This is a genomic window from Rhodopirellula sp. MGV (assembly GCF_002251265.1).
GTDB classification, from domain to species: Bacteria; Planctomycetota; Planctomycetia; order Pirellulales; family Pirellulaceae; genus Stieleria; species Stieleria baltica_A.
This window is the reverse complement of record NZ_NPDI01000066.1, coordinates 1-57,671: the sequence shown is the minus strand read 5'-3', so window position 1 is coordinate 57,671 and position 57,671 is coordinate 1. Positions and strand designations below refer to the sequence as shown.

Genomic DNA, 57,671 nt, shown 5'->3' with positions numbered 1-57,671 from the left:
GTGCTAGGTGTCTGGCTGCCGATCGATCTTCGATCTGCTTTCTTAGCCCAAGTCAATCAGCCTTGGCAGTCGCATGCTTCTGCCGGGCTGCCAGCAAAGATCGCTGACGTGTCGAGTGCGACTGTCGGCCATTGAACCAACGGACCAGTGAGCCAACGGATTCACCGCACCCGCGACGCATTATCTTTCCCGCCTGCCGCCTCGATACGGCTACAATAAACGCTCTCCGTTTCCCACCTCGAAGCTCCATCACCCAGCGAGTCCCCGCCGTGAATCGAACGTTCCGCTCCTTCCTGTCTCTCTCGATCGCGTGCCTGATCGGCGTCAATGCGTTTGCCGCTGACCAATCACTGAAAGTCTTGCTGGTCGCCGGCGGATGCTGCCACGATTACAAGACCCAAACACAGCTCTTGAAATCGGGTATCGAAAAACGAATCCCGTCCGAAGTCACCATCGTTTACAACCCGTCCAACGGCACCGATGCACGCTTCGACATCTATGAAAAAGACGATTGGGCCGAAGGCTATGACGTCGTGATCCACGACGAATGCTCGGCTTCGGTTACCGAAAAGCCCTATGTGGCTCGTATTTTGGCAACTCACGAGAATGGCGTCCCTGCCGTGAACTTGCACTGCGCGATGCACAGTTATCGCTGGGGTGACTACGGCAAGCCTGTCGAACCAGGGGCCGACAACGCGGGCTGGTATGAAATGATCGGCGTCCAATCGACAGGCCACGGCCCACAACAGCCGATCGAAATCAACTTCGACTCCGGTGATCACCCAATCCTCAAAGGTCTGAAACCCTGGACCACGATCAACGAAGAGCTTTACAACAACGTTCAGGTCTTCTCGGGCACCTCGGTCCTCGTTCGCGGCGAGCAGATTCTGCCACCTAGCCGCCGCGCACTTCGCGACAACCCACAAGCGGAACCGACCAAAGCGACCGCCGTTGTCGGCTGGACCAACCTCTATGGGCCGAAAGAAACACGCATCTTCAGCACCTCGCTGGGACACCAAAACGGTACCGTTGAAGACGACCGTTACTTGGACTTCATCGCCCGCGGTGTGCTCTGGGCCACCGGCCACATCAGCGAAGACGGCACCGTCGACGAAGCGTTCACCAAGTAGGGCACCGCTTCAACCGCCTATCAAAACAAAAACTCGTCCTGCCAAAACGCGGGACGAGTTTTTTTGTTCCATGACCGTTCGAGGACACGTTCACTCACACCACTGCGGCTTTGACGCAGTTGATCGGCGGCAACGAATCGAATAGGCAATCCCATTGCTCACCGCCATCACGGCCGATCCACAACTGGCCCGTTGTCGTGCCGAAATACAGCGCCGGTGACTTCATCCGGTCAATGTCCATCGCGTCACGCAGTACCGTGAAATAGCTATCTTTCTTCGGCATGCCCTTGTTCAGTTTCTTCCATGACTTGCCACCGTTCTGGCTGCGATAAACCGCTGGTTTCCCACCGGGACACGTTCGCGTTGTCCCTTCCAGCGGAACCACGTAAACGACATCGGGATCGTCCGGATGGACGACAATTGGGAAACCAAAATCCGAAGGCAATCCTGCGGCGATCGAATACCAATTCTGGCCATGGTCATCGCTCCGCAACACTCCGATCCCGGGGCGATCATCCCATCCGCCATGGTTCTGCATGTAAAGTCGACCGGGTGCCTTTTCATGCATCGCAATTTTATGGACGCACTGTCCAAATTCGGGATACGGGTTGGGGACAAATCCGGCACCGACCCCCTTGTTCGCCGCTTTAAAAGTCTGCCCGGCATCTTCGCTGACGTAGTGCCCGCCTGTTGATATCCCCAGGTGCATCCGGTCGCCATCACGAACGATCGTATGCAGACACAGACCGCCGTTTCCGGGCTGCCATTTCCTTGCGTGATCATGATGGCTGATCCCCGCAACCAGTTCCCAACTGTTGCCGTTGTCATCACTGTGAAAGAGCGACGCCGGCTCAACACCGCACCAAAGCTCTTTTTTGTTTTTGCCGGTCTCGATCGACCAGATGTTACCCATCACCCGACCGTCATCACCTGGAAACGCGGGCGCCGAACGAGTTTCCTTGAAACGATTGCCAAGGTCCGTCGATCGCAACACGTTCATTCCGAAAAACGGACTGCAACTGGACGCATAGATCACCGGGCTGAAACGATTGTCGATCAGCGCCGAATACACCGCCACGCCGCTACCAAACGGGCCGCGCAAATTGAAACGCCCACGAGCACGCCCGGACTCGGCAACGAACAAACCTTTCTTCGTCCCGATACACAGCACCACACGCTCAGACATTGTCAGCCTCCAGAGACTGCTTGAAAGACTCCGACGACGTCACCGGGACGCAGTTCGATCTCACCAAGCTGTGAACCCGAAATCAAATCTTCGTTCACGAACAAGTTCAAATGTTTGCGGAGCTTTCCGGATTCGTCACAAATCGAACGATAAAGCTTCGGGTACTCGGCGGCGATGCGATCCAGAATCGATTGCGGATTACTCGTCGAATCGATGACCAACTTTGCTTTGCCATCGCAGTACTGCCGCAGCGGCGCGGGTATTTCAAAATCTGTCGAAAAGCTTTGCATCGAATCGAATCCCGCTCCACAGCTCCGAAAACGAAAAGTGCAGCGTTCTCTGTCGCCTTCTCTAATTTGTAAGAAGCGACATGTCTGAACACTGACAACGATCATCCAACAAACTGCTAATGCTCGATGTGATAACGATGACAGGTCGTGCATCGATCACTTGCAGCTTGCGCCGTATGACAGGCCGCACATTTTTGCTGACCTAACGGATTAAAGTCTACCTGTTGGTGTGCCTCAGTGGATGCGGATTCCGAATCAATCTTGGCGACTTCGTGGCAGTAAGTGCACTGGCCAAGCTCAGAGACATTTAAATGCGGGCGGTGAGAAAACTTGGTGAAGTCCCGTTTTCCGCCAATTGTCGGATGTGCTTCCCAGGACGCCGGAAGTCGAACCGCTCCTTCGTGACAACGCACACACGCGTCGACTGAACCTAGCCCCATAAATCGTTTTTTCAGTTGATCCGCATCGCTTAATCCGCTGAACATCTCGATCAATCCTTGCATCACCGGATCGGTATGGCCCGAGCCCCGATAGCGAATCGTCATCGTTAAATCGTCGCGATACCAACCGCCCGCCTGGGCAAGCCGAGTCGCATCGAAACTCGCCGGAAGACGCTCTGACTGGCTGTGTCCTGGTTCTGGCGGCTTCAGTGGATCAACGGCGTCGCCTTCAAGCAATGGATCGCCTAATAGCGGATCGCCCAACAGCGAATCATCCAGCAACGCATCGTCGCTCTGCTCGTCAAGCAAACTTCCGCTCAGCAAATCATCGCCTAGCAGGTCATCTTCGCCCGCCGCCACCAATCGCAGCGCTGGCATAGAATTGACAGTGACTTGGTTCTGGGCAAACCAACGCTCGCGAGCCGATTGGATCAGCTGCGGCGGCAAGGTTCGAAGGATTGACTGAACGGGCAAGGTCCCGCCGCCGACAATGCCCAATCGACGCAGCAAGGCTTGGTGCCCATCCGTGCTGATTTCAGACATCAACGTGGCAGTGGCCTCCGCGATCGTTTTTGTAATCGCTTTCGACTTTGGCGTGCCTGGCGGCAATCGCGACAAGTCGCCATCGGGGACCTGATGCAAAGCTTCGGCGACAACCGGATCCGCCCGCAGCAACAGCTCCATCAACGGCGAAATCTTTCCATCAGTAAATCCGATCGCCGAAGTCGGCCAATCTGGAATCGATGCGGCCACGTCGGCTTCTATGATCGGGATTGCCAACACAGCGATTCCGCTCGCTGAAGCGACCGACATGCTCTCGTCATGGCAAGACGCACAGCCGGTTTCAAACGCAACCGTCCGCAGTAGCTCGCCCTGTCGGTTGGCTTGCAGTCCCGCAATCGCTTTTCGGTCGGGGTGGCAACGGTTGCAATCAAACGCAACAGCACCATTTTTCCAGCCCGGGAAATGGGTCCCTTCATGAGTCGCATGGCTGAACGCAAGCGATCCGCCGCGTCCATAGGGCCACTCGTCCCACTGCGGATGCGACTCTGCAAAAGAGCCAAACTGGATGGTGTGGCAAGCCTGGCATTGTTGATCGGTAATGGCCAGCAAAGTGCCTTCGATACCATGATGTTCTTGGTGGCAAACATTGCATTCCAAGTTGTCTTGGTCGATCGATTTCCGTGCCGAAGCAAGCGAAAACGCACCTTGGTTGTCACCGCGTTTCTTGGCCGATTCGCGAAACGCTTCGCTGAGCTGATTGCGAACCGAGGCGGGAAGGTTGTGCGCCGACCGAGCCAAGTTCGGACTGATCGTGCGATGGTGGCAGTTCAAACAGAGTTCGGTTTGCTTGACACCTGCATGACCGATCGTGGCACCCGAAAACCAGTTTGCGATTCCTAGCGATGCACCGTCGTGACAGGCACCGCAGCGTTCTTTGCCAACCGAACCGGACAAGATCTGGGCGTGGGGAGCGGCAAGCTTTCCCGGCTTGATCATTGTGGTTGGTGGAATCAACAACATGCTGGACAAGCACAACGCCAACGTGCCGACACTTCCCCCCCAGAACCAACGTCGTCGCCGACCGTTCCAAGTCAGCAACCGCTGCTGATCAACGTCAACCTGCCAGCGATCGTTTGGACGATCATCGGCGGGCGGTTCTGGAATTGCGATTTCATTTTCACGCATCGTGCTAGACGTCGATCAAGAAAGTCAGGGTGTTTACCAAGCGAAGTGAAGCACGATCGCCAGATGCAGTAGAGCAGCGACCAGCAAAACGCTGGACAGCATCGCGTGAAAGACGATCCACACTCGCAACCGCAACTGCAACGCAAATTGATAGTCCAAGTCATCACGTTGCCGGACAAGCGCAGCGAACTTGCCAGCAACGCTTCGGCCGTCCTGCTCCAAATAGCGATGCAGATTTCCCAGATCGCCAAGCAATCGACGTCGCCGATTTCCCGATGGAATCAAAACGTAGGCAAGCGAGGGCCGTTCACCAAAGAACGGCACCAAGTGACGGTGATAAAACGCCTCCAACACTTTCTTTGCCGATGGCTCATGAATCTGCTGAAATGTAGACTCGGCAAGTTTGGCAAGCTCCCGCCTCGTCCAAGTCACTCGATCAAACCGGTGTTCGCTGCCAACCGCCGTCAATCTTTTTGGCAAGGTCCTGCTGACATACAACCCATAGAAACCACTTGCCGAAACCATCAAAAAGATGATCGATAAAAAACATTCAAACATGCCGCCGCCAACCAAAGTCGGTACATGCATCACAAAGACTGCGGTCGTGAAAACACCGGTGTAAACGTGCACCTGAGTCCAGGTGCTGACCCGCCCGAGTTTCCAAAACGGAATCCGACGCCGAACTCCCAACAACACCAACAAGCCGATCCCTGCCAAGGTCGCGAACCCTGAAACGAATGCCGGCTTGCCCAACGAATCCCGCTCGAAGCGAACCCATTGATACATCAACGCGATCGCGACCATCACGACACTGATCGCGATGAGACGACGACGGCGAATTGATAGAGGCTTGAATCGAAACATGGCTAGCTCCTGTTCTCCAGCCATTCGGTCAGCGGCTTGGATTCGCTCAAATCAATTCGCACCAATGCGTCATGCGGACAAGCCGCAACACAGGCGGGCCCCGATGGCAATCCGCTGCACTGGTCGCATTTGGTCGCTTTCTTGATCGGTCGACCTGACTGTTCGTCAACGTAGGCTCGCCCGCGTTTGTCACTGATCTCGACCATCGCAATGTTTTGATAGGGACAGGCCGCGGAACAAACGCCGCACCCGACACATATCGAATCGTGAATCGAAACGACGCCAGTGTTTTGGTCACGAGCGATCGCCCCAGTCGGACAACCAATCATGCACACCGGGTCACTGCAATGCATGCACGCCTGCACGAACTGCAACCGATCGTGGACGGCTCCCTGGCGAACGAAACGCGGGTTGTTGTCATGCACATCGGCGCAGGCACGGACGCAATCGTCACATCGCGTACAGCGATGCAGATCGATCACCATCGCGTCACGCCCATTGTTAAACCGGTTCTGAACAACGAACTCCAGCAGACTGGTTGAATCGAACGAACTGCCCATCGAATGATCGATGTCTTTGTGATTGACGTTGCGCGCCCCATCGGACGCTTCGCTACGCTGGTCGCTGCGATGCCTGCGACGCTCGGCGGTTGTTCTTTTTGACGAATCCGTTGTGCCAATCAAATGGCGGGCGACTTCGGGAAGTTCGCTTTTGCGAACATGAGGCAAAATCTCCGCCGCGACGACTTCAACTGGAATCGCCAATGCGTCCAAGAACCCCACCGCACGCAAGGATTGCTGATAAGGTATCGACGGCATCGACTCGGGACGAAGCGCGTTGTACGCGATCTCTTCGAGTCCAAAGAAATGGCCTTTTCCCAAGTATGCCGTGGTTTGATGACCGGCACCGTGACGGACACAAGTCCTGCCAAAACCGCTCCGTACGACGATCAATTCGGTGGGGTATTGGCCCTGTTCCATCACCAATGGCTCTTTGGCGATTTGCTCGTTCGGTGGCAACTGTCGCGTTTTTTTGTAGTCGGCGTTCCACTCCAAACGACCATACGAGCGTAATTGCGTAGACTCGATCACACGCGACAAGTTTTCTTCGGGCAGAAAACGCAACAGCGGAATTTCACGCAGATGCAGCGGCAGCCAATGTTTTCGGTAATGTGTTTCCAAGGTGTCAGCAAACTTGCGATCGCGACGCAAGATACGAAGACCCTGCCAGCGGATTTCCAACAACGCCGCTTCGGTTTCTGCGATCACCGTCGCTGTCCGTGGTGACCGATACATCGCCGCGACTTCGCCGAAAAGCTCTCCCGGTCCCAACGCAACATTTTCGTAGCGATGAAAAATCGCATCGGTGTCCTGCAAAAACACTGCCTTGCGATCATCAATGTCGCGAATCAAATTCGTGCGATCATCCGTCGCATTGATGCTGACTTGCTCAGGCGTCCTGCTTTCCCGAAATGGTGACCGACCGAGGTATCGCTTGAGCGACTCCAGCCAGTCGATGACGCGTGTGGCTTCGCGCCCAAGCTGTTTTTCTGGAAGCGAATCCACCATCGCGCGCACGCTGCCAGTGATCACCAAGAACGCGCTATTGCCATAATCGCCTTCACGAACGATCACCTCGCCCGGCTCAACGCGATGCAAACGACAATCGTATTGCAGGATCCCTTCCAGAGGGGTCGCCTTCGGAAATGCAGACCGATCCATGGCATTGAAGGGCGAACGGGTGCGCAGCCAAGCAACATCCGCATCACTCATCGATGCGTCGAGCGGTTTGTCCCATCGGCTGGGACGCTGCACGGCGATAGTTTGTCCCGTTTTCATGATCGATCCGATAGGCGTTTTCCCGATCCGACGTCAAGGCAGACTGGGTAATTCGTATGGACGGGGAAGTGCGGATTGTGGAAACTTGAGACATTCGGCGAGGTCGCTCGTACGAACGTTTTCAATCGATTTCATCGCATCACTGGCATTGGCATGTTCCGCCACCAACAACTTTCGATCCCCGTTTCGTCTTGCTTGCTCGCCTGCCTGGCAATTGGCTGCCTGACAGTTGGCTGCACGTCCAAACCCGAAAATGAAAACGCTAACGCGGCCCAACCCGACGCGAGTCCATCAAACGAATCGGACCTTTTGCGGGTCAGTAAATCTGATGAAAACCTGCCACCCGCCAACCTAGCCCCCGGTTCAAGCGACCTGGGCTCAGCTTCTGCCGACAAAGACGCCGGCTCTAGCGATGTCGAAGAACTCCCGCAAACGCCTCCATCAACGGCTGCGCCAACGCTGGATTCGATGTTTTCGCTGAACCAAGAAACGCCGAAAAAAGATCTTGCCAGCGATTTGAATCGCCGCCAACTCCGCAAGGACTTTACGCCCGAGGAACTGATTGAGTGGCTGGAATTCTGCGACATCGACATGCGAAACATCGGCAGTGGAAAAACCCAGCTGAAAGACCCTGTCGACATCAGCCGAATGCTTGAAGCGATCGCCAAAAAGAAGCTTGAAGCCTCCGAACAACTCCTCAATCACGCGGACGCCAATGAACAACAGAAAACGGCTGGCCTTCGCGGACAACTCCAGTCGCTCTCCCACCTTGCTTCAATGGGCGACCTAAAGAGTGCCAAAGCGCTCAAGAAACTGGCCACAACAAATCTGAACTCACCAATCCCCTCCGTCGCTGGCGACAGCCGAATCGTGCTAATCGGATTCGCCCTCGACTCGCTCCGCGGCGGCAGTGACAAAGCAGCCAACGAAGTCGTCGAATTGGTTAAATCGATGCAGCCAACCGCGAACGCTGACATCCCGGCGGTACTGATGCTGGCCGAAGCCCGACAGACGCTCAGCGACTACGGCATGATCGACCAAGCTGCCGAAATCCGCGGCATGCTGCTCGAACTGTACGGCAACTCCAGCGATCCCACAGTGGCCAAAATCGCCGCCGATGCCGCTGGGACAGCAAAGTTTGACCGCGCTCGGCGATTGCTTGACGCGATCCTGGATAACGACCAAGTCGCCGTCGAACGCTGGACCGATGTCGTCGAAGAACTACTCAACGATTCGCCCGACATTATCACCGTTCAGTTTCTGCTGGAATCGTCGCTGCACCTGGAAGTCTTCAATCGACCGGCCTTCGTCAAAACGACGTATGACTTGTTGACCGAAAATTTCCCCCCAAACAACTCGACGATTGCCAATGAAATCGAAGCCGCCAAGCAGGCGATGTTGGCCCGCCAGAAGATCATCGGCGCCGACTTTGACTTCACCCAATACCCTGTCATCGTCGATCAAGACCTGACCTCGTCCGACTATCAGGGCAAGGTGGTGCTGATGCCATTCTGGGCCACACAATTCCCGGTCTCTCTACAGATTATTCCGCGATTGATGCAGGTCCAACAAAAGGCTCCTGAGCAAATTGCAATCATCGGGATGAACCTGGACAGCGAAAACTCGCCCGTTCGCGAGTTCGTCGCCGTCAATAAAATCACATTCCCAAGTATGCGTAGCGTCTCTTCGACAACCGGTGAAGTCGCGAACCCAGTCGCCGCCGAGTTCGGACTCGTCTCGATGCCCTTCGTCGCGGTCATCGACCAAAAGGGTAAAGTCGTCGCCTTGGATTTCTCGGGGCTGCAGCTCGACGAAATCGTCGAGGACTTGCTCGCCAAATAATCGCGGCAAAAACGATACCATAGGCAAAACAGCACGAGCGAACTTGTCTCGTGCGCGCTCACATGGCCTTCCTCAAGCCCGCCCGGCCATCGACCGAATGGCCGGACGGGCTTTCTTTTTTGGTGATTCTTTGATCGCTCAAAAAGCGGTTTGACCAAAACGGTGTCCCAGAACTTGACATATTCCGTTAACGGAATATGTTCACAGCATGTCACCGACCCCCACGAACACAGACGTCTTCACTGCCATCGCCGAGCCCAAGCGTCGCGAAATCGTTTCGCTGCTGGCAAAGCGTGGTCCGTTGCCTGTCGGAACGATGGTTGATCTGACGGGACTTGCCCAATCATCAGTCTCCAAACATCTCGGCGTCCTCCACGATGTCGGCATGGTTTCGGTTGATCGTCAAGGCAAGCAGAGGATCTACAAACTCGAGGCCAACTCGTTGAAAACCGTCTTTGAATGGGTCAAGGAATTCGAATCACATTGGGATCACCAATTGGCTCGTATCAAAGCCAAGGCCGAACAGCGGGCCAAATCCCTGCGTGAAAGCAACTAGTACTGATCTACCTTCACGAGTCCTTATGATCAAAACGCCTACCAGCCAAATTGAGATCGAAACGTTTACGATCGAACGGGAGATCGACATTGATGCCCCAATCGAGTTGGCATTCGAAGCCGTCTTGGAACAACTCGGTGACGACTGCGAAATGCCTGACGGAAAACCGTTTCCGATGAAGCTCGAGGCTTGGCCGGGCGGGCGTTGGTACCGCGATCTTGGCAACGACGCGGGACATTTTTGGGGACATATCCAAGTCATCAAACCTCCAAGATTGATCGAAATCTGTGGTCCGTTGATGATGTCCTTCGCCGCGACAAATCATCTCTCCTATCGCCTTGCTGCCGAAGGCACCATGACCAAGCTGACATTCCGCCATCAAGCGGTCGGCCTGATCGAACAACAACACCTGCAACAAATGCCAATCGGCTGGGAGTATTGGATCGAACGCTGCCGACAATTGGCCGAGCAAAAATCGGAGCGGGCATAATGCCTTGCCATTGTGACAAGTGGGCCGGTTCCAGGCGTTTTCGTGATGCCATTTCCTGGTGCTTGCCCACCGGGGCGTTTTTATTCCTACCGAAATGTCCCGCTTGCGTTGCGGCCTATGTCGCGTTGTGGACGGGGGTCGGAATCAGCCTGACAACTGCCATCGTACTGCGATGGCTTTGGATCGCGTTCTGTATCGCAGCAATCGCTGCGTTGATTTGGGCACGTCGCAGTGCCATTCGTAAACAGGCCTTTCGGTTAATCCTTTCCATCGCACGGAGAAACAGTCATGCAGCGTAAAGTCGTCAGTCGTGAAGCTTGGAACCTCGCCCGCACGGAATTGCTTGAAGCAGAGAAGGAACTAACAAAGCGAAGTGACGAGTTGGCCAAGCGCCGACTCGACTTGCCCTGTGTCCAAATCGACAAAGCCTACGAGTTTGAAACCGAATGCGGGCCGGCAACACTCGTTGACTTGTTCGACGGACGCAGTCAGTTGTTGGTTTACCACTTCATGTTTGGCCCCGACTACGATGCCGGTTGTGTCTCGTGCTCTTCAATCGCCGATACCTTCAACGGGATTCATACTCACTTGGCCAACCACGATGTGACGTTCATTGCCGTTTCACGGGCACCGCTGGCAAAACTGAACGCCTACAAAAAACGCATGGGTTGGACGTTCCCATGGGTTTCGTCTGGCGGCAGTGATTTCAATCAAGACTTTGGAGTCGGTTTCACCAAAGAGCAGCAATACGAAACCGGGATTAACTACAACTACCAAGACGAACCGGTATGGCAAATCGGTGCAGCAGATGAATTCCAAACCAAGATGGCCGACACGCCGCTGGGCATCAACGCGTCGATGACCGGCGCGGACATCGCGACTTACGTTCGTGAACGTCCTGGCATGAGTGCGTTCGAACTCGAAAATGGAACCGTCTACCACACCTACTCGGCCTTCTCTCGTGGACTCGACGTCTTGTGGACGCCGTATCAATGGCTAGACCGAGCTTCAAAGGGCCGCAATGAAACGAGCATGTGGTGGAAACGTCATGACGAATACGATCAGACACCAAGCACCACGTCATCCTGCTGCCACGCGTGACGCATTCGCCTTCGAAACCGCATCGACTTTCTCGCACCTTTTTCCGGTGCCTATTCTTCGGTGCGGTTGAGTGCCAGGTACAGCGGGCAAGCCTTTGGATCGACCGGCTTGCCTTGGCGGTAGGCGACCAAGATCTTTCGTGATTGCTCCGCCAGCATCCGACGCACTTCGCGGCGTTTGCCTTTCACTCGCGGAATGACCATGTCGTCATACGCCGTCGTTTGATGCCGCATCCAAGCAATCACCGCCGATTCGGCACGTCGCTCGATCGGAATCCGTTCCGTTCTCGCCACCGTTCCACTGCCAACCGGAGTAGCGTGTTCGGTGACAAGTTTCGCCAGCTTTGCCGCCATTGCTTGATACGTCGCGTCAAACGCCAAGAACTGCGACACAGCGGATTCAAAATCCTCGACATACTCTTGCTGTTTTTTTTCTCGGCGTTCGACGTCACGCACACGACGTTTCGCGTACGCTTCTGTTGAACGCTCTTGGTCCAGTGTCGCACGCGCCGATTCGATCTGCTTCGTCGCGGCCCAGACGCCTTTGGAAAACGTCCGACGCCCGCGTTTTTCCTTGACCGTCCATGTTGGTCCGGCTGCCTTCACACGTCGCGTCAGCCCTGCGTCGCCTGGCGGTAACAGCGACCAGTCCTCTGGAACCGTCAAACATTTCCCGCTCGCATCAATGACTTGATTTGCGGTCGGGCCGGGGGAGACAATCAGGGCGTCCGAAGATTGCGTGCGTTTCTTTGCCATTCGAAGAAGCGTCAATTGTAGAAAAGGTCAAAACCCGTTGAAGAATCCTAAAGCATCACCGATTTCCGATCGGCCTAACGTGCGTCTGAGCACTCGCAAAAAAATCGTTTTTGCGGCAATCGTGATGCTGATGTCGCTGTCAGTGGCCGAAGTTTTCCTGCGTCTCGTTTGGCAACCTCCGCCGCCACCCGATCCCTTTGTCGGCTTTTCCACATCGGTCCCACTACTAGTTCAACATCAGGGCCCTGAATCTACGCCAACCACGGTCGGCATCAACCCGGCAAAACTCGTTTGGTTCAACCCACAATCCTTCACCGCTGAAAAACCAAAAGACACCTATCGGATCGTCTGCTTGGGCGGTTCGACGACCTACGGCCGGCCTTTCCATGATTCGACTTCGTTCGCTGGATGGCTTCGGCAATTGCTTCCCAAATCTGATCCAAGCCGAAACTGGGAAGTCATTAACGCAGGTGCGATCAGCTACGCAAGTTATCGCGTGGCCGTTGTGATGGAACAGTTTTCCCCCTATGACGTGGACCTGTTCGTTGTCTACACGGGACAGAACGAATTCCTCGAATGGCGGACCTATGGCGAATCGCTGCGTGATGCAACACTGCTGCCCTTGGTTTCATCAATCGCCCTGCAAACCAGACTCGGCCAGGCAAGCCAACTGTTCGCGGACCGCTGGATCTCCAATGAAATTCCGATTTCTGGCGGCGGCCAACGCACCGAATTGTCCGGCGACGTTGACGAAATACTGAACCACAGCGTCGGACCGTCCAGCTACACTCGCGATGACAACTGGCACCGCGGGGTCAATCGCCACCTCGCGTTCAACTTGGGACGGATGCAACAGATCGCGGCACAATCCGGGGCGAAATTGGCTATCGTCATCCCCGACAGCAATCTTCGTGACTGCGAGCCCTTTAAGTCAGAGTTCTCGACCGGCCTGGCAACCGGAAAAGCCGACGAAATGTTGGACGGCATTGCGACAGCGAAAGACATGCTCGCCGTCGGCGCTGTTGACGATTCGATCGCGATCTTAACGTCAGTTGTCGAAGCACAGCCACGGCACGCGTTAGCGCACTACTTGCTTGGCAAAGGACTGTTCGAACGTCAGCAATACGACGAAGCAGAGCGGCATTTCCGCACCGCGATCGACGAAGACATCTGCCCCCTTCGGGCGACGTCTTCGGTGCAATCAACCATTCGCGAGTTCGCCACTTCGCCAGGAGTGATCTGCGTCGATTTCGCAGAGCACTTATCAAAAAATTCGCTGCAACAGTTCGGACACCGATGTTATGGCGCGGAACGGTTTCTTGACCACGTCCATCCCACAATCGATAGCCACGGCGAATTGGCCAAGCTACTCATTGACTCGTTTCACGACGCAGGCATCGTAGCAACTCCAGTCGACCCGCAAACCTTTGCCCAAACGGCTGACGCGGTTCATCAGTCGATCGACCGTGAACAGCAGGGAATCGCATTTCGGAACCTCGCCAAATTAACTCATTGGGCTGGCAAATTTGACGAAGCGATCCGACATGCAAACGACAGCTTGCGATTGATCGATGGCGATCCGGAAAGCCGCTACGTGCTGGCGGACAGCCTGGCAAAGACAGGACAGACGGAACAGGCAATGCAAGAGTTCGCAGAGTTGTTCGAAGCGGGCGGATTCGATCGCGCGACGTTCGCCTACGGCGACCTGCTCGCCCAACAAGGCGACCTTCAGCGAGCCAAAGCGTATTTGCTTCAAGCCGTTTTGGTCAGCCATGGTGCCCGCCAAAGGGCCGCCCTAGAATCCCTTGGCTGGGTCCATCAGCAACTTGGCGAAGAAGACTTGGCCGCCGAATGCTTTGCCGAAGCGGAAAAATTGAACTAAACGACTGCCAGCTTGCCCCCAGTCGGGGAGCCCGATGGCATTCGAAAAATGGAATTCTTGCTGTCTTTTAGTGGGGTTTTGCACGCATCCAGCCGTTCCCCATTGTGAAGGGGTTGCCGGCGCGTCAAACTAACACGGCTGGGATCAACATTGGGTGTTCGCTTTCCACTTGCAAACACAGTATTTGCAAACACCGCATCCCGCCAGCTCTCGAAGGCTCGCCCACGGCTGCCGCCTGCTTGAGCTTGACTGTTTAAGAGCCGTAGAACGTTTGGGAGCAGTGCCAAGCGAGCAGTGCCATGCAATGCTTCGCCGCAAGCTTGTCGAATCGATCGACAATGACTGCGGCGAGCCACGCATCAGCAATGGTTCGTATTGGCATCGGCACGCAATCAAATCATCGTCACTCCCAGTCAAAACCAAACGCCTTCACGCCGAGTCCTGACCTCGCGAATTGGACAATCCGTTTGCCGATTCGAACACGGGCTTCCCGAGCCGAACGAGCTGAATGAATCATGACTAACCCTTCGATCAATTCCACGCCGCTGCCCGATATCCAATCCACGGGTGACCGACGCCAAGTCGCGATCAATAAAGTCGGCGTGACAAACGTTCGCTATCCGATTTCGCTTCGAACACCGGGATCCGGCAAAGGCAACGAGTTCCTGCATACCGTCGCTACAATCAACATGTTCGTGTCCTTGCCGCATGACGTCAAAGGCACGCACATGTCGCGGTTCTTGGAAGTGCTTAACGAGTTCCACGAAGAGCTGTGCAGTGACACGCTGTCGTTGGTAACCAATCGGATGAAGGAAAAACTGGGTTCCGAAGACGCTTACCTGGAATTGACGTTTCCCTACTTCATCAACAAGAAAGCTCCTGTGACGGGGCAGTCTGGCAAGCTCGATTTCGATGTAGCGTTTGAACTGGCCAGCAATGGCACTGACGACTTCGTCATGACGTTGAAAGTCCCAGCGACAAGCTTGTGCCCGTGCTCGAAAGAAATCTCCGAATACGGCGCCCACAACCAACGCTGCGACATGACCGTGAAGGTCCGCATGGCCGATGGCGTAAATCTGTGGATCGAAGAACTCTTTTCAATCGTCGAAAAGTGCGCCTCGACCCAAGTATTCAGCGTGCTGAAGCGTCCCGATGAAAAATGGGTCACCGAAAAAGCATACGAAAATCCGAAATTTGTCGAGGACATCGTCCGTGACCTCGCCGTCGCGCTTAATAATGACGACCGCATCGTCTGGTACCAGTGCAGCAGCGAAAACTACGAATCGATCCACAATCACAACGCTTTCGCATTCATCGAATGCGATAAACGAGAGCAGTGAACTCCGACCTACAACTTCGCGAAGATGCGATCCTCACCACGGTGGTCGCACTCGATTTCCGAATCGAAGACCGATTTGCCAATCGCGGCATCTCGAAACTCTGTAAACAACTCCGCGAGGTTGCTCAACAATCCGCGAAAACGGCAAGCGAAATCAACGAAGCCGTTTTGTGGATTCGCTTCGTCGGGTACAGCCTCGCCGCCCTGGTCGTGCTAATCGTCGCTGCGATGATCTGGTCCGTCACTCACTCCGTTCGTTTCAAAGACGAATCGATCGGATGGCCAGATTTGCTGGGAATGCTCGATGCCGGAACCAACGCACTGCTCGTACTCGCGGCGACCATTTACTTCCTGATCAGTCTGGAAGTACGCATCAAACGCCGACGAGCACTTATGGCGATTCACAAACTTCGGTCGCTGGCCCATGTGATCGACATGCACCAACTTACCAAAGACCCCGAACGTACGCTCGAAGGCTACCAAGTCGCCGCGCACTCGCCGACCGAGGCGATGACCGCGTTCGAGCTGAATCGTTATCTAGACTACTGCAGCGAAATGTTGTCGCTGATCGGCAAGATCGCGGCACTTTATGTCCAACGCTTCGACGATGCCGTTGCAGTCGCCGCCGTTGGTGAAGTCGAACAATTGACAACCGGCCTGTCGAGAAAGATCTGGCAGAAGATCATCCTGCTCAGTCAGTTTCCAAACTCTGCGACGTCGCCCCCGCTGATTTCGCCTCAACATGGCAACGCAACGACGGTGGAAGCAACGCCCGCCGCTGTCGAAGAACGCGATCTCGGAAGCGAATAACCACCGAATTGAAACATGATCAACTCGATGCCGCGATTCCCAAAAAAATGATCGCCACCAAGCCGATCACCAACCCAACCATCACCATCTTAAAGACCGAGTACGGCGCGTTGCCGACAAGAAACTTGGTGTCCTGGCCACAGATCACCACCCGATACAATCGCTCCTTGTATTGGTACGCCATCACATAGGCTGGCAATGACAGACGCTTTGATGTCAGTCCGGTCACTACCAACGAGATGTTCAAGTTACGAATCGAAGTCCCAGGTACTTCGCTACGGACAGCTTGCTTTGCCTCGTCATAAACCGCATTTGCGATCTGCTGTCTCGCCTGCGACCGCTGGGTATCGAATTGCTCAATGACCGCATCATCGGCGCCCATCGGTTCGGAATGAACCTGCTGCAAATTCACACCATCGGAAACTCGCGAAGCCTCTAATTGTGACAACCCACGTGAAGCGGAGGTCAATACCTGTCGAAATCGACATTGTGATTGGCCCGCATGCGGTGCCCAGGCCGACCGGCGACTCCCATGGTTCGAATCCGCCGTCCAGCTGACCACGGCATCAGCATCAAACGCCCAAGCGACCCACCAAAGCGGTTTTAACTCACGTATCTGTGCCGATGACGTTAAATCCGACGGACGAAACCAGCCGAGTGAGTTCAGCCAAGCTTGTAACGCCCGCCGCGCGTCGTCTGATGTCACTGTGAATGGCAAGTAGCCTTCAGTCTGCTCGACCGGATCCTCAATCGTCTCAAGCTTCACCAAGCTATTGCAAAACGAACACGCTGGGGCCTGTCGCTTGGCGTCGTAAGCGATCGCCGCACCACAACCGGTGCAGCGCAACACCTGCTTTTTCTCGACGACGACATGGTGATGCGCCAACGGTGCCGTAAACCCACAGACCGAACATCTCAAGTCGCCTTTTTCAAGCGGCGTTTCACATTGCTCGCAAGTCATGATTGCTACATCCATCGCCTAACCTTGCCCCATCAAAACAGCGAACAATGCAATCACGACAAAGAAAATCAGCACCCCAACCACCAATGATCCAATCTTGGCGGCAGACACCGGAGCTTTGCCAGCGACACGTCCCGTTTGGCCATTCACCAAGATTTGAATCGGTGGCTTGTCCTCGCTATATCGCACCGCAAAACACCACACTGGCAACAAAGCAAAATCGATAAACTCGCGACTGAACTGAGTGTCAAATTGAAGGTCGCGGTGTGAATCGCCGGGCATGAACTCACGCAGCTTTCGCTGAATCAACTCATGCGTTTCCTGACGAGCCAACCCAAAGCATTCCGCTTGACTGCGCGACGGCTCTTCGGCGGTCCAACCGGCGATCATCGAAGGCTGAAAACGCCGGATCGCTCGCAGGTCGTACGGTTCAATCTCTTGAAACTTAGCGTTACTGACTCCCTTTGACGCCGAGACGATCACATCCATCACATAGGTTGCGTGCTGCCCCTGCAACGAACGATACTCGGTCTTCGTCACCGTACGTGTCCGAGTGACTGTTTTGCCGTTGGCATCACGCGTCGTGTACGTTTCGGTCTCGGTGTAGTTCTCGCCGATCTTCGCAAAATACCGCGAATGGGCCGTCGTCCCGTACAGATAGACGGGCAAGTAGATGCCCTGAATCAAGTTCGGCAGGGCTTTCTTAAACGATGTCGGCGCCAACCAGTTTCCACGACGAAGCCACGCGCGTGCAAGCTCACTCGCACGCTCGCGGTCAATTTGGAACCCAATCACAAACGTCGGCGACGGAATGTCTTCACTCGGCGGCCGCGAGATCACCGAAGGCGAACCGCAATACGGACACACCGTCGATAACTGATGGGCACTGAGCAGCAGCTTTGACCCGCAAGACTTGCAGGAAATCTCAACCTGCTCTTTGGTGCTTTGGAGCGTATTGCTCACCATTTCAATTTAACAGTCAAAGATGTCGGACAAGGGGCAATCGATTGCTCACCAGCTTACCATATCCTGGTGCTTCGCAAAGCTAACGTGGATCGACCGAACCCTATCGCAGGCCCCAACAAAACACCAAAATAGGGGCAGCAGCAAGACTTGCTGCGATCATCAACAGTCCAAAGCATCCGCCGGACGTCGACTTGGGCGAACCACTCCCCATACGACGTATCAGGTTCTCGACAAACTCTTTCGACTCGCGCAAATCTCGCCCAGTCGCTTCACGATAGAGCTTGATTGCGGCGAGGGTTCGGCCTTGCTCGATCGCATCCAGCACCCGATCCATTTCGTCATCGTCAAGCGTATTGACCTGTTCGCCAAGCTCGACCTGTTCGCCGCATTCGATCGAATCAACAACGTCCAATGCTTCTCGCAGCGTACAGCGCTGACGTTCACGCACCAAACGAACCGCGGCAACCTTCTTGCCCTCGGTGACTAGCTGCCGCACACGCTCGAGAAAATCGTCTGTCATGCCGCCCCTGATCGTCGTCCACTCTTTGGAAAGCTCGCCGGATCCTTCGCCAGATCTCGCATCACTGGCTGCTCCGGTTGTTCGTCAGCAAGCATGTTGATGTCGCTCAGATACTTGCGAACACGTTTTAGCAGATTGTTGCGGAACCCGACGGCGGTCGTTGACTCTTCGATCCAAACACGGATTTCGATCCGTTGCGAGACTTTCGAGATACAAACCAAGGTCGCCTGCGGCGCCGGCAACATCAGTATATCGTCCTGCGCGACCGCGAATTCTTGCAACGTCCGACAGATATCTGCCGGCCGTTCGTCTTTGGTCACCGCAACTTCGATCGGAATCACAGTCAGTCGGCCGGCGCCCATCCAGTTGACGACATCGTCGGTCACAAACTTTTTGTTCGGAATGATATTCTCGCGACCGTCATCGTCGGTCAGGACTGTCGTTCGCAAGTGCTGCTTGGCAACGCGTCCGGTGATTCGCCCGACGGTAATCAGATCGCCCAGCCCGGCTGGCTTTTCGAACAACACAATCAATCCGCCAAAGACATTGCGCACCATATCTTGCAGCCCAAATCCAAGCCCAATCGTCAGCCCAACGGCCAACCACTGGACCGTTTGCCAACGCACGCCCAACCAGTTGAGCGAGATCAGGCATCCCACACCAAACAATAAACACCGCCCGAGCACCAACGAGAAGTGCTCCATGCCTTCATCAAATGACACTCGCTGAAGCACCAACGCGTCGAACAGTGCTGGCAGCAGTTTGGCGACTTGAAATGCGACAAATAGCGTCACCGCGGCAAAGAGACAATGGACCAATGTGACGGGCGTTTCCTTGACCGTCGCCTGCATCATCGTTTGCCCGCTGGCGTCCATTGAGGGTTGTGTCACGGTATCGGTTACCGTCCAAACCACCGGGTTTCCCATCCTCAAATTCGGGAACACGTCAATCCAAAGCATCCCAACCAAGACCACCCCTGCGACCACCAATCCGCATTGACACAGGAACGCGATCTGGTGCTTCAGATCTAAATACAATCCTCCCGACAAGTCGATTTCGTGTGTCGGTTCGATTTCGCCATACTCGTCAAACTTGCGCTGCGGTAAAGAGGCACCTGTCAGGACTCGCCACGCGTGAGCTGACAGAATCTTCGCCGCCGGCCAAAGAATCGCCGCAATCAACCCGACAGAGAACGTTACCGCGAAACGCAGAATAATTTCCTGCGCGGTGAAGCCGTAACCGATCGCTGACAAGAACGCGATCGCCAGCGGTGATGCGATGATCAAAAGATAAATCACCAGACGAATCCGCTGGACAATGGCACCGCCAAATGTCTCGACAATCGGGTCCAAAATCCCGGTTCCTGGTTGAAGTGCACGGTGAAACGTCCACGCCACCAGCATTAGCGTCAACATCAACCCGATCCGCGATACCGATTCTCGCCACATGCCTTGATCGATCAGACCAGTCACGGTGACGACATAGGCACTTAGCACCAGTCCGGTACCCACGATCATCAAGTATTGACTTGCTCGTTGACGCTGCGGCAGCTCCACTCCCAAATGCTTGTCAACCAATCCGTGATCACGCAGCAACTGACGCGGCAATTCAACCATCAATGCGATCAAGCTGCACGCATACAAACCGCTGGACGCCTGCAACAACGATTCGGACACGTATCCGCTGCTCAGCCAACTGGCAAAGCTCAGCAATACGCCAGGAACAATCATCGCGACCAAGACCGTCAGCCCACTCGCGACCAGCTTCCGAGTCGACTTGGTTGATTCACGCAAACGGGTCTTGCTGCCGATCCCGATCAGCAACGACTTCGCCCGCCATCGTATCACCAACAAAACGACGGTTGCGACCAACACGACCACTCCCGATGCGGTGTTGATTCCCACCTTTTGCTGGAGCGCAAACCCAAATTCCGAACCACGATTCGAATTGAAAAGCGAAGCCAATCCGGAACTCAACTTGCGAATCGAATCCCATCCGATCGGGTCGCCACTGCGAATCCAAATCACATGGCGATTGATCAATGTGCGATAGTTTTTGGTGAGCTGAACCGACGCCGACGTCACCGCATCAATCTCCGTCAGCTTATCCTGGTAATTGCGATGCCCCGTCCAAAGTGCAGTCAACCAGTGTCCACGATCAGAAAGAAGTTGTTGTACCTGGCCAAACAGAACTTGCTGCTCTGGCTTGCTCGCGTCCAACCCGTTGTCGTTCAACACCGCGACCGCCTGATCCAGCGGGTGTGTTCCGTCGTGCCGCACCAGCTCTAAATCAAGCTGTGACTCGCGTGACCGTTGCAGAGCCTCACGTACCCAACCGGTTTGCGAGTCCTTCGCTTGCCAGCGGTCTAGCTGTTCTTTCTTATGACGAAGCAGAATTCCGATCGTCGGTGTCAGGCCATACTTTTCGATCTTTGCATTGACGTCGTCGTAGTCTTGCTGGGTCGCAGACAATTTTGTTTTTGCAGTTCGAACACGATCTGCCAATTCGATGTAGTCAGTCGCAAGCTCCGCCCATTGCTTTGCGAACTCTGCATTTTGTAGCGCGACCTCTGCCGCAGCCCTCGGCGCCGACTCCGCCATTTGACGGAAGTGAGTTTCACTTCGACGCGCCGACTCCACCATCGAAGTGGTGTATTCGATCGGGCGATCAGAAATCAATTCAGCAGAAACGGCTCGCGTGACCGCCCCCATTGCCTGCAATGAGCCATTTGAATCAGGCCGCGCCAGCCGAACCAAGTTTTCCTCGTCGCCACGACGACCATTTGATGGCGCGGACTGATTGAACGGCGCCAGCTCCGCAATCGCAGTCGTGACGGACCGACTTGTTGGAGACGCGAAACTCTGCGTAGGAACATTGCTCGACTGAATTTCGTTCCGCTGTTGGTCCCAGTATTGACCGGGCTGAGTCCATCGAAGTGCTGGGTTTTGTATCGATCTGGAAGCGTTCAACGTTTCGGAACTTGCCGGCGCAGAAGCGTCGGCCTGCGAATTCACTTTCCAAGGCTGCGACACCACCGCGCCAGGGTGCGGACGCCGATTTGTTGGCTGCGGCTGTGAAAAAGTCTCGCGAGACGTCTTATTTGGCCTGGAAGCTGCAGGCCAAACGCCTGAGTTGGAAGCGATTTGAGCCCAAACGAATTGCTCCCGCCAAAACGGCAACAAGACGATCAATACAACAATCAAGAGGCGAAACGTGGTCAACGTAGGCATCGTGCCGTAGCTGGTGGGCGAGGAGAGGGAAATATCGACCAATCGCTATCCATACGCGAATTGCTCCGCCAGTACCATGTTGATTCAACACTTCGAGACTAATCCAGAATGCGGCATCCGTTGCTAGCATTCGCAAGCAGGCAATCACCTTTAGACCAAACCACGATGACGAAAAGCGAGTTGATCGACGATTCCTTGCCCGCCAATGCATTGGCAGAACTCGGCGATGCTAAAAAGATTCTCGAACACCACGGGATTGCCGACCGGCTGACCGAACTGATCGGCGCTCCGATAACCGCCTCGCTAAAAATGCTGCCCAGCGTGGCCGAGGACGCTGTCTACAAAGCGATCGAGAAATCACTGACCGTTGCACTCGATGTAGCGCTGAAAACACTGGCAGAAGAATCGGGGCAAAAAAAGAAGCCACAGCTACTCACTCACAAACTTCTGGCCGGACTTTCCGGGGCAGCAGGCGGGGCACTCGGAGGCGCAACGGTCGCTGCAGAGCTCCCTGTTTCGACTGTCCTGATTTTGCGCAGCATCGCGGACATCGCCCGCAGCGAAGGCGAGGATCTTTCCAAAGTCGAGTCGCGTCTTGCTTGCTTAGAAGTCTTCGCGTTGGATCCGGGCAAAGACACCTCCGTCGAGGACGATACCGAAATTGGTTACTTCGCGGTCCGCGCCGCAATGGCAAAGCAAATTCGCGACGCGTCGCAGTACGTCGCCCAGCACGGTGTGGCAAATACTTCGGCACAGCCTTTGGTCAAGTTGATCACCAAGATCGGTGAGCGATTCGGGCTGGTCGTCAGCGAAAAGATCGCAGCCCAAGCCATCCCGGTCATCGGAGCTGTCGGTGGCGCATTGATCAACAGCTACTTTATCGATCACTATCAAGACCTCGCCCGGGCGCATTTCACCATCCGCCGACTCGAACGCGAACATGGCCAGGCCAAGATTCGCGAGGCCTATCAAACGCTGCCCAAGTAAGTGGCGGGGCAGCACCCCACTTCTCATGCAACGAAGCCCACAGTCCCGACTGATCCGATTGACGGGATTTCCTGTCCGTTAAGCGGCCTTGAATGGGGGTTAATTCACCGCGACGAGGGAAAGCCCTTAGACGCGTGGGAATGAAACACCCCTAGCTGCTGACGACTCGTGCTAGTTTTGGTGTAACCAATGAACCAACGAGTCGATCGTGGAACCAGTTTTCGAGAATCCCATCCAATCCTTATCCAGGAAGGTAGCGAACCTGATGCCTCGGACCTGTTCCGAGGATGACAGCGAGCCCGCTCGTATCGCACGGCTCCTGTTCTATTACGCCAACATCGCGTTCTTTGCAGGGTTGCTCTACGCCGGCATGTATCTGGCGCTGAACATGCAGTTGACTGCTGCCGGCGCAGGGTCCGCGTGTATCGGTGGCGCGATCGCGTTGTGGATGCTCTACCGCGGCGGCAATTGGATCACGATTGCGAATATCATTGTCGCCAGTGCGTTTATCGCGGTCAGCACAGTCGCACTGGCAACCGGCAATCTCCATTCACCGGTGTTGGGCTGGATGTTTGCCGCACCGATGATGGCTGTCTCGACGCTTGGACGCAAAACGGGATTGGTCTGGTTAGGCATCACGTTGGTGTTCCTGTATTTCGTCTATCGGATGCATGAACATACCGCTGGCCCCTTGTCCGAAGTCCCCGAATCGTTCAGTGCCGAATACATTGCACTCGTCCAGGGCGGTTTGATCATTTCGATCTTCACAATCGTCTGGTCATTTGACAGTGTCCAACAAACCACCGTTGGAAAGCTTCGTGTCGCCAAACGTGTCGCTGAACAGGCACTGCAAGACGCCAAGCAAACACATGACGATGCCTTACTGGTGCTCAACAACGTTGCCGAAGGATTAGGCATGGTTTCGCTCGAAGGCAACTTCGTTGGCGAGCCATCGCAGCGGTTTCAATCTTGGTTTGGCCCAATCATGCATGGCGAGACGATTTGGGAATACATCGGCAAATCGAACAGTGTTACCGGCGATTTAATGGAACTCAATTGGCAACAGTTGCGTTGTGATTGGATGCCGTTGGAAATGGGATTGGACCAGCTTCCGAATCGATTCGAAGCGAAAGGCTTGGTGTTTGACTTGAAGTACCAACCTGTCTTCTTGAACAATCAACAGCTGTCGCAACTCCTTGTCATCTGCACCGATATTTCGGCGGAACTTGATGCCGAACATGCGAACGAACTTCAGCACGAACAGATGGCCATCTTCACTAGGTTCGTTCGCGATCCAAAGAGCGTTCGTGGTTTCTTGTCCGAGTCGCAACGTTTGGTCGATCTCTTGGAGAACGGGCATGGCAGCTTCGCAGAACAAAAACGCTGGATTCATACGCTCAAAGGCAACTTCGGAATTTTTGGGCTGCGTAGTTTCGCACAGTGGCTGCATCGACTCGAAGACCAACTCGCCGATCAGCGAAAAGTCTGCGCCCCCGTCCAATGTGAGGCGATTGCAGCACAATGGGAATCGGTTCGCGATCGACTATCGATGATCATTCCCGATGAAAAAACCGATCAGGCAACGATCGACAAGTCCGAAATCGCCAAGACAATCGCGTTGGCAAAATCCGGTGTGCGAATCGACGACCTCGTCCATCAAATGGAACGTTGGACTTGGGATTGTGTTTCGCAACGATTGGAATTGCTCGCCGAACGTGCCCAACGATTGGCCGAACGTTTGGAAAAACCTGGCCTGTCGGTGAAACTCCCGTCAGCACGTTTGCGAACCCCACCTACCGAACAATGGAATGCGTTCTGGAATTCATTGACACACGTCGTACGCAATGCCGTTGACCACGGAATCGAATCGACCGACCAACGAATCAAACAGGGTAAAACGTCAACCGGTACCATCTGTTTGAACGCGTTCCAAAACGAAGAGTCCTTTGTCATCGAAGTCGCTGACGACGGGGCCGGGATCGATTGGAGCAAAGTCCGCTCGATGGCGGAAAGAATGCTTGGAGTCGTCGAACCCAGTAGGTCACAACTGAAAGACCTGATTTTTGCTGACGGGCTTTCCACCAAAGAAATCGTCAGCGAGACGTCAGGCCGTGGTGTTGGAATGGGCGCCTGCAAAGAGGCTTGCCTCAGACTTGGAGGCCAAATCGAAATCGATTCAGAACTCGGCCAAGGGACAACTGTTCGATTCGTTTTCCCCTCCGTCGTCGCCGATATCTCAGAACCCGCGTACTATATCTAGCGGCTTGTGAGCCGAGGGAAAGTCGCAGACAATTGGCGTGATAGAGCTCGTCCACCAATTGTCATTTCTACAGCACTACTCTGATGAACCCGTCGATCTCAAGTTTTCTTGCAGCCAGCACGTTCGCTGTCGCCGGGGCATCTGCCCGTCAGCACAAATACGGAAACAAAGTCTTTCGCGCTTTGTTGGCGTCGGGTCGGGAAACATATCCGCTCAACCCAATCACGGAAGAAATCGAAGGCCATCAAGCGTATCCCAACTTGGCGGCGCTTCCGATCGTCCCCGAATCGCTTTCGATCATCACACCACCAAGTGTGACCCGAACCATCATCGATGAAGCGATCGCAATCGGTGTCAAACATCTTTGGATGCAACCGGGTGCCGAAGATGCGGTGGGAAGCGCGGCAGCTCGCGACGCAGGACTCACCGTTATCGACGACGGCAGTTGCGTGCTCGTTCTACTCGCCCAACAGGCATAACCGCCGAACTCTTTTCACCGGATGAACGAAGCGATTTTCCGCTGCTGATGCGGGGAACATCGTCCTGATCACAGACGCCACTGAGCGAACAACTGGCAATCTGACTGCCGGCGTAGCGGAGTTGCCTTACGAGATCGATCGTCTTGCGACTCATTCCGCTATGCGAGCTTTGCTCCGTTGGTAACGTCAGCATCGGGAACGGCCAAAATGACGCTGCCGTCCTCGCGATAAAAGCCAACAATCAAAAACTCCGACATGAAAGGGCCGATTTGTTTCGGCGGAAAATTGACAACACCAAGCACCTGCCGTCCAAGCAAAGTGTCCTTCGTGTAGTTGACCGTTATCTGTGCACTCGTCCGCTTTTTACCGACCGCCGGACCAAAGTCGACAGTCACTTTGTATGCCGGTTTGCGAGCTTCAGGAAAATCCTCAACCGCGATGACCGTTCCGGCACGAAGCTCGACCGCTTCAAAATCAGCCCACTCAATCGTTGGCTGACGCCTCTCGTTGGAGTCCATATTCACCAAAAAACTCGTTCAAAAATGTTCGCATAAATTCTTCACGCTGGGCAGCCAATCGGCGTCCAACCTCGGTATTCATCAGCTCACGCAAGCGAAAGAGCTTGTCGTCGAAATGCTTGACACCACTTGGTCCCTCTGGATCCGAAGCGTCATAGAATGGCTGGCCTTTGACGGCACCGTACTCGATCGTTCGAACAATTCCGATCGCACCCAACGCATCCAAACGGTCGGCATCTTGAACGATTTGCCCTTCTAACGACAACGCGTCGGCCGTTTCGCGTTTTCGGAATGAAAGGTTGTCGACGATATGCACTACTTCGTCAATCACCGCATCGGACAGGTCCAGCTGCCCCAAGATCTCGCGTGAAAATTCGCCACTGCGTTCAACGCCATCGTTGAATTTTGCATCACCGATGTCGTGCAACAGCGCGGCCAGCTCGATCACGAACAAGTTTCCTCCGACATCAGCATGAATCTGACGCGCGGCGACTACGACGCGATGAATATGGTCAAATCCATGCCCGGCACCTTGTCCGGACAATCGAATGCGAACCTGACGTCGCACCGCGTCTAATATCTGCTCTTCGCTCATCTGTGTGGATGATCCTTCGTGATGAAAGTCAAACACACAATGGATCAGTCAGACAAAGCGTGTTCAAGGTGTGATGCGTCCGAGAGGGATTCGAAATCCTGACGACGAACCACATCAACGGTTTCGACACAAGCCGTGATGCGGTGGTTCGGGATAACCTCGGAACGCAAAAAGTCGATCGCCTCTTCGGATGTTTTCCAGGTCATCACGACCTCAATGCGAACCTTGGGGTCGTTTTCCTTGTTCCCATGCTGTAGCTCCGTTCGTCCGGCCCCCCGACACTGCATCACCGTGTAACCTGTCGCGCCCAATTGGACGAGCCGTGCTTCCAACCAATCTTCTATTTCCGCGCTCGCCACGATGGTCAAGCGACGCATCGAAGCCAAGCCTCGCTTACGCGCGGCGTGGGCGTTGTCGGCCAACGGCTGCAGCGAATCGAGGCCGCGTACTTCGAAATGCAGGCCTTCTTGCTCGAAGTCACGCTCCATCTCTTCGAGCTTTTCCATCACGCTGTGATCAACCAACTTGGTTTCAGAAACATCGACGATCACATTCCGGTGTTGCACCAATCCAATCTGTTCGATCTGGCGTCTGAACGGGATCCAGTTGCTGAATACCGCCGACTCGCGTGCCAAGATCAAGCACGTCGTGTTGTCAACATCTTGGACCTCAATGTACGGCTTGAACAAGGACTTGATTGGTACTCCGTTGACGACATGGATGATGATTTTCAAGATGATCCCGGCCGCGACACCGACCAGCAAGTCCGTGGCCAGGACCATCACTAACGTTGTCACAAAGATTGCCAGTTGTTCCTTTCCCACGCGATAAACGTTCAAAAACTCCACCGGATGCGCTAACCGATATCCGGTGTAAATCAACATCGCGGCAAGCGCAGCGAGCGGTATCCGGTGCAAGACCGTCGGGATTAACGCAACGCACAACAGCAGAAAAACGCCGTGCCACATGTCCGCAAAACGCGTCCGCGCACCGTTGTCAATATTGGCCCGTGAACGCACGATTTCGGAAATCATCGGTAAACCGCCGACCAGCGAAGCGGCGAGGTTGCCAACACCGACCGCGATAATGTCGCGATCCAAATTCGTTTTGCGTTTCCATGGATCCAGCAAATCGACGGCCTTGGCACTTAGCAGTGACTCAAGACTTCCGATGATGAAAAACATCATCACCCACCACCAAGCCCGCGATTGACGCAATACCGAAAAATCAGGGTAGGTGACTTCGTCAAACAACCCAAACACTCGATCGGGCATATTCACCAAGTACTGATCGCTAAGCTGATATTCATGATTGCGCAACACATACGAGTGTTGGTGAATCAAATCAAAGCCCATCCCCATCGGAATCGCGAACAGCAACACGATCATCGGAGCCGGCACGATTTTCAATGCCCGAACACGTCTGGAAATCAAAGGCCAAACAAACATGATCAACACACTGCAAAGCCCGATCGCCGCAATCGCAGGGTTCGCTTGCATGACGTAATGGGGGATTTCGCGAACCATCTCGAACGGTTCGGCACTCGGCGCCCGCCCCGTTTCGGGATTGATCACACCAAGGGCAAACGGGATTTGTTTGATGATGATGATCACACCAATCGCAGCCAACATCCCATGCACCGCTGAGATCGGAAAAAACTCCCCCAGAATCCCGGCCCGAAAGATCCCGAAGCAAATCTGCAGTACCGCCGCGGCAACACCGACGGCGAGCGCCGCGCGATAAGCTTCATGACTGCCAACCCCACCGAATTCCGTGATGCAACCGATCGCAATCACAATCAGACCCGCCGCCGGGCCTTTGATCGTAAGCTCGCTATTACTCAAAAACGTCGTCAGGATTGATCCGACAATCGCTGTAAAGATTCCTGCGATCGGCGGATAGCCGCTGGAAACGGCGATCGCCAAACACAATGGCAATGCGATCAAGAACACCAGCAAGCCCGACAGCAAATCGTGCTTCATGTACTTGATAAAGCCGGCCGCCGACCCGCGAGGAATCTCCTTCGCGGGCGAATGAGTCTTGTCTTCAGTGGTCATGGTTTAAATTCGTATTGAATGCCGTGCGACTTTTCTGTTTGAAATTCAATTGATCGGACCGATCACGCAACAATTCACTTGCCGCGTGATACCGCGATGCGACGCCCAGTTGCGGGTACAAACCACCGCCAATAATCAAAACCGTCAAGATCATCACCGCGACTTTTTCGGCAAAACGCGAACGCAAACAAAAGCTCTCATGGTGCCGCGTTCCGGTGAAGATTTTGAAATAGGCCTGCAGGATTGCAATCCCATTGAGTGCCGCCGCCACAACAACGGCCATCCCAACCAATGGATAAACATCGACGGCACCCTCGATCAAAAGCTCGGTGCCGATGAATCCGATCGTCCCCGGAAATCCAATGGACGCCAGTCCTGTGAGCAAAAAGAACGCTGCCAATGTCGGCATGTTTTCATAAAGACCATGGTAGCGTTTCAGATCAATCTGGCCGGTCCTTGCTTCCACACATCGAAGCGTCAAACCGAAACCACCGAGCGCCAAGCCAACGGACAACCAAACACAAAGTCCGCCAGTCAATCCGATCGGTGTCGCCAATTCCAATCCGACCAGGACTAACGAGGAGTGGCTCAAGAATAGGTAGCAAAAGAAACGTCGAGCTTCGGTTTGCACCAATGCCATTCCCCCGGCATAAACCGCCGTGATCAGTGAGACGATCGCAATGCTCTGTAACGCCCATTCGGGAGCAATTGGCAAAACCAACCGCATCATCGCGTAGGCACCGGTCATCGGCGCGACAAACAACAACGCTGTCCCGAACGATGCCTTCTCGAACAGATCGGTCATCCAGCAGTGCAGCGGCACGATCCCGGTCCGTAGCAGTCCGGCGAACGTTAAGAACGCCCCGCCAGCAAACAAATACCCAAGATCAACAAGTGCTTGACCAATAAATAAAGCCGCGACGAACAAGGCCATGTGAAAGGTAAACACTTGCGTCGTACGCCCGCGCTGCCGCAATTCCAACCAAACCGGAAAGACCGCCGCCACCAGCAATAACACGATGCCCCAGGCATTTCGACATGATAGAGTCGCCAGTAAGATTGCTTCGGATATCAGCATCCAATGAAACGCAAATCGACGCTGCTTTGTCCGAAGCGTCGACAACACCGTTAGCAAACACAACAGTGCGGCCAAAGGCAGTAGTGGAGCATTCAATTCGTCAATAACAAAAATCTGGTCCTGGAACATCATCGCCAGAACGTCCCAGTGGTCGTGTGCCGCAAAGCTTTTCAATGCGACGAAGTCTACCCATTCACCCAACGTCAGCAGCAATGTCGCGGTACAACTGACCAAGCAAACCAATCGCGAATAGCCCGCGTTTTTCAGTCGCGCGGTCACGATCGCGCCAAAAATCGGAATCAAGACCGATAGTTCGAGCCAAGGCAGATGAAGTTCTGACATCAAACGAACTCCTCAAGCGATTCACGCTTTTCCATTTTCGTTGGCTCTGCTGGATCTGATTCTCCAGATAAAAAATTCGTCCAACGCCGCTCCATCCCGTCGCACCAACGGAACAGTCGCAGCATCGGCCGAACAACAAACGCTTTTAACAGATCGTCCATAAAACCGCGGTAGAGTGCCAAACAGTGCACCCACTCGCGAATCCGAACCGGAACCCATCGCGACCAGAAACTTGGTTCGTGCGTCAAATGTTCGCCAATCGCATTTTCAAAATCGTTGTAATCGTGAAGCAACGTCGGTGCCCGCAACAACTGCAATGTCCGCAGACAAGCGTGTCCGATGATGTGTATCAATGCAATGTAGCGAAGACCAAAACCGATTTCTGCGACGATGATCCCCACCTGCGTCAGTGACGCGAATGCTAAAGCACTCTTGATGTCCGTTTGCACCCGAGCTGCGACAGCGCCGAAGACGGCGGAACTGAGACCGATCAAGATGACCGCCGTACTCAGCACCACCGATAACTCCAACAACGGACTCACTCGCAACAGCAGGTATGCACCCAAGTGGACGGACAAGGCACCGTAAAAGATCGCACTCGATGGCGTTGGTCCCTCCATTGCACGTGGCAGCCAACCAGAAAACGGCACCAGTGCGGACTTGCCCGCAGCGGCAAGCAATAACAACAGTCCAACAAACAAGGCATGTGACTGGCTAATTGTGGCATGCCCTTCCGGCCAGGGTCCCGTGCCCATCAGTTCGTCGAAGTCGCCGGCCCCGGTCAGATGATGAAGCGTCAGCGCGGCGATCAGGAATGCGGCATCCGCGATTCGATAGATCACCCAGACATGCTGCCCATTGCGAACCGGGTTTTTGCGGTCATGAAAGTACGCAACCAATAGTGCGGACGACAAACCAACCAGTTCCCAACCAAGAAATAGCGTTTCGATCGTTCCCGCCAACGACGACACAATCATGCCGAGCAAGAACAACGCATACAAAACGAAAAAGCGATGGTAGCCTCGTTCTCGGTGCAGGTAATTGTTGGTGAATGCCCCAATCGTTCCGCACAACACAAACGACAGAATCGCGAAAGGTACCGATAGTCGATCGAAGACAAACTTCAAATGAAAGTGGAAGCTCTCCTCCGGAATCAACACCCAGTGGCCAACCTCAATCGGCACATGCCTTTCGCCAGTGCCCAACATCAAACCGAGAATTGTCAATGACGCAGTTAATCCAGTGATCACTGATGTTTGCGTCAATCGCGCCGACGTTTGCTCACTGATTTTGAGTCCCACCAGCGATGCCGTACCAAGCACCGCCAACAGCACCGCCGGACTGACAACAACCATCAATCCCAATATTAAGAAACACTGATTTAGCATCCGACTTGACCTCCCTGGGTGGCGCGTGCCGGAATAATCGAAGCGAACCCAAGATGGTCACGATTGCCGTGATACCAATCGTATGATGACCCTACCGCAGGGATCTCACGGTCATGCGGTGCGTACAAAACGAACTCGCCACGTACATAGCGATAGATACGACCTTGGTCGGAATCAAAAATCGCCATCTGAACCCACTGGCCGTTGACCAAACGTGAGATTCCGTCGTTGTTCTCGATGATTCGCTTCATCACCGACTGCGTCGACTCGATGACAAACAGAATCCGCATCGGCTCATGGATTTCAACCATTTGTTCCGACAGACCAGGCCGCAGATCGCTCGCCGCCCCTACCATCACGCCCAACAGGGATGTGATGTTGTGTGGCAACTTTGAACCACAGCCATAGCCTTCGGTGTCGACCGTGGAAAAGTAGTATTCCAAACTGATTCCCGCACAAACCGGGATCGCAGCTCGCAACAACCCTTCCAATATGGTGCCTCGTTCGTCGTCATTGGCAGGATCGTATGATGTCAAAAACGCGCGGCGATCAAGAAACAATCCACGACTCCACTCGCGACGCCCAACGAAACAAAGTGCGTTCGTCGCATGGTTGTATTCTGGTCTGGCCTGTGAAAGATCTTCCGGGCGATCTTCGACGTGACGAAGTGCATCGGCTGGCTCCAGATCCAATGGCGCGGACATAAAGCGGCGACAACGTTCGTGGGCGTTGCGCTGACGCGCCCGACTGATCAGTTCTGCTGCCTCTTCAAATCTGCCACGATGGGTAATCGGCAACCGATCCAAATCCGCAAACGTGACTGACTCGTTAGTCGTGTCATGATACCCACCCAAAAACACAGTGGACTCGGGGATGGCCATTCCACGGCTTGCGAGAATCAGACGAACGCGATGATCATTCGCCATCATCGCAAACGCACGTGCGTTCGGGCCGCCTTGACTGCCCGCACAAGCGCCGCAGTTGTATGCCGACTCGTGCGGATTGTTCAAGCTTTGCGAGCCATGTCCCAGAATGATCACGAGAGGGGAAAAACAGCGTGACAGCCCCGACGCCCGCAATGCACCGTCAACGATGTCGGCCATCTCGGCAAGCGTAAACCCATAGGCATCAGGTCCATCATCGACTTTTTCGATCCGCAACTGGGTCGATGGCGGTTCCACAATCTGCTCGATTAGCGATTGAATCTTCGAAGCAGTCCGAGGGAACAACACTCGTCCAACCAACGGAAACGCGGCAAATGAACCTGCAACCGCAGTCGCAATTCCGCCCAGAAACGAACGGGTGCTGCGATGCGTCTGATAAGTCAAACGACCAATCTGCCGACGCGCAAGCGAACGCCGACGACCAACTTCAAGCATCGAATACGTCGGCTCTTCGATCACATAATGACTCGGCCTGATCGAGTTGGGACAAAGCGGTTTGAAATGAGCATCGCCCGCTCCACGGAAATACATTGCTGTTCCATAGAATCCGGCGATGCCAAAGGTTTCACAGTCTGGCTCGATTTCTTCGAGATGCCTACGAAACGACTCTTCACGATCGTCGATACAACAGACAACTTGCAGCTTGGGAACCTTTGACGACGGACCATCGATAGGCTGCTGACCAATGGTAGAATCACCTTCCCCGGCCACTTCATTCGCTTCCACGTGATCTTGGCAAGCACAGTCGTTTCCAATGGGTTCATGTGCAGCACGATTGCGAAGTACCTGCAACCTGCGTCCGTGCGCCACAACCGCATCGAGCGCGGCATTGCGATACTTTCGCTCATAAGCGCGATGATAGACACGCCTTCGTTCAAGCCCGTCAAACAGGTTGATCTCGTCGAGCAGCATCGCCCACTGCTGGTGTGTCAATGACTGCAGATCTCGCGGTGTCCAACCTCGCACCTGTGCCAGTTGAAAAACGATAAAGGCGCGACGCTCAAATTCACTCTGGTAACGCTCTTGCCTTGCAGATCCATACTGACGCATGAACTCGTGTGGCGTCCCGGCAAACCCTAGCGATTCCCGAGCAACCGCTTCGAAAGCGAGTCGATCGAGAAGCAAACGAACGGCCAAGAAACCGAGCAAACTCCCCGCTTCCGCTGGCTGAGGCGCCCAATCCGCGTTCGTTTCCATCTGCCAGATCATTCCGGTCCAGCCTCGCAGCGCAAGCAACGACTGCAGAATGAACTCCTCCGTATCAGCCGGCGAAATTCCGAAGTACTCAAGCGACTGCCGAATCACATCTCGCTCGTCCAATCCCAAGTTGATGATCCGCCGAGCCTCTTGTTTCAGTCGACGAAATCTTGGCGTCGTCCCCATCACGGACTGGGCGTGCAGCTTTAGAAACGCCTGAAAGAAACCCAACTCTCGATTCGGAATCGTCCAATCCGAGAACCCCTGATCCAAAAATGCGGCGCAGTACGGAATCAGCACTTCGTTCGAAAGTTCGTCCGGGTCATCCCCTGTCACATGCAGCAACCAATCACGGTGCCGGAGCCATCGATCGTGGTGACGACGGTGACGCTTTCCGTCGACCAACGTCCGGTCATCCATCAAAATCGATTGCTCTGTCGAACGCACACCTTCACAACAAACGCGCCAGAGAAAGTTCAGTGTGAAGTTTTCCCACCGACGCTCGTCCCACATCTGAGGATCTCGGCGATCGAATGAAGCCAATACCTGATGAAGTAACTCGTCAGTGCCCTGCAGGTTTTTCTCGAGACGAGTTTCACTGACATACTGGCGCGTTGTCTTGACCAACTGTTGACGGGTCGCAAGGTCAACTTCGGACCGAAATCGACGCAATGCATCCGTCTCGGCAACAATCCATCGCAACTCGTGCGTCGCACCGCAATACAACGGGTGCTGCAACATCGCCAAACGCAGCGCGTATCGGGTGCCAAACGTCGCAACCAAGCGGTCTGCATCCTCTGCCAAATCTTCCTGCAAGGCCGCGTCCAAATCTTCTACGCGAATTCGCCCCTCGGCCAACTTGCTCCGATACTCCTTTTCGGAAAGGTAAGGCTGGCAGCCAAACATCGTGCCACCCGCCAACACCGCATCTTCAAAATCGTCCGAATCGAACGCGTGCAATGTGTTGTGGTGAACGAAGACCGTGATCGGCCCTTGAGACGGCAAATAATGAGCCGCCTTGCGAATCATCCGATCCAGATCGCACACGTCACTCGCAATATTCACATCTGGTATGTGCGTTTTAGTGGTCGTCAATGTCATCTCGGCAGCGTCCTTCTCCGCAATCAAAGCGGCGATCAATCGGGTGCCATTTTTCGGCTTTCACACTTTCGCCTTACTACTACCTCGATGTAGGGCACGCGATATGCCATTCAAATTCTTTCCAACTGCCGAGCACCATTTGAGGGAAGATGTTCTTTCATTTACGGGAAAACCAACTTCGCAGACGCGAAGCAATGAAGCCGCTCCCATGGTCAAACCACACATTTCCATGCAGAATACTGCACACAAAATGCAAACTTCTGCACGCAGCGATGTGCAAAGAATTACCGGTCGTGGGCCAATCTTTGCCGGTCTAGGGCCAACTTTGATTGAACGCGAACAGAAAAATGGTACCGGACCTGTGGCAAATCGGCTCAGCCGTGCCCACGGGTGTGCGTGAAAGCACTACCCCGAAACACCGCTATCGTTTCAAGCCAACACGATTGCCAACCAGCAACTTTCCCCCACCAACTCAACCAGCGATTGTCACCAGCTAAATGGAAGACGCCTTTCACATTCTGATCGTTGACGACGAACCCAATATCCGCTCGGGACTCGCCAAAGGTTTGCAGAAATACGCCGACCGCGTCGACACGGCCGGCACCGTCAACGAAGCACTCGACCGTTTCGATGCCGAAGACCATCAGTTGGTCATCGCCGACATTCGGTTGCCCGGTGATCGAGACGGGTTGGAATTGGTTTCGTTGGTAAAACAACGCAACCCTGCGACGACGACCATCGTGATCACCGCACACGGTACCGTCGACACAGCGGTCGAAGCGATGCGCCGCGGCGCGTTCGATTTCATCACCAAACCCGTCGACCTCAACCTGATTCGGCAACAGGTCGCCCGCGCCGTCGAACACCACAAGCTGCAATACGAAAACCATCAGCTCAAAGAAAAGCTTGCCGAAGCCGGGGAAGTGACCGGGATCATCGGTAACTGCCGAACTCTCAAAGAGCTGCTCGCCCAAATCCGCCAAGTCGCCGACACCGACGCGACAGTGCTGATCCAAGGGGAAAGCGGCAGCGGTAAAGAACTGATTGCCCGCGCGATCCATGACTTGAGCCATCGTTCACATGGCCCCTTTTTGGCAGTCAACTTGGGTGCTCTCCCAGAAACGCTTTTAGAAAGCGAATTGTTTGGCCATGAAAAAGGTTCCTTCACCGGAGCTTCGCGACAAAAACCAGGCTGCTTCGAGCAATCCGGCGGTGGAACACTATTCCTCGACGAGATCACCGAAATCCCCTCCAAATGCCAAGTCGACTTGTTGCGTGTTTTGGAGACGGGACGCTATGCCCGTATTGGCGGTGAAGGCGTCTTGGACTCCGACGCCCGCATCGTTTCGGCAACCAATCGCGACATCCGGCAAATGGTCGACGAAGGAACCTTTCGCGAAGACCTGTTCTATCGCTTGAATATCGTGCCGATCCTGGTTCCGCCGCTCCGTGAACGCCGCGAAGATATCCCGCTGCTGATTGATCACTTCCTCAGTCACTTCTGCTCGCGTCACCGCCGCGAACAAAAATCGATTGACGCCGAAGCGATGAAAACGCTGTGCGCGTCGAACTGGCCCGGCAACGTTCGCCAACTTCGCAACGTCGTCGAGCGATTGGTGGTCACAATCCCCGGCAACGAGATCACCGAAAACGATCTGCCACTGGAACTGAAACGGACCGCGGAATCAAAGTCCTCCGGAGCGCAAACGCTTGCCGAAGTCACCGAAGCGGCCGAACGTGAAGCGATCCAAGAAGCGTTGTTACTTAACGACTTCCATCGCGAACACACCGCCAAAACGCTCGGTGTCAGCATCCGCACGCTGCACTACAAAATGAACCGCTACGGACTGCACTAACTGCCGACCGCAACTACCGAAACGTGCTTCGAATCGTTACGCTGCACGTTTAACGGCCTGTTGATTTTGTTGCGTCGCCTTTTGCACCGTTTCTGCAAGGTTTCTGCACGGTGAAAGTCGACGTGGTAACGCACCTACTTTGGAATCACTCGGCTGTTGGTTTCCCCGATCCCACTTCAAACATCGAAACGTGCTGAGCAGCCTGAACAATCCCAACGTCAAACGACTCGTTCGGATGCGTGACAATCGAGCCAGACGGAAGGCAGGCAAGGTCATTGTGGACGGGTGGCGTGAAACACTCCAGGCGTTGAATGCAGGACTGAACCTGCAAGGCGTCTACACCAACGAAGACGAAATTCCTGACGAAGTCCAATCGCGTTTCTCGGATCGCCTAGTGCCAGTCACAGACGCGGTCATGGACAAAATCACCTACGGACAATCGTCGCGTGGTGTCGTTGCGGAGTTCGATGAACCCGCCTGGGGTTTGGAACAGCTGTCTTTGCCAAGCAACGGATTGGTTCTGGTTCTCGATCAATTCGAGAAACCGGGTAACGTCGGCGCCGTCTTTCGCTGTGCCGATGCCGCCGGTGTCGACGCGATCTTGTTGACCGACTCCCTCGCCGATCGTTTTAATCCCAACGCGATCCGCAGCAGCCTGGGCGCAGTCTTCCAAGTTCCCTCGGCAGCGATCAGCGAACACGGCGCACGCCGTTTCCTTGCCCAGCATGGCTACAACGCGTTCGCCGCTCGCGTGGAATCGTCGACCGAACTTTGGAGCACTGACCTGTCCGGCCCCGTCGCGTTGATCATTGGCAACGAAGCCAAGGGACTCGGCCAGCGTTGGCAGACCGACGCAACCTCCGCTGTCCAAGGCATTCGCATCCCCATGCACGGTGCAATCGACAGCTTGAACGCGTCAGTCTCCGCATCGGTGCTCGCTTACGAAGCCCGACGCCAACGCGTCTAGCCAGCCGTGATCTACAGTGGCCACCACACGCGCCACACCAATTGCGCTTAGAATAGCAGGACGAAACGGATCCCACCGATTCTCCCCACCTCGCTATTCAGCACATCACAATGAAAGCTTTCGCAAAGATTTCACGACGTGTCCTCGCCGCGTCCGCCTTGCTAGGCATCAGCTTCACGTCACCCGCTGACGCCGCCGACTTGAAACTTCAAAAAGGCGAACACATCTGCCTCGTCGGCAACGCACTCGGCGAAAGAATGCAGGTGCAAAACGAATGGGAAACGTTGCTGCACACCCGCTTCCCCGAACACAACTTGGTTGTCCGCAACCTGTGTTTCCCTGCCGACGAAATCAACCTTCGCATCCGTTCAAAGAACTTCGGCACACCTCAGGAGCATCTCACCCACAGCCAAGCATCGGTGGTGATGTACTTCTTTGGCTACAACGAATCCTTCGCCGGTGAAAATGGCATCGCACCGTTCAAAACCGACCTCACCAAACTCGTCGCCGAAACGCTCGCGTCCGACTACGGCAAAGGCCGTCCGCAAGTCGTCTTGGTCTCTCCGATCGCGTTCGAAGGTTCCGACGATCCGAACCTGTCCGACGGCGTAACGCAAAATGCCAACCTCGAACGCTACACCGAAGCGATTTCACAAGTCGCCTCCGACACCGGTGTCGTGTTCGTCGACTTGTTCCACCCCACCGATGACCTGTTCCAAAGCTCAGGCGAGCCGCTAACCATCAACGGCTTTCACCTCAGCGAACTTGGCTATGAAAAGCTCGCGCCGATCATCGACCAAGCCTTGTTCGGCGAAAAGCTGACGTCTGCGGTCCCGTCTGAACTGAAAGCAGAAATCGACAACAAGAACTTCCATTGGTTTCATCGCTACCGTGCGGTCAATGGTTTTTCGATTTATGGCGACCGCGGACTCGCTGGCAGCGACGGAACGTACAACAACCGCGACGTGATGGAACGCGAGCGCGCGATCCTGGATCAAATGACCGCCACACGCGACCAACGTGTCTGGGCCGTTGCGGCTGGCAAGTCGGTCCCAAATACGATCGATGATTCGAAAACGCTCCCGTTCATTGAACCGAAAACGAATGTCGGCATTCCGAACGACAACAACGCCAAAGCGGGAAAGCTTGGCACGTTGCAATACCTCCCCGCCGCGGAACAACTCGAACTGTTTGACCTTGCCGACGGCTTCGAGATCCAACTGGTCGCTAGCGAAGAACAGTTTCCAGAACTGTCCAACCCTGTCGCACTAAACTTCGACAGCGAAGGCCGGCTGTGGGTCGCGACGATGGAATCCTATCCACACTGGCAACCTAAATCGCCAATGGATGACAAACTGCTGATCCTCGAAGACAACGACGGCGATCATGTCATGGATGTCTGCAAAGTCTTCGCCGACAACCTCCACCAGCCGACCGGATTCGAACTCGGTCACGGCGGTGCCTATGTATCTCGCCAACCCGACGTTTGGTTCATGAAAGATACCGATGGCGATGACCGTGCCGACGTCACCGTTCGTCAAATCGTCGGTATGGACTCGGCCGACTCCCACCACGGCATGGCCGCGTTCGAATGGAGCCCCGGCGGTGAACTGTACTTCGAAGAAGGCACCTTCAAATTCTCAGCCGTGGAAACACCAAACGGTCCACGCCGCTGCGGCGAAGCTGGAATCTGGAAATACAATCCGCGGACACAGGCGATGGAAGTCCACAGCACCTTCGCCTACTCGAACCCCTGGGGCTATTGCTATGACCATTGGGGACAAGATTTCATTGGTGACGCGTCACCAGGTTTCTCCTATTGGGCAGCCCCCATCACCGGCCACCTGACCTACCCGAACAAACACCCCGGCGGAAGCCAACACCGTCGCATTGCAGAATTCGCCGGCGGCGATCCACAGTACCAACACCCGACGTTCTATCCAAAGCGAATTCGACCACTGGCTGGCTGTGCGATCGTCTCCAGCCGCCATTTCCCCGACCAATGGCAAGGCAACTTCTTGGTGACCAATGTGATCGGTGAACGCGCGATCTTGAATCACACGATCAAAGAATCGGAACAGGGCAGTGGCTTTGTTGGCGAAGAGAAAGAAGCGTTGCTCTCGTGTCGCGATGGCAATTTCCGTCCGGTCGATTTGCAATTCGCACCTGACGGATCGTTGTACATCGTCGACTGGCACAACGCTCTGATCGGTCACTTGCAACACAACCTGCGCGAACCGTATCGCGACCATTCACACGGCCGAATCTGGCGCGTGACATGCAAAGACCGTCCGCTGCTTGAGCCTGCCAAGATCGCTGGGCAACCGATCGAAGCTCTGCTGGAAATTCTCAAAAGCCCCGAAGACCGTACCCGCTATCGAGCCCGTCGTGAATTGGCGGCCCGCCAAACAGCCGACGTGTTGAACGCTCTCGAAACGTGGGTCGCCAACCTGGATCAATCGGATCCAGAATTCGAACATCATCGAATGGAGGCGTTGTGGATGTATCAAACACACAACCGTGTCAATGAAACACTACTCGACGAACTCTCGACCTCTGAAAATCACCGGGCACGCGCCGCTTGCATCCGACTGATTTCACAGATGTTGCCGGCGATCGACGACGCACATGACCGGATTGCCAAAGCGATCAACGATGACCATCCCACCGTTCGCGTCGAAGCCGTTCGGGCCGCAAGTTTCCTCGAAGGCGAAGAAGCGGTCGAGATCGTACTCGGCGTCCTTGAGTTGCCGATGGACGACTATTTGCAGTACACCCTCGACGAAACGATGCGTGCGTTGGAAGCGGAGTAGCCGATGAGAATCTCTTCAAAACGCTTCGCACTCGCCTGCGCAATCCTCTCGTCGATCGGCTCGTATTCGATGGCAGCCGACAAGACACCGCCGAAGATTTATCTCGACAAGTCGCCACGCATCGTCGCTTACCAACTCGGACGACTCGACGATGATCGCTTGTTGATGGTGCCCCGCTCGGACGACGACCCGAAATACGCCCCCGTCTACGAAGCGATCGTCCTTCGGCCCGCAATGGCCGGCGGCATACGTGACGAAGCACTCCACGCCTTAGCCAAAATTCGTGACACGTCGATCACCACCGAGTTGATCACGGCAATCGAAGCCGTCAAAGTCAACGAAGCGGATTCCTTGCGATTGATCGGTGTCCTTGGCAAACAGCTTCTACAGCATGGAACTGATGAACTCGCCGGTCAAACAAAACGTCTTACGGAGCTCGCTTCCGCAACGGAGCTTTCCAAAGCTTCCGTGGGGATGGCAGCGCTCCTCTGCGCCGACAAGACCGAAATCGCAGACGAACTTTGCGCGGCAAATCAGTCGTCAATCATCGCGAGGCTCACTTCGGTCGCCATTCTGCCTCGCGACGAATTGAAACTTGCCGAACGCGAATTTGCCGAAGCGAAGCTGCAAGACGGGTCGCTGGAAGCACAAACCGCGGCAATCTCCGCGCTATCGCAAATTCCGACCGAACATGACGCAACGTTTCGAAATCTTGCCAGCCTCGTTGCCAACGAAGACCTGCGCACGGCGGCCTGTCGTGGACTACTTCGACTTCCCAGTCAAGCGTATCAGTCAGCGCCCGCCAAAGGTGCTGCGGAAACCCTGGTCCGTTTCGCCGAATCGACGAAGCCCGATCAGCGCACCAGCGACGCTTTCATCGACTCGATGCGTGCCGCGGAGCAATTGTTGACGGCGATCCCTGCCGAGATTGCCAAGCCATTGCGCGAGCGGCTTCGCGAAGTCGCCGTCCGAGTGGTCCGAATTGGGACCGTCGAAGAAGAAATGCGATACGACGTGCCATACTTCGCAGTCGAAGCCGGACGTCCTTTCCAAATCTTGCTCGAAAACCACGACCTGATGCCGCACAACCTCGTCGTGACTCAGCCTGGTGCCCTGAAAAGCGTCGCGATGGCAGGGCTGACGGCAGGCCCCAGCGGAGCAAATGGGTTGCCCTACGTCACCGATTCGCCAAACGTGATCGCCGCGAGCTCGCTCGTCGCGCCCGATGCCTCGACTCGTCTGACATTGACCGCACCTTCAGAACCCGGTGAATACCCTTATGTCTGCACGTTCCCGCAGCATTGGTATCGCATGTACGGTGTCATGATTGTGGTCAACGACCTCGACGCTTGGAATCGGAATCCGACCAAACCCGCCAACCCGCTGGGCAGCAATCGCACCTTCGTGAACTCGTGGACGCTCGACGACTTTAGCGGTGCATTTGAAAACGGATTACAAGGTCGTTCGCCAGCTATCGGCGAAAAGATTTTCAACGAAGCATCCTGCGTCGGCTGTCACAAAGTCAACGAAAGCGGTGGCGCCGTTGGCCCCGATTTGACCGACGTCTACACACGCTGGAAATCGGATCACCAAAGCGTGCTACGTGAAATTCTTGAACCGTCACACAAGATCGACAGCAAGTACGCCACACAGACGGTGCTCACCACCGACGGGAAAACGTACTCCGGAATCGTTCTCGACGACGGCGACGAAATTTTGACGCTGATCAACAGCCCCGATGCGAAAGAACCAATCGTGATTCGCCAAGAAGACATCGAGTTGATCAAACGAAGTGCAACATCCATGATGCCCAAAGCCTTGCTGGATCAATACACCAAAGACGAAATCCTAGAGCTACTCACCTATCTAGAATCCGCCGCAAAGAAGTAGCACAATGCCTCGCCGAAGCAAAATGTTGGAGTCTAGCCTTTAGGCGATTTTTGGCTTCCGAGATGCCCCGCATCGTGTCTGTCTTCCGTAGTGGATGAGGCGACGAATCCCCTGTCGGGTCGTTGGTCCCACAATACACCCAACCGCTCTCAATCGCGTTCCGGCTGATGGTTGGTTCGCTGGCGGTTTTATTAGCCGCCTTCGCGATAGCGAGCGGTTGCGTGGATGGTGTGTTTTTCGTTTTAGGCGATGCCATTTTGACTATGCTTTGCCCCCTCTCCCCCGGCAACCAATTTTCAATTTGCAATCGGGTCTCGCTGCGGAACCGACGCTAGCGCGTATCGGCTAAGGTTGGATGAGGCGACGAATCCTTGCTCGGTGGTTTCGTTTCGCAATACACCTAACCGCACGCTTCGCGTTGCGGCTGATGGTTGGTTCGCTGGTGCTTCGATTAGCCGCCTTCGCGATAGCGAGCGGTTGCGTGGATGGTGTGTTCTTCGTATTTGGCGGTGCCATCTTGACCACGCTTTGCCCCCTCACCCCCGGCAACCATTTTTCAATTTGCAATCGGGTCTCGCGGGGAACCGACGCTAGCGCGTATCGGCTAAGGTTGGATGAGCCGACGAATCCCCAGGACGCGTCGCTGGAGTCTAGCCTTGAGGCGATTTTCGGTTCGGGTGCGTTGCAGTTGTGAGCACGAGGCTGCTAGGAATCAGCTTGCGCTTCTTTGGCTTCGTTTCGCCGTCGCCGTGATTGCGCCCGTCGATCCAACGCGTCGGCCTTCTCGCGAAAATGGACTGCGGCTTCGGGGTTTTCCAGGTCGTCTTCGATTTGGGCGAGGCGACGTAGATTGCGTTCAAGCCATTGGCGTCCAAAGATCGAGTCGGAGCGCTTCTCCAAGTACTTCTCTTGCCGTGTGACCGCACTCCGCAAGGCCGTGCTGGCTTCTTCGGGCCGATCGAGTTTCAATTGGCAGTCGGCATGCGCGGCGAGCGCGTGTGCCATGAACATCATGTAATCAAAGATGCTTGGGAACTGTTTGCAAAGTCGCGAATACACCGCGACGGATCGACGGTGATATTGGGCAGCGTCTTCGAGTGACGATTGTTCGGTCAGTTCGGCAAACGTCGACAGTGCTCTCGCCAGCGAAGCTTGGTAGCGAGGGATCGTTGGGTATTCGGCGACGAGCTGTTCTGACAGTTCAAACGCCCGCTTGGCTTGGGCGTGCTTTTCAGTCGGCTGTGCGCTGCCGAACCGCGAGCAAGCTTCCAAGAGTTCGCTTAATTCGCAGCGGTAGTCGGGGACGTCTGGATAGTCGGTGACGAGGTCTTCTAGGATGCAGATCGCGGATGCTTCAAGTGCACGCGAGGCTTGGCGGTCGTTGCGAAACGACGAGAAACGTTGGTCGCGGTAGGCCTTGGCAAGCGAATGCCGATACACCGACTGCTCAGGGTATTCTTCGACAAGTCGTTCCAGCAACCCGATGGCGGTGCGATGTCGGACGCTGCTGTCACGAAACGCGTGTTGCCACCAAAGGACCTTGCCAAGATTGTTGTTGCTGATCGCGAGCAGATAACGCAGGTTGCCCGACGATTGGGGTTCCACCCCGTCATGCTGCAGCAACGCGATCGCGCGATACAATTGTTGCCGAGCCTCGACGTGTTCGTATTCGGCATTCAGTACCATTGCCAAGCGATTGTACGACTCTGCGATTCGAGCAATTTTGTCTGGGTTGGATGCCTCGTCTGTCGATTCGAGTGTTTTGAGCTCGTTGCGATAAGCCAGCTCGGCTTCGTGGAGATGCCCCAATCGTTCATAGATTCCTCCGACACGTTTAAACGCACGTGCGGTATCGCGTTTCAGTCTTGGGTCACTTTCGTTCTTCTCGGCGAACTGTTTATAAAACGACAGTGCTTCCTGTAGCACCGTCGCGCTGCGGTCGGAAACGACAAACCGCATTTCCGTGGGGCCGGTTTCTTGGTCCGAGTCCAACACCGAAGGGTGTTCCATCCAGTCGGCTTCGAACCGTTCCAGAAGGCGGTCCATCGAATACAGCGCGAGACTGAGGTTGGATTCGGCGCGAGAGCCTTCGAGTACTGCACGTCGCCATTGCAGTGTTACCATCACCATCGAAATGGTCACGCACAGCAATAGCGCGAAACTCATGCAAGCTGCCGCCGGGTTTCGTTTGGACCAACGATGCAAGCGGTCAATCAGTCCGGCGCGTCTCGCTTGGATTGGACGGTCATTCCGATAATTATCGAGGTCCTGTGCGAATGCCTTGGCGGTCGGATAGCGCTGGTGCGGTTCTTTAGCGACCGCCTTCATGATGATCGTTTCGAGATCTTTGGGGATGTCTCGGCTGATCGAGCGTGGCGGTGGCACATCACCACCGAGAACTTTTCGGCGAATTTCACTTCGGCTCAGTCCGCCGATTGCGGTCTGGTAGGTCAGCAATTCATACAGTGTCAGCCCCAAGCTGTAGACATCAGACCGAACATCGGCGACGCCGTTGAGTCGTTCCGGTGCCATGTAAGGCAATGTGCCGACAATGTCACCGGTGCGACTGATCGGGTCGTGCGCCAGTTCGTGTGCGAGTCCAAAGTCTGTCACCCAGACCCGCCATTCCGCATCGAGAATGAGGTTCGATGGTTTGATGTCTCGGTGCAGGATACCTTTGCCGTGTGCGTAATCGAGAGCTTCGGCGACTTGCTGTCCAATCGACGCGATGCGATGCCAGTAGTTTCGATTTCGGCTCAGTTTCGCAGCTGGCGTTTTTACTCCCCGCGAGATTGGGTCGCTATCGGACAATGCGAGTACTTCACAGATCGGTTCGAACAGTGAATCCGAACGCTCGTTCTTCACACCCGAGGTGAACTGGTCCAGCGTCATGCCGTCGATCAATTGCATGACAAAGTAATGCAATCCGTCTTGGGCGCCGGTCCCATAAACTGGAACGATGTTGTGGTGGTACAGTCCGGCGACCAGTTTGGCCTCGCGTTCAAAACGTTTCAGGTGATCGGAGTCTTCGAAGGCTTGGGCGGGAAAGACTTTGAGCGCGACGCGTCGATGAAGTGATTGCTGTTCGGCTTCAAAAACAATTGCCATCCCGCCACGGCCGATTTCACGGATGATGCGATAGTCGCCGAGTTGTTCGAGGCGATCGACCTTTAGTTGGACCGGCCGCACACTCGATTCGTGCGCGCGATTGTCCTTGACACTTTCCATCGCCAGCATCATTGGAAACAGCGTCAAAATTTCGTCTTTCGTTTCCCGATGTCGGTCGGCAAATTCTTCGATGGTGATTCCCGATCCGTTTCGCCACAGTTCGAGAAACTGTTCACACAGGACTTCGACAGGTTCGCGATTGTGCGCTGGTTGGTGATTTGATTTGACCATCTGATAGACGCTGTCTTGGATCCGTTGTCAGTTTGTTCCGGAAGGGGGAATCACAACTTCACGTAAGCGGCGAAGGGCGCGAACATAGCGGTTGCTCGCGGCCGCCGCTGAGAGGTCCAATACTTCAGCGACCTCGTTGTTTTTGAGTTCTTCGAAATGGCGTAGTACTAAAACTTCGCGATCCATTTGATCCATCGAATCGAGCGCCCGTTCGACACGTGCAACCATCTCGTCATGCATCACCACTTGGCTGGGCGACAATTGCGTTTCAACGATTTGCAACGCCCAGGCATGCGACGTCCGAGAGCTGTAGGCGGATTGGGAAAGCGACACCTCGGTTCTCAAGCTACGTTTTTCAGCAAGCAGGTGGGCGCGGTGATTGTCGATCAGGCGTTGCAACGTGATCTGACGCAACCACACATAAAACGACAGTTCCGGTTTCTTGAGGAAGTGCTCAATCCGCCGAAACGCGTCCATGTACGCTTCTTGCAAGATGTCTGACAAATCCGTGCGTGCACGCAGTCTCATATCGACGCGATGCATCAGCAGTTTTCTTAGTCGTGCGCGATGATCAGAGAACAACTCCGCAAAGACGTCTTGTCCGCCAGCTCGCAGCCGAGTGCGGATTTCACGTTGTTCGGGGTCATCCACCATCTTTCGGTCATCCACCATGGTTTCGTCCGCGTGCTGCGGTGATGTCGGGCAGGTTCATCCAATCGCCATCATGAAAGATGGTCGTCGTTGTGATCGATCCGCATGGTGTGCAGTTTAAGCCCCCTGCATCGGGCCCCGTCCAATAGGCGATGCGACTCACACATTTCGAACAGGCAAATCGAAATCGAGTGTGGAATAAGACGCCGGTATACGCGTCGAGTGCAAGTGTCAGCCGCTTTTCGTCGCACTGAAATAAAGTCCGCGAAAAGCTGTTGAATTTGCGTTACCTCTCCGTTGATTCCTTTAGGGCTAGTTCACGGACTCATTGTACTCCTTTACCAAGCTGTCTCTCCCCACAATTTTGTATGATTGCCCCCGCTACAAACTTCGACCGTTATCTGGACGATGAAGGCGTCCAACTCATGCTCAAACTACAGCAGGGGGATTTGGACGCACTCGATGGGCTGATGGACTTGTACGCGCCGCTAGTTGCGTCGGTGGTGCGAAGCGTTTTTGGTGCGCAGGAATACGATGAAGATGTCAGCCAGGAGGTCTTCTTGCGAGTCTTTCAATCTCGCGAGAATTATGTACCAACTGCGAAATTCTGTACGTGGCTTTCGCTGATTGCAAAAAACTATTCGTTGAACGTGCGTCGCAATCGAGCCCGACGCAAATCGGTTTCCGTTGACGCCAGTGGATTGACGTTGGGAATCGATTGCCTTGAAACCAACGCGACGGTGACAGAGTCCTCACCGGATGACGGAATCAAGAAAGCCGAGCTGGATGCGAAGTTACGTTCCGCGGTCTCGCGTCTGATTCCACGTCAACGCGAAGCGATTGAGCTCGTCTATTTTCAAGGTGTACCGTGCAGCGAATTGGCAAGCCGCTTGGGAATCACGGCGCAGGCAAGTAAGTCGTTGCTGGCGCGAGCTCGATCCCGATTGCGGGAACTCTTGCCACAAGACGTTGCGTACTCGCTTTCCTAGACGCTAGGCCCAATCGGCAGCGGGTTCGCCGCTCTCCGCGCTGGGCTTGTTCGGTTCCGATTCGGCGGCTTCTTCGGCGTCGTTTTCGTCCTTTGCCGGTTCCAGTCCGCGTAGGACTTCTGCAAGCTTCGCGTCGAGCTCATCAAGCTGTTCCAGCACCGCGTCCTGCCGCCGCTCCAATTCACCAACAAACCACCGGGTGATGGTTCGCTGTCAGTGTCCACATCCGATTTCGCTCGCTTTTGATTGGACGTTTTGGCGGAATAAGACGGGATAGGCATCGGTTCGCAATCCAACAGGGCAAGCACAGTTCCGGAAAACCGGATCAATCGTCAGTACCGTTGCCATCGGTCGGTCTGAGGCGGATTCCACGGTTGACTTGAGCAAGCTGGCGGGCGACCGCGCCACCGTCGTCCTGTCGTACCGGTCGCGTTGACTTTGCGGCCTGGACAGCACGGTTGACCAAGACTGCACCCCTTGGACAGGTATTCAGCGAGATGGCTCTGGGGGTGAACTCTGGAGCGTTTTGGCTGTAAAGATTGGGTTGGCGGGGGGCGAATGTTGGCAGGCCCGATTCATCGGGGGGGATTTGCTGGCGGAATCTGCTCCCCATGTCCGCTCGAATCGCCAGATTGGCTATCGGTGCGGTCCGTTCTGGCCGAAACACGGATAAAACCGGGAAATCACGAAAAGATGCCCGTTGCGAGGATAGCGGTTCGCCCGCTACACTCCCGCGTTCTGTGGTTGCCCCCGCGCGCCGGTTTCATTCCAGCACCGCTGAGTGAAACACTGCGACGTCGGCGAATTCCCTTTCACGCAGAGGTCCCAACGATGAAAATGGAGAAACAATGGTCAAGTTGATGGTCCGCGACAGCGAAACAATCCAAGAGGCAGTACGTAGGTTCCGCAAATTGGTCGAGCGCAGCGGAATTAAAAAAGAAATGCGTCGACGTGAGCACTATCAAAAGCCAAGCGAGATCCGTCGCCGCCAAAAGATCCAAGCGGAGCGACGTAACAAGCGAGCTCGCATGCTGGGCCGATAAGCCCCGCTCTTCACAGCAAACGTTCGCAACGAGTCTCCTGTGAACCTGTTCCCGTCGCACTTGCTCTGCATGAGTGAGGCAATTGTCGGCGGAATGGTGTTCCGGATTACTCGAACGCGCGGTTGGTTGGCAGCCTTACGTCCAAGTCGCTGAGTTCCCTGCACTACGCAGGTCTCCTCTCGGGCGTCCCCCCAAGTGTTTCGCTTGCGGTGTGTCAGTTGGCAGAGTTGTTGTGAGATAAAGATTGAACCATTCGCGACTCCGATTCGGGGAAAGCCTGTCCCATTGTGGCTGTTGGGCCCCGAGGATCGGGATGATGTCAGCTGGATGGCTTGGATGAGAGATTGAAAACAAGTGTGGTGAAGGAAGTGTGAAAGTGCCGTTGCGATGAAAGGGAACGGCGACTATCTTCCTGCTCCCACACACAGCGACGATTCGCCAGCGAGTCGAAGCGAAAAGGGCGATTAGCTCAGTTGGTTTAGAGCACCTCGTTTACACCGAGGGGGTCGGGGGTTCGAGTCCCTCATCGCCCATAAGATAGCTGCCTTTGGCAATATCAGCGGAATTCAAAAGCCGCAGTTGACCGGATCGACGGTCGGCTGCGGCTTTTTTCGTTTTTGCGCGCGGGCCAAGGTCTTTATGGGGCTTGAGCAACGACGGCATCCCTGGCAACAAGTGCTGGGATCGTTTGCCGATTCTGGTTCGCAGTTGTCTTCCGTATCAGGTCCGGGCGACGAGCCATTGTCGCCTTTCGCTCCGCGAAAGTAGCGTTCTTCTCTGTCTTCCTAGGCAGTCGAAAGATTACGACCGTTTGACAGAAGCGTGTGAGAGAGAGTTCTATCGATTTGGCTGAGTTCGCAAATCGCTGCCTCGCCTGCCTGGAATCGGCTTTTAGTAAACGATCTACGCGACGGCTTGTGACGCATCTTTTGTTCGCAAACGTTCGCGTGAAGCACGAATGCGGCGAATTGCAAACTCGGAGATGGATGCGCCTGTCACGACGATGGAGAACGCCACAATTGCGTCGATTCCCGCACGAGTCCAGTCTGTCGCTGTCGGGGTTGAGTAATGTGATTCAGTAGCCCCGTCAAAGATGATTTCGAAATCAGGGCTGGGGGCGTTTGAGGTTCCGAAAGGCGGGCGATCTTCGTTCAGGTAGAGACCTAAATTGTGGGCAGCCAGCGAGGTTGAGTTTCGAGTATGCCAAATTGGCCATCCTCGGTCCTGGTGCAAATCGATCGACATTTCCTTCAGTGTATACGGCGGCGGATGCCAACGAGCGTCAAGCAGTGGAGCATAATACGGCGCACTGGTCGTCCATGTTTCACGAAGGTTGAGCGCTGCAATAATAGCCGCCACGGAGGAGGCAAGAAGAAGCGTAGCAATGTGGAATCGTGGCAATTTCGAACTCAGTCAAAGGGCGAGAGAAGGGCCATCCAGTCGCGATGAGAAAAGATCAATGATCAAGCTGTATCGTGATGCGATTTGGCCCACGCAAGCTCGCTCCAGGTGGAAATTGAATTTCAGTCGTGGCATCGCAGTTTCGATTGCTCCGCGTTGAAATTCATTTCTTAGTTGGATGGGACGGCTTGGTTGGGCGAGGTGGTTGTGGATGGTCAGGCGGAGCCTGAAAGACAGTGTGTGACAAGGCGGGAGCCTTGTCACAAGGTTGGTTGGAAGGCGTTTGTTCGGTTCAGGAGGAAATTGAATTCCAGTCATGGCATCGCGGTTTCGATTGCTTCGCGTTGGGGTTCATTTCTTAGTTGGTTGGGACGGCTTGGTTGGGCGAGGCGGTTGTGGCTGGTCAGGCGGAGCCTGAAAGACAGTGTGTGACAAGGCGGGAGCCTTGTCACAAGCTTGGTTGGAAGGCGCAGGTTCGGTTCAGGTGGAAATTGAATTCCAGTCATGGCATCGCGGTTTCGATTGCTTCGCGTTGGGATTCATTTCTTCGTTGGTTGGGTGGGGCCGTTGTTGCTGGTCAGGCGGGAACCTGAAAGACAGTGTGTGACAAGGCGGGAGCCTTGTCACAAGCTTGTTGATTGGGCAGCGCTGTGGGCGCATTTGTTCCGTAGCCAGCTTGCGTATCGGCGGACGTATTCGCGGTCGGAGCTTTCTGCTAGCGGTAATGCGTTTGCCATCCGGTCAGGTGAAAGCCGGATTGCCATCGAAAGCTGGTCTTTAAACTGTTCGGAGAACCGCCCTTCGATGAGTCGACTGGCGATGGCATTGACCATTCGGTCGCATTCTTCCGCAGGCGGCGGGTGGTTTTTGAAGTAGCGGCAGAGCTTTGCTCGAGCGCGATTGTGCCACATGCCAAAACTTTCGGCGGCAACGAATTCGGCCGCACGGCGAATCGCGTCGGGCTGACCGAGTTTTACTTCGTTAATCAACGAATGAAGGTTCGCTTTGGTCAAGGAGCGAATCCAAATTGAATGAAACGTTGACGAGTTTCTTTCTCGCATCCTGGGTGCTTGCCGAGCGTCTGGAGTCGCTGAAAAAGCGAGTTTAATTTGATTCGCCCCGCCGGTTTCGGGGCGAAAGCTCCTACGCGCTTACTTCTGTTTGAGAGTGTTGGTCTTGTAGCGTTGCCAGATCTGCGGCACCGCAAAAACAACGAGACTGAAGACGATGATCGGTAGGACAAAATGGCGTCCGCCAAGCTCTCGGTAGAGCCAGTACAACAAATTGACGCTGGCTGCGCACACCGCGGTTGCGATCAAGTGCTTTCCGTTCAACTTGATTGGCTGCTTCATATCAGTTTATCGCTCCGCTGTGTCTGGTGGCTCTGTCGGTGCGCTCAAGTTGCGGATTAGGATGATGCCGACACCAAACATGACTAACCCGCTAACGAAAGCAATGACCGTCCACGTCGCAATGCCTTGCCCGTTGTAGCTCGCTGCGGATAGGAGTGCACTAAGACTGCCAACGATTGTACCGGCAATTCCTGCGAAGTTGAGTAAGCGGCGAGATGCGGAGTTGGTATGGGACGCGGCCGTTTTGCCTGAATCCAGTTCGTTCGGTGGGGCGGCGTATGGGTTTAGGTTTGGCATTTGGGGTGAGGCGGTTTCTGTCTTGGTTGGGCGGTTGTGGCTGGTCAGGCGGGAGCCTGAAGGACAGTGTGTGACAAGGCGGGAGCCTTGTCACAAGCTATTGTTTGCTGCTCGTGATGGGATTCGATCCCTCGGGCTTGTCCCATGTGACCCAGGGCTGTTGCAGCGCGAGCGTTTTGAATCGCACGATGTCCGTTTGGGTTGGGAAGTGATCCATCGTTTCCCAAATTGCGAGTCGAGGATGATCAGGTTGTCTGTCGGGGCGAAAGCACACGTCGACTTTCCATTGGCCTCGCCAATCGTTGTAGGTCGTGTTGCGAACGATACTGCAAAGGAGATAGTCGTCGTTTGATTCGCCGACAACAAGCAACCGTTCTTCGCCTTCGATCGCTGTGTGGGGCTCCAGTGGCGCGCCGGCAAGATAGAACTTTCGATTCTGCATCGACAACTCGGAGGCGATCACACGCATGCGGTTTCGATGCTGCGTGAACTTGATTGCGAAAAATCCAAGCCAACCGATCAGTAGCAGAGCACCAGCAATTGTCAGTGTGCGATCAAAACGCATGATACGCGTTGCCTTTTAGCGAGTGGACGGTGACAAAGGCCTTTACCAGTTTGTCAGAGTTCGCAGCTTGGATGCGTGAGTGGCACGGGCTGTGGGGACAGACGCTACTTTCGTAGTCGGATTGGCGCGAAATGGAAATCGTCAGCTGATTAGCGGCGGCTTTCTGTGTGAGATTTGAAATTGTCCAAGATGCATTGCCATCCCTGTCGTTGCATCTCTGCCGAGTTTTCGTCTTCGGCTTCGAAGGTCTCGACGACGCGCACGCCGGATTCCGTTTGGGTAAAGGTGATTTTTACGGACCGGTCGTCTGCGAGCGCGTATTCGATCGCGGCTTGAGGATCGATCGCCGTAAAGGTTCCTTCGAAGTCGAACCCGATCGAACCGTCTTTGGCTTCCATCCGATAGTTGAATTGACCACCAACGACTAAATCGATAGTTGTGTTCGGGCAGCACCATTCGTCGGATGCGAAATTCCACTGAGTGATTTCCTCAGGCGTCACCCATGCGGCCCAAACCTCTTCCATTGGGGCGTCGACGGTTGTCTCAATCGCGATTTCCATTACGTTTCCTTTGGCGGGGATGTGGTCCAGCGGTTGTTACGTGTCGGTGGTGACGTCGTCCCAGTCTTCGTCGCCGCTAAGCCATTCGAGTGCGTGTTGGCGTTGGTACAGGACGTCGTAAACCAAGTCGTCGGGCATCGATCCGTCACGATAAGCTTCGCGAGCAAGGCAGTGCAAGTTGTAAGTGCGATCATCCTCGCCGAGTAGCTCGGCTGGCGAGCGAAGCACGGACGCGGAAACGAATGAGTCGATCGGTTCGCCTAGGCCAGGCATGATTTCATCGACCAGTCTGGCAGTATCGCAAGTTTGTGTGGGCAATCCGAGTGCTTCCACATGGCCAATTGCCCACAGCAAAGCCCACTGAGCCTCTTGTCGCCATCGTGCGTCGCTGAGTGCTTCATCGGATGGATTCTCGTCGCGAAGGAACGCTTGTTCGTTTGGCGACGCGTTCTCCCAAATCGCTTCGTCTTCGAGCCATTCGATGACAGGCTCAGGGTCGACGCCATAGCCAACAGCAACGAGGCAGTGAAGGATGATGGTGCGTATCGCGATCTCTTCGGCGGTGCGACTACAAGGCTCGTTATAGTCGTCGACGGGTGGCACGATTTCATCAACGCATATGCCGTGAGACAAGGCCCACTGTTTGGTATTGGTCACGAGGGGAATCCGAACACTTAACGGGAGAAGCCACGGGGCAGGCGAACGATTCACAAGCTGCTGATCAAATTGATTCCCGTGCTCACGTGCAAAGGCACGCAAGAGAAGTCCCTGAAATTTTAGCGAGTGGTATGTCCGGAAAGCAACGAAATTCGCCGCGGTGGTTTGGTAGAGCAGCACGTCGCAATCGCAGCCCAACGGCAGCGATCTCTAAGTGAGAATTTAGACTTCGTCTGGTGAACGGGAGGCCGTGTCGTCTTGATTGATCGGATCAATGATTCGCGCGTCACAGCAGTCGCATTTGAAATCGGAAATGAGTACTGCGCCACAACTGCTGCAGGAATTGACGGTCTCGTCATAGGGGCCCGAGATGTGACCATCGAATGGGATTCCAATGCGTTGCTTTTGGATTCGAATCAACTCTGCCATCCAACGCAACACTAGCCACGCAAACCAAAAGCAAGCGACAGCCAAGCCGCACCACAGGATCAAGTCGAGTCGAAAGCCGGTAGCCAAGCAGGCCCAAGCGAGAGAGCAAGTCACGACGATTCCAATAAACAGCATCATGACCGCTGAAAAATCCAGAACAGACTCCAGTCCGGTTCGCTGGATCCTGCGAGTTCTCGGCATCGCTTGTGCTGTTTCTTCGGTCATTGTGCGATTGAGACTTGTGGTCTTGTGAGTTGGCGGATTCGAGAGTTGGTTGCTTGGAGATTGGTGCAGTTCGCGGGAGATAGGAACACAACGTAGCTGCAAATCATTAAACACGAATCCCTCGCGACAGTTTTACACGACGTGAATCAGTCGGGAGAGGATTGAACCACGAAGGACGCGAAGAGCACGAAGGACAGAGAATGTATTGAGGACGAGTTGCTGGATTCCGTCTTTTGGTTTGGTGACGTTGGAGTGGATGAGCGGCCGCGGCTTTAGATCTGAGAGTTTCATGTCGGCCGGGATTCGTGTTTTGTGTTTGCCCGGCCTTCGTGCTCTTTGTGTCCTTCGTGGTTAATTCTCCTGGTGCTTGCCGGCCAATCGCGCAGCGGCTTTGTGCAACCATTGCCAGGTTGAAGTTGTTGTGGGATGCCAGCCCGTGTCTTTTGGACGTGAATCAGTCGGGAGATGATTGAACCACGAAGGACACGAAGAACACGAAGGGGATGAATGTTTAAAGAACGAGTCGATTGATTCCGTCTTTCAGTTTGATGACGTTGAAGTTGATGAGCAGCCCTGTCTTTAGGCCTGCGAGTTTCATGTAGGTCAAGATTTGTGCTTGGTGAATCTCCGCTAGTTGGCTCACACTCTTGAGTTCTATGATCAAGGAATCTTCGATCAATAGATCGATGCGGTATCCACAGTCCAGGCGATAGCCCTTGTACTCAACGGGTTGTGGATGCTGCAGTTGAAACCGAATGTTGTTTAGCGCCAGTTCGTGGGCTAGGCATTGCTCGTATGCCGATTCAAGCAATCCAGGTCCCAATGTGCGGTGGACCTCGATCGCACATCCGATCACGCGGTGAGATAACTGGTCAAACTCCATCCTTCGTGCTCTCCGTGGTTAGATTTCCCGTGCTAGTCAGGCAATCGTTTAGTGGACGCTTCGACGCATTGCAGACTGAGATTGTAGGGAGATCTCAGTGGTCCGTGTTCGGACGGAATTGCTGTCTTTAGCGACGGGAGTCGGTTCGGAGAGGATTGAACCACGAAGGACGCGAAGAGCACGAAGGGGGAAGAATGTATTGAGGACGAGTTGCTTGTTCTGTCTTTTGGTTTGGTGACGTTGGCGTGGATGAGCGGCCGCGGCTTTAGATCTGAGAGTTTCATGTCGGCCGGGATTCGTGTTTTGTGATTGCCCGGTCTTCGTGTTCTTTGTGTCCTTCGTGGTTACTATTCCCGTTACTGGCTGGCCAATCGCGCAGCGGCGGAATGCAACCATTGCCAGGCTGAAGTTGTTGGGGGATGGCAGGCGGTGTCTTTTGCGACATGACTCGGTCGGGAGAGGATTGAACCACGAAGGACGCGAAGAGCACGAAGGGCAGAGAATGTATTGAGGACGAGTTGCTTGTACTGTCTTTTGGTTTGGTGATGTTGGCGTGGATGAGCGGACCCGGCCGTAGGCCTGAGGTTTTTATATCGGCCAGGATTTGCGTTTGGAGATTGCCCGGCCTTCGTGTTCTTCGTGGTTAATGCTCCTGGTGCTTGCCGGCCAATCGCGCAGCGGCTTTGTGCAACCATTGCCAGGTTGGAATTGTTGGGGGATGCAGTCGGTGATGCGGGAACGGATCAGCCGATGTTTTGGGATGTTGGGTGGCCGGTGAGATGGCGGGAACCTAGCGTTTTCTGCGGTGTTTAAAGTTTTGATTTTTGGTTCAGGGATTTGCTTGGCGATTGCACAGGTGTGTGTGAATCAAGGAAACCGGCAACGTTGCCGGTCGCCCCACACCCTTTCAATCGAGGATTTTGCCATGTCTCTGTTCAAAAAAATCGTTGTCGTTGCATTGGTCGTCGCGTGCTCGCAATCGGTCACTTCGCCAGCAAACGCAGCCAATCCGCTGGAAAAATTCTTCACCAACGCCAGCAAAAAAGTGGTTGGCGGAGCTTATGGTGCGGTCCAAAAGAATGTCACGCAGACGAGCAAGTTGGTGCTCCGTACGGCGCCCTACGCATTGCTGCAAGGTTCACGGTCGGGGCCAAGTCGCAACAAATCTTTTCAGACCAGTGCACAGAAGAACGTCACGCAAGGCAACGTCATCAAGTCGTTTGGTGCTTCGAAACTGAGCTCCCCATCGCAGTACCGACCGACCGGAAAATCGGGAAGCTACGGTCGACCAATTTTCTTTGGGATGCGTCGCCGTTAGCGGTCGGTTGAGTTTCGATTTTGGGCTTGCCAAATGTCGCTTGCTGCACGGCAGCAGGAGTGGACGAGAACGCTACTTTCGCGGAGCGAAAGGCGACATTGGAAAATCAATCGGCGGCGAAATGTTTGTGATTCGAGGGTGTGGCCTGCTATGGTCGTGATGATCGCAAGCGGTTTCGATCACGCTTATAATGCTCACGATGAACAAGAGAAATTCGAGTCGAACGGAATCGCCTGAAGTCTGCGAACTGTTCGACCTCATTGCTCGGCTACGTTCCGTCGCCACCGACGAGTTGCCTGCAAAATAGGATGTAACTGAACATGCAAAAATGCAGGGAAAAATGCTTGAGTGCTCAAGATGTCCGCTAAAATGGAAGTTGGAGGATATTGGGATGACCACGAAAACTAAAAAGCCAGCGTCGACGAAAAGGGGAGTCCGTAAACGGGGGGCAGGAAAGAAAACCTCACCTGTTTCACGGAAGATTGCCGGACTGCAGGGACAGGGCGTGGTTCAGCTGGGCGGTGCAAGGGCACTGGAATTGCGTTATCAGTTGGGGATGGCACGCCCGGTTTTCGGGCGGATTGTCAACGTTGCCGAACGGACGATTGCGAAGGTGGAGTCTGGTGGCGAGGCCGCGGATAAATTGCTGCGGCCTTACAACGAGGTTTATCGGCTGTGGGCGGCGCTCTGCGAATTGGTGGAGCCTGAATCGCTTGGTCAGTGGTTTCAATTGCCAAATGAGTCATTCGACGGATTGAAGCCTATCGAAGTGATCGAACGCGGTGAAATCGACCGGCTATGGGACATGGTGTTCGAATTGCAATCGGGAATGCCCGGCTGATCGTTACCCAGAGAGTTATTCAGTTTGGCTGCCTGAGCGGTTTAGCACTTGGAGTTTGATCGATGATTGGTTGTCTTGTTGTTCTTCCCAGCAGGCGATGGTGATTGGGTGGTGCCCGCCGGTAACGATCACTGGCGCGGCGGCGTTTGACGCGAGTGTTCGGATTTGCTTTTCGGGATCCATGCACAGGAGATTGCCGCCTCGCTGGCTGAGCCAGACGATCCAGTTGCCGGCCTGAGTTTTGGCGATCCAAGGTTGTTGGCCGTTGCCGATCAGCGTTTCAAACCTTTGGCCGGGGGCCGCTAGGTAAATGGTGTTCTGTCGCCGCCAAACGGTTTGTGGGATGGCTTTTGAATCGATCACGAGGGCGCCGCCGTCCATCGGGCACGCATCGAGTTGCCAAGAACCGTTCCCAAGTTTTTCGGCCGCATTGAATGTGTGGCCGTCGCTTGAAGTCGCGACATACATGTCTCGGTCCCCTTCGATAACGTTTCGCCACATCACGAACCGTTGCCCGTCGGAGTGGATTGCGATCGAGGGATGGCAGCATTCGCAGACGGTGCCGGATGGCGACCGATAGACCACGACGTTTTTGGACCACGTCTCTCCGCTATCGAGCGATTGTGAGTAGTAGATTTCGGTGCTACCGCTGCGAAGGTCTAGCCAGACGAGGCTGATCAAGCCGTCGGGGCCGTTGCCG

50 protein-coding genes, 1 tRNA gene and 1 pseudogene (1 of these 52 running past the window's edge) are annotated in these 57,671 nt (G+C 54.8%); 21 read left to right on the top strand and 31 right to left on the bottom strand.

The genetic code is table 11. From position 1 onward, the window contains the following. Together map and CGZ80_RS22650 are read left to right on the top strand one after the other, a co-directional pair. Window positions 1–7, top strand: the 3' portion of a protein-coding gene (gene map, locus CGZ80_RS22655; protein ID WP_094417975.1) for a type I methionyl aminopeptidase. 797 nt of this gene lie to the left of the window's left edge; 7 of the gene's 804 nt are visible here — the last part of the coding sequence; the start codon falls outside the window, past its left edge; the stop codon is at window positions 5–7. Between the two features lie 262 nt (window positions 8–269). Then, window positions 270–1,130, top strand: coding sequence for a ThuA domain-containing protein (locus CGZ80_RS22650; protein ID WP_094417958.1), 861 nt, complete (start codon window positions 270–272; stop codon window positions 1,128–1,130). 94 nt (window positions 1,131–1,224) lie between these two features. Here CGZ80_RS22650 and CGZ80_RS22645 read toward each other — a convergent pair whose 3' ends face one another. From CGZ80_RS22645 to CGZ80_RS22625, 5 genes are all read right to left on the bottom strand, one after another. Then, the gene (locus CGZ80_RS22645) at window positions 1,225–2,316 is read right to left on the bottom strand and encodes a WD40/YVTN/BNR-like repeat-containing protein (protein WP_094417957.1); all 1,092 of its coding nucleotides are present in this window, start codon (window positions 2,314–2,316) and stop codon (window positions 1,225–1,227) included. Window positions 2,317–2,318: 2 nt separating this feature from the next. Then, window positions 2,319–2,606 (bottom strand): MoaD/ThiS family protein, encoded by a 288-nt coding sequence (locus CGZ80_RS22640; RefSeq protein ID WP_158222816.1) that lies wholly within the window; start codon window positions 2,604–2,606, stop codon window positions 2,319–2,321. A gap of 116 nt (window positions 2,607–2,722) precedes the next feature. Continuing rightward, the gene (locus CGZ80_RS22635) at window positions 2,723–4,735 is read right to left on the bottom strand and encodes a cytochrome c3 family protein (protein WP_094417955.1); all 2,013 of its coding nucleotides are present in this window, start codon (window positions 4,733–4,735) and stop codon (window positions 2,723–2,725) included. A 33-nt stretch (window positions 4,736–4,768) separates the two neighbouring features. Further along, the gene (locus CGZ80_RS22630) at window positions 4,769–5,599 is read right to left on the bottom strand and encodes a hypothetical protein (RefSeq protein WP_094417954.1); all 831 of its coding nucleotides are present in this window, start codon (window positions 5,597–5,599) and stop codon (window positions 4,769–4,771) included. 2 nt (window positions 5,600–5,601) lie between these two features. Beyond that, window positions 5,602–7,437 carry a cyclic nucleotide-binding domain-containing protein gene (locus tag CGZ80_RS22625; protein ID WP_094417953.1) on the bottom strand — a complete coding sequence of 612 codons (1,836 nt, stop codon included), beginning with the start codon at window positions 7,435–7,437 and terminating at the stop codon, window positions 5,602–5,604. Window positions 7,438–7,512: 75 nt separating this feature from the next. Here CGZ80_RS22625 and CGZ80_RS22620 point away from each other — a divergent pair, with 75 nt between their 5' ends. From CGZ80_RS22620 to CGZ80_RS22610, 3 genes are all read left to right on the top strand, one after another. After that, window positions 7,513–9,279 carry a TlpA family protein disulfide reductase gene (locus CGZ80_RS22620; protein ID WP_094417952.1) on the top strand — a complete coding sequence of 589 codons (1,767 nt, stop codon included), beginning with the start codon at window positions 7,513–7,515 and terminating at the stop codon, window positions 9,277–9,279. 208 nt (window positions 9,280–9,487) lie between these two features. Next, a complete protein-coding gene (locus CGZ80_RS22615) occupies window positions 9,488–9,835 on the top strand; it encodes an ArsR/SmtB family transcription factor (protein WP_094417951.1) in 348 nt (115 codons plus the stop codon). A 25-nt stretch (window positions 9,836–9,860) separates the two neighbouring features. Further along, window positions 9,861–10,325 carry an SRPBCC family protein gene (locus tag CGZ80_RS22610; RefSeq protein WP_143544103.1) on the top strand — a complete coding sequence of 155 codons (465 nt, stop codon included), beginning with the start codon at window positions 9,861–9,863 and terminating at the stop codon, window positions 10,323–10,325. Window positions 10,326–10,440: 115 nt separating this feature from the next. Here CGZ80_RS22610 and CGZ80_RS29040 read toward each other — a convergent pair whose 3' ends face one another. Beyond that, complete coding sequence (locus CGZ80_RS29040) at window positions 10,441–10,563, bottom strand: hypothetical protein (protein ID WP_255407726.1); 123 nt, start codon at window positions 10,561–10,563, stop codon at window positions 10,441–10,443. A 50-nt stretch (window positions 10,564–10,613) separates the two neighbouring features. On the opposite strand from CGZ80_RS29040, the gene CGZ80_RS22600 reads away from it, so the two are divergent. Beyond that, entirely contained in the window at window positions 10,614–11,426 is an 813-nt protein-coding gene (locus tag CGZ80_RS22600; RefSeq protein ID WP_094417949.1) for a DUF899 domain-containing protein, read from the top strand. A gap of 50 nt (window positions 11,427–11,476) precedes the next feature. Here CGZ80_RS22600 and CGZ80_RS22595 read toward each other — a convergent pair whose 3' ends face one another. Continuing rightward, a complete protein-coding gene (locus CGZ80_RS22595; protein WP_094417948.1) occupies window positions 11,477–12,181 on the bottom strand; it encodes a DUF2293 domain-containing protein in 705 nt (234 codons plus the stop codon). Window positions 12,182–12,218: 37 nt separating this feature from the next. Here CGZ80_RS22595 and CGZ80_RS22590 point away from each other — a divergent pair, with 37 nt between their 5' ends. Then, window positions 12,219–14,063, top strand: a complete 1,845-nt coding sequence (locus tag CGZ80_RS22590; protein ID WP_143544102.1) for a tetratricopeptide repeat protein — start codon at window positions 12,219–12,221, stop codon at window positions 14,061–14,063. A gap of 253 nt (window positions 14,064–14,316) precedes the next feature. Here CGZ80_RS22590 and CGZ80_RS29035 read toward each other — a convergent pair whose 3' ends face one another. Continuing rightward, complete coding sequence (locus CGZ80_RS29035; protein ID WP_255407725.1) at window positions 14,317–14,445, bottom strand: hypothetical protein; 129 nt, start codon at window positions 14,443–14,445, stop codon at window positions 14,317–14,319. A 133-nt stretch (window positions 14,446–14,578) separates the two neighbouring features. On the opposite strand from CGZ80_RS29035, the gene folE2 reads away from it, so the two are divergent. Together folE2 and CGZ80_RS22575 are read left to right on the top strand one after the other, a co-directional pair. Further along, window positions 14,579–15,403, top strand: a complete 825-nt coding sequence (gene folE2, locus CGZ80_RS22580) for a GTP cyclohydrolase FolE2 (protein ID WP_094417945.1) — start codon at window positions 14,579–14,581, stop codon at window positions 15,401–15,403. Then, on the top strand, window positions 15,400–16,212 hold the full coding sequence (locus tag CGZ80_RS22575) for a hypothetical protein (protein WP_198953768.1): 813 nt from the start codon (window positions 15,400–15,402) through the stop codon (window positions 16,210–16,212). The genes folE2 and CGZ80_RS22575 overlap by 4 nt, the downstream gene beginning before the upstream one ends. 19 nt (window positions 16,213–16,231) lie before the next feature. On the opposite strand, the gene CGZ80_RS22570 is transcribed toward CGZ80_RS22575, so the two are convergent. From CGZ80_RS22570 to CGZ80_RS22555, 4 genes are all read right to left on the bottom strand, one after another. Continuing rightward, window positions 16,232–17,173: a hypothetical protein gene (locus tag CGZ80_RS22570; RefSeq protein WP_233148601.1), complete on the bottom strand. Its 942-nt coding sequence runs from the start codon at window positions 17,171–17,173 to the stop codon at window positions 16,232–16,234. 18 nt (window positions 17,174–17,191) lie between these two features. After that, window positions 17,192–18,139, bottom strand: a complete 948-nt coding sequence (locus tag CGZ80_RS22565; RefSeq protein WP_094417943.1) for a hypothetical protein — start codon at window positions 18,137–18,139, stop codon at window positions 17,192–17,194. A 100-nt stretch (window positions 18,140–18,239) separates the two neighbouring features. Continuing rightward, window positions 18,240–18,659: a hypothetical protein gene (locus tag CGZ80_RS22560; protein ID WP_094417942.1), complete on the bottom strand. Its 420-nt coding sequence runs from the start codon at window positions 18,657–18,659 to the stop codon at window positions 18,240–18,242. Further along, window positions 18,656–21,628, bottom strand: coding sequence for a mechanosensitive ion channel domain-containing protein (locus CGZ80_RS22555; RefSeq protein WP_233148599.1), 2,973 nt, complete (start codon window positions 21,626–21,628; stop codon window positions 18,656–18,658). Before CGZ80_RS22555 ends, CGZ80_RS22560 begins: the two co-directional genes overlap by 4 nt. Before the next feature lie 426 nt (window positions 21,629–22,054). Between CGZ80_RS22555 and CGZ80_RS22550 the strand changes: the two genes are divergently transcribed. The 3 genes from CGZ80_RS22550 to CGZ80_RS22540 all read left to right on the top strand — a co-directional run bounded on the left by CGZ80_RS22550 (window position 22,055) and on the right by CGZ80_RS22540 (window position 25,615). Then, window positions 22,055–22,876 (top strand): EcsC family protein, encoded by an 822-nt coding sequence (locus CGZ80_RS22550; RefSeq protein WP_094417972.1) that lies wholly within the window; start codon window positions 22,055–22,057, stop codon window positions 22,874–22,876. A 265-nt stretch (window positions 22,877–23,141) separates the two neighbouring features. Beyond that, the gene (locus CGZ80_RS22545; protein WP_094417941.1) at window positions 23,142–25,136 is read left to right on the top strand and encodes an ATP-binding protein; all 1,995 of its coding nucleotides are present in this window, start codon (window positions 23,142–23,144) and stop codon (window positions 25,134–25,136) included. A gap of 83 nt (window positions 25,137–25,219) precedes the next feature. Further along, window positions 25,220–25,615, top strand: a complete 396-nt coding sequence (locus tag CGZ80_RS22540; protein WP_094417940.1) for a CoA-binding protein — start codon at window positions 25,220–25,222, stop codon at window positions 25,613–25,615. A gap of 158 nt (window positions 25,616–25,773) precedes the next feature. Here the strand turns inward: CGZ80_RS22540 and CGZ80_RS22535 are convergent, their stop codons facing one another. From CGZ80_RS22535 to CGZ80_RS22510, 6 genes are read right to left on the bottom strand one after another with little or no spacing between them, the layout of a single operon-like run. Then, window positions 25,774–26,133, bottom strand: coding sequence for a tRNA-binding protein (locus tag CGZ80_RS22535; RefSeq protein WP_094417939.1), 360 nt, complete (start codon window positions 26,131–26,133; stop codon window positions 25,774–25,776). Next, window positions 26,099–26,728 carry an HD domain-containing protein gene (locus CGZ80_RS22530; RefSeq protein WP_094417971.1) on the bottom strand — a complete coding sequence of 210 codons (630 nt, stop codon included), beginning with the start codon at window positions 26,726–26,728 and terminating at the stop codon, window positions 26,099–26,101. Before CGZ80_RS22530 ends, CGZ80_RS22535 begins: the two co-directional genes overlap by 35 nt. 44 nt (window positions 26,729–26,772) lie before the next feature. Beyond that, window positions 26,773–28,785 (bottom strand): SulP family inorganic anion transporter, encoded by a 2,013-nt coding sequence (locus CGZ80_RS22525; protein ID WP_094417938.1) that lies wholly within the window; start codon window positions 28,783–28,785, stop codon window positions 26,773–26,775. Continuing rightward, entirely contained in the window at window positions 28,775–30,205 is a 1,431-nt protein-coding gene (locus CGZ80_RS22520; RefSeq protein WP_094417937.1) for a proton-conducting transporter membrane subunit, read from the bottom strand. Before CGZ80_RS22520 ends, CGZ80_RS22525 begins: the two co-directional genes overlap by 11 nt. After that, window positions 30,205–31,593: a proton-conducting transporter membrane subunit gene (locus tag CGZ80_RS22515; protein WP_094417936.1), complete on the bottom strand. Its 1,389-nt coding sequence runs from the start codon at window positions 31,591–31,593 to the stop codon at window positions 30,205–30,207. Before CGZ80_RS22515 ends, CGZ80_RS22520 begins: the two co-directional genes overlap by 1 nt. Further along, on the bottom strand, window positions 31,587–34,835 hold the full coding sequence (locus CGZ80_RS22510; protein ID WP_143544101.1) for a DUF2309 domain-containing protein: 3,249 nt from the start codon (window positions 34,833–34,835) through the stop codon (window positions 31,587–31,589). Before CGZ80_RS22510 ends, CGZ80_RS22515 begins: the two co-directional genes overlap by 7 nt. Before the next feature lie 497 nt (window positions 34,836–35,332). Here CGZ80_RS22510 and CGZ80_RS22505 point away from each other — a divergent pair, with 497 nt between their 5' ends. The 4 genes from CGZ80_RS22505 to CGZ80_RS22490 all read left to right on the top strand — a co-directional run bounded on the left by CGZ80_RS22505 (window position 35,333) and on the right by CGZ80_RS22490 (window position 42,361). Continuing rightward, the gene (locus CGZ80_RS22505; RefSeq protein WP_094417935.1) at window positions 35,333–36,691 is read left to right on the top strand and encodes a sigma-54-dependent transcriptional regulator; all 1,359 of its coding nucleotides are present in this window, start codon (window positions 35,333–35,335) and stop codon (window positions 36,689–36,691) included. Window positions 36,692–36,881: 190 nt separating this feature from the next. Then, window positions 36,882–37,658: a TrmH family RNA methyltransferase gene (locus tag CGZ80_RS22500; protein WP_409994563.1), complete on the top strand. Its 777-nt coding sequence runs from the start codon at window positions 36,882–36,884 to the stop codon at window positions 37,656–37,658. A gap of 110 nt (window positions 37,659–37,768) precedes the next feature. Beyond that, entirely contained in the window at window positions 37,769–40,471 is a 2,703-nt protein-coding gene (locus tag CGZ80_RS22495) for a PVC-type heme-binding CxxCH protein (RefSeq protein ID WP_094417934.1), read from the top strand. 3 nt (window positions 40,472–40,474) lie between these two features. After that, on the top strand, window positions 40,475–42,361 hold the full coding sequence (locus CGZ80_RS22490) for a c-type cytochrome (protein WP_094417933.1): 1,887 nt from the start codon (window positions 40,475–40,477) through the stop codon (window positions 42,359–42,361). A 705-nt stretch (window positions 42,362–43,066) separates the two neighbouring features. On the opposite strand, the gene CGZ80_RS22485 is transcribed toward CGZ80_RS22490, so the two are convergent. Next, the gene (locus CGZ80_RS22485) at window positions 43,067–45,760 is read right to left on the bottom strand and encodes a serine/threonine protein kinase (protein ID WP_094417932.1); all 2,694 of its coding nucleotides are present in this window, start codon (window positions 45,758–45,760) and stop codon (window positions 43,067–43,069) included. 27 nt (window positions 45,761–45,787) lie between these two features. Continuing rightward, on the bottom strand, window positions 45,788–46,432 hold the full coding sequence (locus CGZ80_RS22480) for a sigma-70 family RNA polymerase sigma factor (protein ID WP_094417931.1): 645 nt from the start codon (window positions 46,430–46,432) through the stop codon (window positions 45,788–45,790). Window positions 46,433–46,779: 347 nt separating this feature from the next. Here CGZ80_RS22480 and CGZ80_RS22475 point away from each other — a divergent pair, with 347 nt between their 5' ends. Further along, entirely contained in the window at window positions 46,780–47,400 is a 621-nt protein-coding gene (locus CGZ80_RS22475) for an RNA polymerase sigma factor (protein WP_094417930.1), read from the top strand. A 3-nt stretch (window positions 47,401–47,403) separates the two neighbouring features. Here the strand turns inward: CGZ80_RS22475 and CGZ80_RS28125 are convergent, their stop codons facing one another. Further along, entirely contained in the window at window positions 47,404–47,559 is a 156-nt protein-coding gene (locus tag CGZ80_RS28125) for a hypothetical protein (protein WP_233148598.1), read from the bottom strand. Window positions 47,560–48,248: 689 nt separating this feature from the next. Here CGZ80_RS28125 and rpsU point away from each other — a divergent pair. Together rpsU and CGZ80_RS22460 are read left to right on the top strand one after the other, a co-directional pair. After that, window positions 48,249–48,443, top strand: a complete 195-nt coding sequence (gene rpsU, locus CGZ80_RS22465; RefSeq protein WP_094417928.1) for a 30S ribosomal protein S21 — start codon at window positions 48,249–48,251, stop codon at window positions 48,441–48,443. A 458-nt stretch (window positions 48,444–48,901) separates the two neighbouring features. After that, a tRNA-Val gene (locus CGZ80_RS22460) sits at window positions 48,902–48,976 on the top strand. A 370-nt stretch (window positions 48,977–49,346) separates the two neighbouring features. Here the strand turns inward: CGZ80_RS22460 and CGZ80_RS22450 are convergent. From CGZ80_RS22450 to CGZ80_RS22405, 9 genes are all read right to left on the bottom strand, one after another. Beyond that, complete coding sequence (locus tag CGZ80_RS22450) at window positions 49,347–49,802, bottom strand: hypothetical protein (protein WP_094417926.1); 456 nt, start codon at window positions 49,800–49,802, stop codon at window positions 49,347–49,349. 665 nt (window positions 49,803–50,467) lie between these two features. After that, a complete protein-coding gene (locus tag CGZ80_RS22440; RefSeq protein WP_233148597.1) occupies window positions 50,468–50,857 on the bottom strand; it encodes a hypothetical protein in 390 nt (129 codons plus the stop codon). Between the two features lie 138 nt (window positions 50,858–50,995). After that, window positions 50,996–51,196, bottom strand: a complete 201-nt coding sequence (locus tag CGZ80_RS22435; RefSeq protein WP_094417923.1) for a hypothetical protein — start codon at window positions 51,194–51,196, stop codon at window positions 50,996–50,998. A gap of 6 nt (window positions 51,197–51,202) precedes the next feature. Beyond that, window positions 51,203–51,493 (bottom strand): hypothetical protein, encoded by a 291-nt coding sequence (locus CGZ80_RS22430; protein ID WP_094417922.1) that lies wholly within the window; start codon window positions 51,491–51,493, stop codon window positions 51,203–51,205. Window positions 51,494–51,590: 97 nt separating this feature from the next. Beyond that, window positions 51,591–52,058 (bottom strand): hypothetical protein, encoded by a 468-nt coding sequence (locus CGZ80_RS22425; RefSeq protein WP_094417921.1) that lies wholly within the window; start codon window positions 52,056–52,058, stop codon window positions 51,591–51,593. A 149-nt stretch (window positions 52,059–52,207) separates the two neighbouring features. Continuing rightward, window positions 52,208–52,618: an SRPBCC family protein gene (locus tag CGZ80_RS22420; RefSeq protein ID WP_094417920.1), complete on the bottom strand. Its 411-nt coding sequence runs from the start codon at window positions 52,616–52,618 to the stop codon at window positions 52,208–52,210. A 36-nt stretch (window positions 52,619–52,654) separates the two neighbouring features. After that, window positions 52,655–53,275: a DUF4272 domain-containing protein gene (locus CGZ80_RS22415; protein WP_094417968.1), complete on the bottom strand. Its 621-nt coding sequence runs from the start codon at window positions 53,273–53,275 to the stop codon at window positions 52,655–52,657. Window positions 53,276–53,497: 222 nt separating this feature from the next. Continuing rightward, window positions 53,498–53,929, bottom strand: coding sequence for a hypothetical protein (locus CGZ80_RS22410; RefSeq protein ID WP_103296405.1), 432 nt, complete (start codon window positions 53,927–53,929; stop codon window positions 53,498–53,500). Between the two features lie 511 nt (window positions 53,930–54,440). Further along, complete coding sequence (locus CGZ80_RS22405) at window positions 54,441–54,812, bottom strand: GxxExxY protein (protein WP_094417918.1); 372 nt, start codon at window positions 54,810–54,812, stop codon at window positions 54,441–54,443. Between the two features lie 925 nt (window positions 54,813–55,737). Here CGZ80_RS22405 and CGZ80_RS22400 point away from each other — a divergent pair. Further along, the gene (locus CGZ80_RS22400; protein ID WP_143544100.1) at window positions 55,738–56,130 is read left to right on the top strand and encodes a hypothetical protein; all 393 of its coding nucleotides are present in this window, start codon (window positions 55,738–55,740) and stop codon (window positions 56,128–56,130) included. Window positions 56,131–56,521: 391 nt separating this feature from the next. Then, on the top strand, window positions 56,522–56,971 hold the full coding sequence (locus CGZ80_RS22395; RefSeq protein ID WP_143544099.1) for a hypothetical protein: 450 nt from the start codon (window positions 56,522–56,524) through the stop codon (window positions 56,969–56,971). Between the two features lie 15 nt (window positions 56,972–56,986). Here the strand turns inward: CGZ80_RS22395 and CGZ80_RS28120 are convergent. Next, a pseudogene (locus tag CGZ80_RS28120) lies at window positions 56,987–57,671 on the bottom strand (exo-alpha-sialidase); the annotation flags it as partial.

What these genes read in the sequence shown, in the direction of transcription:
- CGZ80_RS22645 (WP_094417957.1), bottom strand. Translation starts at nt 2,316, where the DNA reads ATGTCTGAGCGTGTGGTGCTGTGTATCGGGACGAAGAAAGGTTTGTTC.
- CGZ80_RS22640 (WP_158222816.1), bottom strand. Translation starts at nt 2,606, where the DNA reads ATGCAAAGCTTTTCGACAGATTTTGAAATACCCGCGCCGCTGCGGCAG.
- CGZ80_RS22635 (WP_094417955.1), bottom strand. Translation starts at nt 4,735, where the DNA reads ATGCGTGAAAATGAAATCGCAATTCCAGAACCGCCCGCCGATGATCGT.
- CGZ80_RS22630 (WP_094417954.1), bottom strand. Translation starts at nt 5,599, where the DNA reads ATGTTTCGATTCAAGCCTCTATCAATTCGCCGTCGTCGTCTCATCGCG.
- CGZ80_RS22625 (WP_094417953.1), bottom strand. Translation starts at nt 7,437, where the DNA reads ATGAAAACGGGACAAACTATCGCCGTGCAGCGTCCCAGCCGATGGGAC.
- CGZ80_RS22615 (WP_094417951.1), top strand. Translation starts at nt 9,488, where the DNA reads ATGTCACCGACCCCCACGAACACAGACGTCTTCACTGCCATCGCCGAG.
- CGZ80_RS22610 (WP_143544103.1), top strand. Translation starts at nt 9,861, where the DNA reads ATGATCAAAACGCCTACCAGCCAAATTGAGATCGAAACGTTTACGATC.
- CGZ80_RS29040 (WP_255407726.1), bottom strand. Translation starts at nt 10,563, where the DNA reads ATGGCACTGCGACGTGCCCAAATCAACGCAGCGATTGCTGCGATACAG.
- CGZ80_RS22600 (WP_094417949.1), top strand. Translation starts at nt 10,614, where the DNA reads ATGCAGCGTAAAGTCGTCAGTCGTGAAGCTTGGAACCTCGCCCGCACG.
- CGZ80_RS22595 (WP_094417948.1), bottom strand. Translation starts at nt 12,181, where the DNA reads ATGGCAAAGAAACGCACGCAATCTTCGGACGCCCTGATTGTCTCCCCC.
- CGZ80_RS29035 (WP_255407725.1), bottom strand. Translation starts at nt 14,445, where the DNA reads ATGCCAATACGAACCATTGCTGATGCGTGGCTCGCCGCAGTCATTGTC.
- folE2 (WP_094417945.1), top strand. Translation starts at nt 14,579, where the DNA reads ATGACTAACCCTTCGATCAATTCCACGCCGCTGCCCGATATCCAATCC.
- CGZ80_RS22570 (WP_233148601.1), bottom strand. Translation starts at nt 17,173, where the DNA reads ATGACTTGCGAGCAATGTGAAACGCCGCTTGAAAAAGGCGACTTGAGA.
- CGZ80_RS22565 (WP_094417943.1), bottom strand. Translation starts at nt 18,139, where the DNA reads ATGGTGAGCAATACGCTCCAAAGCACCAAAGAGCAGGTTGAGATTTCC.
- CGZ80_RS22560 (WP_094417942.1), bottom strand. Translation starts at nt 18,659, where the DNA reads ATGACAGACGATTTTCTCGAGCGTGTGCGGCAGCTAGTCACCGAGGGC.
- CGZ80_RS22550 (WP_094417972.1), top strand. Translation starts at nt 22,055, where the DNA reads ATGACGAAAAGCGAGTTGATCGACGATTCCTTGCCCGCCAATGCATTG.
- CGZ80_RS22545 (WP_094417941.1), top strand. Translation starts at nt 23,142, where the DNA reads ATGCCTCGGACCTGTTCCGAGGATGACAGCGAGCCCGCTCGTATCGCA.
- CGZ80_RS22540 (WP_094417940.1), top strand. Translation starts at nt 25,220, where the DNA reads ATGAACCCGTCGATCTCAAGTTTTCTTGCAGCCAGCACGTTCGCTGTC.
- CGZ80_RS22535 (WP_094417939.1), bottom strand. Translation starts at nt 26,133, where the DNA reads ATGGACTCCAACGAGAGGCGTCAGCCAACGATTGAGTGGGCTGATTTT.
- CGZ80_RS22530 (WP_094417971.1), bottom strand. Translation starts at nt 26,728, where the DNA reads ATGAGCGAAGAGCAGATATTAGACGCGGTGCGACGTCAGGTTCGCATT.
- CGZ80_RS22525 (WP_094417938.1), bottom strand. Translation starts at nt 28,785, where the DNA reads ATGACCACTGAAGACAAGACTCATTCGCCCGCGAAGGAGATTCCTCGC.
- CGZ80_RS22520 (WP_094417937.1), bottom strand. Translation starts at nt 30,205, where the DNA reads ATGTCAGAACTTCATCTGCCTTGGCTCGAACTATCGGTCTTGATTCCG.
- CGZ80_RS22515 (WP_094417936.1), bottom strand. Translation starts at nt 31,593, where the DNA reads ATGCTAAATCAGTGTTTCTTAATATTGGGATTGATGGTTGTTGTCAGT.
- CGZ80_RS22510 (WP_143544101.1), bottom strand. Translation starts at nt 34,835, where the DNA reads ATGACATTGACGACCACTAAAACGCACATACCAGATGTGAATATTGCG.
- CGZ80_RS22505 (WP_094417935.1), top strand. Translation starts at nt 35,333, where the DNA reads ATGGAAGACGCCTTTCACATTCTGATCGTTGACGACGAACCCAATATC.
- CGZ80_RS22495 (WP_094417934.1), top strand. Translation starts at nt 37,769, where the DNA reads ATGAAAGCTTTCGCAAAGATTTCACGACGTGTCCTCGCCGCGTCCGCC.
- CGZ80_RS22490 (WP_094417933.1), top strand. Translation starts at nt 40,475, where the DNA reads ATGAGAATCTCTTCAAAACGCTTCGCACTCGCCTGCGCAATCCTCTCG.
- CGZ80_RS22485 (WP_094417932.1), bottom strand. Translation starts at nt 45,760, where the DNA reads ATGGTCAAATCAAATCACCAACCAGCGCACAATCGCGAACCTGTCGAA.
- CGZ80_RS22480 (WP_094417931.1), bottom strand. Translation starts at nt 46,432, where the DNA reads ATGGTGGATGACCGAAAGATGGTGGATGACCCCGAACAACGTGAAATC.
- CGZ80_RS22475 (WP_094417930.1), top strand. Translation starts at nt 46,780, where the DNA reads ATGATTGCCCCCGCTACAAACTTCGACCGTTATCTGGACGATGAAGGC.
- rpsU (WP_094417928.1), top strand. Translation starts at nt 48,249, where the DNA reads ATGGTCAAGTTGATGGTCCGCGACAGCGAAACAATCCAAGAGGCAGTA.
- CGZ80_RS22435 (WP_094417923.1), bottom strand. Translation starts at nt 51,196, where the DNA reads ATGAAGCAGCCAATCAAGTTGAACGGAAAGCACTTGATCGCAACCGCG.
- CGZ80_RS22430 (WP_094417922.1), bottom strand. Translation starts at nt 51,493, where the DNA reads ATGCCAAACCTAAACCCATACGCCGCCCCACCGAACGAACTGGATTCA.
- CGZ80_RS22425 (WP_094417921.1), bottom strand. Translation starts at nt 52,058, where the DNA reads ATGCGTTTTGATCGCACACTGACAATTGCTGGTGCTCTGCTACTGATC.
- CGZ80_RS22420 (WP_094417920.1), bottom strand. Translation starts at nt 52,618, where the DNA reads ATGGAAATCGCGATTGAGACAACCGTCGACGCCCCAATGGAAGAGGTT.
- CGZ80_RS22410 (WP_103296405.1), bottom strand. Translation starts at nt 53,929, where the DNA reads ATGACCGAAGAAACAGCACAAGCGATGCCGAGAACTCGCAGGATCCAG.
- CGZ80_RS22405 (WP_094417918.1), bottom strand. Translation starts at nt 54,812, where the DNA reads ATGGAGTTTGACCAGTTATCTCACCGCGTGATCGGATGTGCGATCGAG.
- CGZ80_RS22400 (WP_143544100.1), top strand. Translation starts at nt 55,738, where the DNA reads ATGTCTCTGTTCAAAAAAATCGTTGTCGTTGCATTGGTCGTCGCGTGC.
- CGZ80_RS22395 (WP_143544099.1), top strand. Translation starts at nt 56,522, where the DNA reads ATGACCACGAAAACTAAAAAGCCAGCGTCGACGAAAAGGGGAGTCCGT.